The sequence below is a fragment of the Paenarthrobacter sp. YJN-D genome (assembly GCF_015040335.1).
In the GTDB taxonomy this organism is placed as follows: Bacteria; Actinomycetota; Actinomycetes; order Actinomycetales; family Micrococcaceae; genus Arthrobacter; species Arthrobacter nicotinovorans.
This window is the reverse complement of record NZ_CP053549.1, coordinates 2,746,328-2,803,998: the sequence shown is the minus strand read 5'-3', so window position 1 is coordinate 2,803,998 and position 57,671 is coordinate 2,746,328. Positions and strand designations below refer to the sequence as shown.

46 protein-coding genes and 1 other RNA gene (2 of these 47 running past the window's edge) are annotated in these 57,671 nt (G+C 61.0%); 32 read left to right on the top strand and 15 right to left on the bottom strand.

The genetic code is table 11. The features are described 5' to 3' along the window. On the top strand, positions 1 to 1,679 hold the 3' portion of the coding sequence (locus HMI60_RS12975; RefSeq protein WP_018776441.1) for an LpqB family beta-propeller domain-containing protein. Its footprint begins 40 nt before the window's first position; only the last 1,679 of its 1,719 coding nucleotides appear in the window; its start codon lies off the left edge, out of view; it ends in the stop codon at positions 1,677 to 1,679. An 83-nt stretch (positions 1,680 to 1,762) separates the two neighbouring features. On the opposite strand, the gene HMI60_RS21065 is transcribed toward HMI60_RS12975, so the two are convergent. Next, entirely contained in the window at positions 1,763 to 2,284 is a 522-nt protein-coding gene (locus HMI60_RS21065; RefSeq protein ID WP_227453741.1) for a hypothetical protein, read from the bottom strand. Positions 2,285 to 2,548: 264 nt separating this feature from the next. Here HMI60_RS21065 and HMI60_RS21060 point away from each other — a divergent pair, with 264 nt between their 5' ends. The 4 genes from HMI60_RS21060 (at position 2,549) to secA (ending at position 7,731) form a co-directional block, all read left to right on the top strand. Then, positions 2,549 to 2,713 (top strand): phosphoribosyltransferase family protein, encoded by a 165-nt coding sequence (locus HMI60_RS21060; protein ID WP_229778546.1) that lies wholly within the window; start codon positions 2,549 to 2,551, stop codon positions 2,711 to 2,713. Positions 2,714 to 2,902: 189 nt separating this feature from the next. Further along, positions 2,903 to 3,631 carry a ribosome hibernation-promoting factor, HPF/YfiA family gene (gene hpf, locus HMI60_RS12965; RefSeq protein ID WP_018776439.1) on the top strand — a complete coding sequence of 243 codons (729 nt, stop codon included), beginning with the start codon at positions 2,903 to 2,905 and terminating at the stop codon, positions 3,629 to 3,631. 26 nt (positions 3,632 to 3,657) lie between these two features. After that, positions 3,658 to 4,947: a winged helix-turn-helix domain-containing protein gene (locus HMI60_RS12960; RefSeq protein ID WP_018776438.1), complete on the top strand. Its 1,290-nt coding sequence runs from the start codon at positions 3,658 to 3,660 to the stop codon at positions 4,945 to 4,947. Between the two features lie 42 nt (positions 4,948 to 4,989). After that, positions 4,990 to 7,731, top strand: a complete 2,742-nt coding sequence (gene secA, locus HMI60_RS12955; protein ID WP_018776437.1) for a preprotein translocase subunit SecA — start codon at positions 4,990 to 4,992, stop codon at positions 7,729 to 7,731. Positions 7,732 to 7,852: 121 nt separating this feature from the next. On the opposite strand, the gene HMI60_RS12950 is transcribed toward secA, so the two are convergent. Beyond that, entirely contained in the window at positions 7,853 to 8,176 is a 324-nt protein-coding gene (locus HMI60_RS12950) for an Rv3235 family protein (protein ID WP_229778545.1), read from the bottom strand. Between the two features lie 258 nt (positions 8,177 to 8,434). Next, positions 8,435 to 9,187 (bottom strand): LysM peptidoglycan-binding domain-containing protein, encoded by a 753-nt coding sequence (locus HMI60_RS12945; protein ID WP_039242125.1) that lies wholly within the window; start codon positions 9,185 to 9,187, stop codon positions 8,435 to 8,437. Between the two features lie 153 nt (positions 9,188 to 9,340). Here HMI60_RS12945 and HMI60_RS12940 point away from each other — a divergent pair, with 153 nt between their 5' ends. Beyond that, positions 9,341 to 9,913: a hypothetical protein gene (locus HMI60_RS12940; RefSeq protein WP_055971976.1), complete on the top strand. Its 573-nt coding sequence runs from the start codon at positions 9,341 to 9,343 to the stop codon at positions 9,911 to 9,913. Here HMI60_RS12940 and HMI60_RS12935 read toward each other — a convergent pair. Then, positions 9,910 to 10,146: a helix-turn-helix domain-containing protein gene (locus HMI60_RS12935; protein WP_018776433.1), complete on the bottom strand. Its 237-nt coding sequence runs from the start codon at positions 10,144 to 10,146 to the stop codon at positions 9,910 to 9,912. The genes HMI60_RS12940 and HMI60_RS12935 overlap by 4 nt on opposite strands. A 158-nt stretch (positions 10,147 to 10,304) precedes the next feature. On the opposite strand from HMI60_RS12935, the gene HMI60_RS12930 reads away from it, so the two are divergent. Genes HMI60_RS12930 through HMI60_RS12915 form a run of 4 tightly spaced genes read left to right on the top strand, consistent with a single transcriptional unit; the run spans position 10,305 to position 18,673 of the window. After that, positions 10,305 to 10,949, top strand: a complete 645-nt coding sequence (locus HMI60_RS12930) for an SAF domain-containing protein (protein WP_018776432.1) — start codon at positions 10,305 to 10,307, stop codon at positions 10,947 to 10,949. Next, positions 10,946 to 12,259 (top strand): P-loop NTPase, encoded by a 1,314-nt coding sequence (locus HMI60_RS12925; RefSeq protein ID WP_193589766.1) that lies wholly within the window; start codon positions 10,946 to 10,948, stop codon positions 12,257 to 12,259. The genes HMI60_RS12930 and HMI60_RS12925 overlap by 4 nt, the downstream gene beginning before the upstream one ends. Positions 12,260 to 12,316: 57 nt before the next feature. Beyond that, the gene (locus HMI60_RS12920; RefSeq protein WP_018776430.1) at positions 12,317 to 17,173 is read left to right on the top strand and encodes an NAD-glutamate dehydrogenase; all 4,857 of its coding nucleotides are present in this window, start codon (positions 12,317 to 12,319) and stop codon (positions 17,171 to 17,173) included. A gap of 30 nt (positions 17,174 to 17,203) precedes the next feature. Next, positions 17,204 to 18,673 (top strand): sensor histidine kinase, encoded by a 1,470-nt coding sequence (locus tag HMI60_RS12915; protein WP_018776429.1) that lies wholly within the window; start codon positions 17,204 to 17,206, stop codon positions 18,671 to 18,673. A gap of 88 nt (positions 18,674 to 18,761) precedes the next feature. Here the strand turns inward: HMI60_RS12915 and HMI60_RS12910 are convergent, their stop codons facing one another. Continuing rightward, the gene (locus HMI60_RS12910) at positions 18,762 to 19,010 is read right to left on the bottom strand and encodes a WhiB family transcriptional regulator (RefSeq protein ID WP_003804966.1); all 249 of its coding nucleotides are present in this window, start codon (positions 19,008 to 19,010) and stop codon (positions 18,762 to 18,764) included. Between the two features lie 238 nt (positions 19,011 to 19,248). Here HMI60_RS12910 and HMI60_RS12905 point away from each other — a divergent pair, with 238 nt between their 5' ends. Then, on the top strand, positions 19,249 to 19,737 hold the full coding sequence (locus HMI60_RS12905) for a hypothetical protein (protein ID WP_035733094.1): 489 nt from the start codon (positions 19,249 to 19,251) through the stop codon (positions 19,735 to 19,737). Between the two features lie 29 nt (positions 19,738 to 19,766). On the opposite strand, the gene HMI60_RS12900 is transcribed toward HMI60_RS12905, so the two are convergent. Continuing rightward, on the bottom strand, positions 19,767 to 23,882 hold the full coding sequence (locus HMI60_RS12900; RefSeq protein WP_193589765.1) for an FtsK/SpoIIIE domain-containing protein: 4,116 nt from the start codon (positions 23,880 to 23,882) through the stop codon (positions 19,767 to 19,769). A gap of 203 nt (positions 23,883 to 24,085) precedes the next feature. On the opposite strand from HMI60_RS12900, the gene HMI60_RS12895 reads away from it, so the two are divergent. The 7 genes from HMI60_RS12895 (at position 24,086) to HMI60_RS12865 (ending at position 31,742) form a co-directional block, all read left to right on the top strand. Next, positions 24,086 to 24,703 (top strand): acyltransferase, encoded by a 618-nt coding sequence (locus HMI60_RS12895; RefSeq protein WP_018776426.1) that lies wholly within the window; start codon positions 24,086 to 24,088, stop codon positions 24,701 to 24,703. Next, positions 24,700 to 25,791 carry a DegT/DnrJ/EryC1/StrS aminotransferase family protein gene (locus tag HMI60_RS12890; protein ID WP_018776425.1) on the top strand — a complete coding sequence of 364 codons (1,092 nt, stop codon included), beginning with the start codon at positions 24,700 to 24,702 and terminating at the stop codon, positions 25,789 to 25,791. Before HMI60_RS12895 ends, HMI60_RS12890 begins: the two co-directional genes overlap by 4 nt. After that, complete coding sequence (locus tag HMI60_RS12885; protein ID WP_018776424.1) at positions 25,791 to 26,777, top strand: Gfo/Idh/MocA family protein; 987 nt, start codon at positions 25,791 to 25,793, stop codon at positions 26,775 to 26,777. Before HMI60_RS12890 ends, HMI60_RS12885 begins: the two co-directional genes overlap by 1 nt. A 185-nt stretch (positions 26,778 to 26,962) precedes the next feature. Beyond that, on the top strand, positions 26,963 to 28,147 hold the full coding sequence (gene glf, locus HMI60_RS12880; protein WP_018776423.1) for a UDP-galactopyranose mutase: 1,185 nt from the start codon (positions 26,963 to 26,965) through the stop codon (positions 28,145 to 28,147). Next, positions 28,144 to 30,153 carry a glycosyltransferase gene (locus HMI60_RS12875; protein ID WP_018776422.1) on the top strand — a complete coding sequence of 670 codons (2,010 nt, stop codon included), beginning with the start codon at positions 28,144 to 28,146 and terminating at the stop codon, positions 30,151 to 30,153. The genes glf and HMI60_RS12875 overlap by 4 nt, the downstream gene beginning before the upstream one ends. 2 nt (positions 30,154 to 30,155) lie before the next feature. Next, positions 30,156 to 31,013: an ABC transporter permease gene (locus tag HMI60_RS12870; protein WP_018776421.1), complete on the top strand. Its 858-nt coding sequence runs from the start codon at positions 30,156 to 30,158 to the stop codon at positions 31,011 to 31,013. After that, positions 31,014 to 31,742, top strand: coding sequence for an ABC transporter ATP-binding protein (locus tag HMI60_RS12865; protein ID WP_018776420.1), 729 nt, complete (start codon positions 31,014 to 31,016; stop codon positions 31,740 to 31,742). A 265-nt stretch (positions 31,743 to 32,007) separates the two neighbouring features. Here the strand turns inward: HMI60_RS12865 and HMI60_RS12860 are convergent, their stop codons facing one another. From HMI60_RS12860 to HMI60_RS12825, 8 genes are all read right to left on the bottom strand, one after another. Beyond that, the gene (locus HMI60_RS12860; protein ID WP_110503926.1) at positions 32,008 to 34,251 is read right to left on the bottom strand and encodes a hypothetical protein; all 2,244 of its coding nucleotides are present in this window, start codon (positions 34,249 to 34,251) and stop codon (positions 32,008 to 32,010) included. 99 nt (positions 34,252 to 34,350) lie between these two features. Beyond that, positions 34,351 to 35,376 (bottom strand): lysylphosphatidylglycerol synthase domain-containing protein, encoded by a 1,026-nt coding sequence (locus HMI60_RS12855; protein ID WP_018776418.1) that lies wholly within the window; start codon positions 35,374 to 35,376, stop codon positions 34,351 to 34,353. Then, positions 35,373 to 36,128, bottom strand: coding sequence for a glycosyltransferase (locus HMI60_RS12850; protein WP_018776417.1), 756 nt, complete (start codon positions 36,126 to 36,128; stop codon positions 35,373 to 35,375). Before HMI60_RS12850 ends, HMI60_RS12855 begins: the two co-directional genes overlap by 4 nt. A 214-nt stretch (positions 36,129 to 36,342) precedes the next feature. After that, positions 36,343 to 39,438 (bottom strand): chitobiase/beta-hexosaminidase C-terminal domain-containing protein, encoded by a 3,096-nt coding sequence (locus HMI60_RS12845; RefSeq protein WP_193589764.1) that lies wholly within the window; start codon positions 39,436 to 39,438, stop codon positions 36,343 to 36,345. After that, on the bottom strand, positions 39,438 to 39,764 hold the full coding sequence (locus HMI60_RS21055) for a hypothetical protein (RefSeq protein WP_018776415.1): 327 nt from the start codon (positions 39,762 to 39,764) through the stop codon (positions 39,438 to 39,440). Before HMI60_RS21055 ends, HMI60_RS12845 begins: the two co-directional genes overlap by 1 nt. Positions 39,765 to 40,049: 285 nt before the next feature. Then, the gene (locus HMI60_RS12835; protein WP_227453529.1) at positions 40,050 to 40,862 is read right to left on the bottom strand and encodes a hypothetical protein; all 813 of its coding nucleotides are present in this window, start codon (positions 40,860 to 40,862) and stop codon (positions 40,050 to 40,052) included. Between the two features lie 170 nt (positions 40,863 to 41,032). After that, positions 41,033 to 42,379, bottom strand: a complete 1,347-nt coding sequence (locus HMI60_RS12830) for a hypothetical protein (RefSeq protein ID WP_018776412.1) — start codon at positions 42,377 to 42,379, stop codon at positions 41,033 to 41,035. Positions 42,380 to 42,637: 258 nt separating this feature from the next. After that, a complete protein-coding gene (locus HMI60_RS12825; RefSeq protein ID WP_370584016.1) occupies positions 42,638 to 45,028 on the bottom strand; it encodes a GH25 family lysozyme in 2,391 nt (796 codons plus the stop codon). Positions 45,029 to 45,661: 633 nt separating this feature from the next. On the opposite strand from HMI60_RS12825, the gene HMI60_RS12820 reads away from it, so the two are divergent. The 14 genes from HMI60_RS12820 (at position 45,662) to HMI60_RS12760 (ending at position 57,290) form a co-directional block, all read left to right on the top strand. After that, a complete protein-coding gene (locus tag HMI60_RS12820) occupies positions 45,662 to 46,885 on the top strand; it encodes a CpaF family protein (RefSeq protein ID WP_193589762.1) in 1,224 nt (407 codons plus the stop codon). Then, entirely contained in the window at positions 46,885 to 47,739 is an 855-nt protein-coding gene (locus tag HMI60_RS12815) for a type II secretion system F family protein (RefSeq protein ID WP_193589761.1), read from the top strand. Before HMI60_RS12820 ends, HMI60_RS12815 begins: the two co-directional genes overlap by 1 nt. Further along, positions 47,736 to 48,677: a type II secretion system F family protein gene (locus HMI60_RS12810; RefSeq protein ID WP_193589760.1), complete on the top strand. Its 942-nt coding sequence runs from the start codon at positions 47,736 to 47,738 to the stop codon at positions 48,675 to 48,677. Before HMI60_RS12815 ends, HMI60_RS12810 begins: the two co-directional genes overlap by 4 nt. 194 nt (positions 48,678 to 48,871) lie before the next feature. Further along, positions 48,872 to 49,111, top strand: coding sequence for a hypothetical protein (locus tag HMI60_RS21050; RefSeq protein WP_227453528.1), 240 nt, complete (start codon positions 48,872 to 48,874; stop codon positions 49,109 to 49,111). Positions 49,112 to 49,197: 86 nt separating this feature from the next. Next, complete coding sequence (locus tag HMI60_RS12805) at positions 49,198 to 49,542, top strand: TadE family protein (RefSeq protein WP_255520200.1); 345 nt, start codon at positions 49,198 to 49,200, stop codon at positions 49,540 to 49,542. Continuing rightward, positions 49,523 to 50,050 carry a TadE/TadG family type IV pilus assembly protein gene (locus tag HMI60_RS12800; protein WP_193589759.1) on the top strand — a complete coding sequence of 176 codons (528 nt, stop codon included), beginning with the start codon at positions 49,523 to 49,525 and terminating at the stop codon, positions 50,048 to 50,050. Before HMI60_RS12805 ends, HMI60_RS12800 begins: the two co-directional genes overlap by 20 nt. 137 nt (positions 50,051 to 50,187) lie before the next feature. Beyond that, positions 50,188 to 50,592, top strand: coding sequence for a pilus assembly protein TadG-related protein (locus HMI60_RS12795; RefSeq protein ID WP_193589758.1), 405 nt, complete (start codon positions 50,188 to 50,190; stop codon positions 50,590 to 50,592). Positions 50,593 to 50,656: 64 nt separating this feature from the next. Next, positions 50,657 to 51,778 (top strand): peptide chain release factor 2, encoded by a 1,122-nt coding sequence (gene prfB, locus HMI60_RS12790; protein ID WP_018776403.1) that lies wholly within the window; start codon positions 50,657 to 50,659, stop codon positions 51,776 to 51,778. A gap of 208 nt (positions 51,779 to 51,986) precedes the next feature. Further along, positions 51,987 to 52,751 carry a cell division ATP-binding protein FtsE gene (gene ftsE, locus HMI60_RS12785; protein ID WP_018776402.1) on the top strand — a complete coding sequence of 255 codons (765 nt, stop codon included), beginning with the start codon at positions 51,987 to 51,989 and terminating at the stop codon, positions 52,749 to 52,751. Continuing rightward, the gene (gene ftsX / locus HMI60_RS12780; RefSeq protein ID WP_018776401.1) at positions 52,748 to 53,662 is read left to right on the top strand and encodes a permease-like cell division protein FtsX; all 915 of its coding nucleotides are present in this window, start codon (positions 52,748 to 52,750) and stop codon (positions 53,660 to 53,662) included. The genes ftsE and ftsX overlap by 4 nt, the downstream gene beginning before the upstream one ends. Before the next feature lie 55 nt (positions 53,663 to 53,717). Beyond that, positions 53,718 to 55,133, top strand: coding sequence for a M23 family metallopeptidase (locus tag HMI60_RS12775; protein WP_018776400.1), 1,416 nt, complete (start codon positions 53,718 to 53,720; stop codon positions 55,131 to 55,133). 65 nt (positions 55,134 to 55,198) lie between these two features. Next, positions 55,199 to 55,669 (top strand): SsrA-binding protein SmpB, encoded by a 471-nt coding sequence (smpB, locus tag HMI60_RS12770; protein WP_018776399.1) that lies wholly within the window; start codon positions 55,199 to 55,201, stop codon positions 55,667 to 55,669. Between the two features lie 101 nt (positions 55,670 to 55,770). Further along, positions 55,771 to 56,139, top strand: a transfer-messenger RNA (tmRNA) gene (gene ssrA / locus HMI60_RS12765). 173 nt (positions 56,140 to 56,312) lie between these two features. Then, positions 56,313 to 57,290, top strand: coding sequence for a S1C family serine protease (locus HMI60_RS12760; RefSeq protein WP_110504036.1), 978 nt, complete (start codon positions 56,313 to 56,315; stop codon positions 57,288 to 57,290). A 7-nt stretch (positions 57,291 to 57,297) separates the two neighbouring features. Here the strand turns inward: HMI60_RS12760 and HMI60_RS12755 are convergent, their stop codons facing one another. Continuing rightward, positions 57,298 to 57,671, bottom strand: the 3' portion of a protein-coding gene (locus HMI60_RS12755) for a hypothetical protein (protein WP_026266935.1). 1 nt of this gene lie beyond the right edge of the window; only the last 374 of its 375 coding nucleotides appear in the window; its start codon straddles the right edge of the window (only 2 of its three bases are visible, at positions 57,670 to 57,671); the stop codon is at positions 57,298 to 57,300.

The window sequence follows — 57,671 nt, the reverse complement described above, 5'->3', positions numbered from 1 at the left end:
CGCTGTTGGCTGTCATCATGCTGCTGCTCTCATCCTGTGCACAGATTCCGCGTTCGGGCCCGGTTGGCAAGAGCAAGGACGAAGGCGCTGGAAATCCCAACGCACCGGTGTTTTTCCCCGCTGCGCCCCGTGAGGGATCAAGTCCCGAAGCGATCATCGAGGACTTCTACATGGCCGGCAGCGGCTATGAGGATGACTATCCTGTGGCCCGCCAGTACTTGACGCAGGCCCAGTCGGTTACGTGGAAGCCGGATAAGCGGGCGATCGTTTTCCGCGAGGCAGAAGTGGTCAAGTCCTCCGGGGAAAACGAGTACCTTTACGTGCTCGACCTCGCCTACTCCGTGGACGCCGACGGCGTTGCGACGCAATACCCGCCCGGGACCAAGGAGACCATCCCGCTGACGCTCGAACAGGTGGAGGGCCAGTGGCGGATCTCCAAGGTGCCGGACGGAACCGCGATTCCCGAGGAAACGTTCAAGGTGATCTACGGAGCGTTCCCCATCTACTTCTATGACCCAACCTTCACCTATGCGGTGCCCGATTACCGGTGGTTCATCAAGAAGAACACGGTCAAATCCATGACCAGTGCCTTGCTGGCCGGTCCGGCGCCGTATCTGCGGGGGGCAGTTGTCAGTGCCTTCCCGTCAGGAATGAAGCTCGCGCGTGAATCCGTTCCGGTCGTTTCAGGTGCTGCGCAGGTGGATCTCTCGGCCAAGGAGTTGTTCGACGCTTCTGCCGAAGACCGCCAAAGGATGCAGAACCAGTTGGCTCTAACGTTCCGTAGCCAACCGGATGTCATCAACGTGCAATTGCGGGCAGACCAGGACCTGGTCCGTGTGGAAGACAATGGCACGGTCCTGCCACCAGTGGTGGACAAGACCGTTCCGGCCCGGCAGATCGCGGTGAACAACGGCGAGCTGGTTCGTTACGAAAACAACCGGATCACGCCGCTCCCCGATATCCAGTCGGTCGCCGGACTCGGTCCGCATTCGCCTGCCGAATCACCTGCATCCCAGACAACTGCCTTCCTCAACGGGGACAAGACCACCCTCTATTCGATCGAACCCGGCCAGCCCGCCCGCCAGCTGACTACCAGAAGTACCCTCACCGGGCCATCCTTCAGTCCGCAGGACTGGGTGTGGACAGCGGGTCCGGGGGCCAACGGGGCGGCAGAAGTGGTGGCCTACAAACCCACCGGCATCGCGCCCGGTATGGCAATTCCCAACGTGACCATAACCCCGTCATGGCTTTCCGGTCGCACCGTGAAGGACTTCAGGGTTTCCCGGGAGGGAACCAGGGCGCTGGTCATTTCCGAGGCCAACGGGAAATCCACCGTGCAGATCGCCGGCATCGTCCGGAATCCCGATGGCGTGCCCAAGGATCTCACTGCTCCCATCACGCTCCTCACCACCGGGGCGGCAGACCAGGGAGTCTGGGTGAATGCTTCGACCGTGGCAGTGATGTCCGCTTCGGCCACGTCCACAGTGGTTCCGGAGCTGCTCTCCCTCGCATCGGGTGAAGCACAACAACTCGCACCCTGGGATGGCCTGACCAGCATCAGCGCGGGCAATGGTCCCGAGCAGATCTTCGGCCAATCCGAGGCCGGAATCTTCCAACGGGTCGGAAACGGCTGGGAGCTGCAACTCAAAGGTCCCACGGAGCCGGCTTTCCCAGGGTGAGACCTGCGGACAGAGTATCCACATAGCACGCTTCGTATCTTCATCCTTCGCTGGCCCCGGTACAAACTGGGTCGATGAACCTTTCACCCGGCAGTTGGCCGTCCAGCGGAGGAAGCCGTACCGCACCGGACCCTGACCTGCTGGCGCCCGACCCGGGGAGGGCACGTCGCCGCGGACGGGACAACAGTCGGATTGCCCGGCTGATTGCGGCCTTGGAAGGCGCGCTGGAAGACCTTCGGACAATTGTGGTTCCGGTCGAATGCGTCTGTTGCGGTGCGGAAGATACCGTCCTTTGCGCAGGCTGCGCCAAGCGTGTGCGCCAATTGTGTGGTCAGCCCTTCCGGGCAGAGCTGCAATCGCCGGCCCTTGTTACTGTCGACGGCGGGGCGAGGCTGGGCGTGGTGGCTGCGGGACCCTACCGGGACGAATTGGCACAATGCCTGCTTTCGTTCAAGCATTACGGCCAGTGGCGTCTGGCGGGTGTTTTGGCAGGATGCCTTGGGAAGGCCGTGGATGCTGCCGTCGGCAATGAGAGCGGCTATTGCCTTGTGCCCGTTCCCACCAGCGGCGGCGCCTACCGTAAGCGTGGATTCAGTCCACTGCATTTGATGCTCCTCATACTCCGGTTGCGCCACTCGCAGGCCCAATGCCCACACCGTGATGTGTTGACCAAGGTGCGGTTTTTACCCTTCCGCAGGGACGGTCGGGGATCCCTTCAGGCCCTGTTGCCAGGAATCGCGGATGCAATTCCGGGTCGTAAAGGCAGCGACGCCGTTTCAGGCCAGAAGGGGCTGGGGCGCGGAGAAAGGGCCCGCAAAGTCAGGGGTTCCATGCGCGTCAGGCGTACACGGACCAGACTGATCCAGGGAATGGGATGCATCCTTGTGGACGACGTCCTCACGACAGGGGCAACTCTGGCCGAGGCAGCACGTGCGGTGGAGGCCGCAGGAGGCGTGGTCTGCGGAGCAGTCGTGTTGGCGGCCACGAGGCCACCAGCCTACGCCTCAATCGCGCCCGCACACGACCACCTGTGAAGCTGTTAAGACTCAATCAAAAAATAAGTGGCCAAAGGATGAATAACGCGTTGCGATGAACTAACGTCGATTGTGGGTACCAAGAAAAGATGTACCTGTCGATAGCGGCTCGGAAAGGGGCTCGACTGTCCGTCAGATCAGCCCCCAACAGTGCCGTTGTCGTGTCACCTGAGTTATTTGGAGGGCACCATGGAGTTCATGATCAGCGGACGAAATCTGACAGTTTCAGACCGCTTTCGCGAATACGCCGGCGAGAAAATCTCAAAGATTGAATCGTTGGGGGACAAGGTCCAGCGAGTTGACGCCAAGGTTTCCAAGGAAACCAATCCCCGGCAGACGCCGGGCGAGCTCACCGTCGAAGTGACAGTCCTGGGCCGTGGCCCCGTCATCCGTGCAGAGGCCACAGCCGCTGACAAATTCGCTGCCTTCGATCTGGCGTACAACAAGCTGCTTGAGAGGCTTCGTCGTGCGAAGGACCGGAAAAAGGTGCACCACGGCCGGCACACGCCCAAGGCCGTGCGGGAAGCTACGGCAACTCTTGAACCCGCGAGTGCCAACGAGCCTCTCTACGTGGAGGCCAGCAACCACCAGGAGGCTGCTGCGGAAACAGTGGAGCATTCTCCTTATGACATCGAGAACGACATCCCCGCCGGCGACTCGCCTGTTTTGATCCGCCGGAAGGTGTTCCCTGCGGCATCCCTGACCCTGGATGATGCGGTGGACAACATGGAACTGGTGGGGCACAACTTCTACCTCTTCCTGGATAAGGAAACCAACGCTCCATCGGTTGTCTATCGGCGCAGTGGCTGGACCTACGGTGTGATTACCCTCGATTCCACCTGCGAACCCGGCGAAGATGCCGTCGAGGAGAAAATCCTCGCGTATCGGTCCGATGACCAAGCAGCCACCGCCAAGTAAGGCCTGCATCTGACGAAGGGATACCAATGACCGCTTCGCTGAGCCTCTCACAGGCGCGGCGGATCGCATTGGCAGCTCAAGGATTGGCAAAGGTCCGGCCCGCTGGCCCCGTGACTTCACGGGCAGTGGGCCGGACCTTTGCCCAACTGCAGCTTGTCCAGATCGATTCTGTCAATGTCCTCGCGCGCAGCCACTACCTTCCGTTCTTCTCGCGGCTGGGAGACTACGACACCAACATTCTTTTCAACCTCTCGTCCCGCAAGCCGCGGAAAATGATGGAGTACTGGGCGCACGAGGCAAGCTTCATACGACCCGAGCATTTTGCGGACCTGCTTCTGTGGCAAAAGCGCGCGTGGGTGGGGGCGCATCGCCTGGATCCGGGTATTCGTCGGGACATGGAAGACCGGATTCTGGCGGCTCTGGGCAGTGGGCCGCCCATGACGGCGTCGGAACTCACCGCAAAACTCGGACACACTCCCGCGGCCGATCGCGATAACTGGGGCTGGAACTGGAACATCGTCAAAAGGGTCCTGGAGCACCTTTTTGAAGAAGGGCGCGTTTCAGCCGCTTCGCGGACTCCCCAGTTTGAGCGCAAATACACCCCCACCTCCCGGGTGGTCTCCACCTATCCCACGGCTGCCGTGGATGCTGAGGAAGCCCTAGACCGCCTTATTGAGGCAGCAGCCCAGGCCCACGGCATAGGAACCGTAAGGTGCTTTTCCGACTACTTCCGGACGCCGCTCAAAGCGGGGGCGGAATCAGTCCGAAGGCTGGTGGGCGCGGGCGTGCTGGAGCCAGTGACGGTCCGGGGATGGGAACGGGAGACTTTCAAGCACGTCAATGCCAGGCTTCCACGGAAGGCCGAAGGGCGGGCGCTGCTGAGTCCCTTTGACTCCCTTGTCTTCGAACGGCGGCGTCTTGAGGAACTGTTTGGATTCCACTACCGGATCGAGATCTACACCCCTGCCGCGAAGCGCCGGTTCGGCTATTACGTGCTGCCCTTCCTGCTCAGGGAGGGCCTCGCAGCCAGGGTTGACCTGAAGGCAGACCGTGCATCAGGTCAGCTGCTGGTTCGCTCGGCGTTCCGTGAGCCGGACGCGCCGGCGGATACCGCCGTCGAGCTCGCTGCTGAACTTGGGCTCATGGCGACCTGGCTCGGACTGCAGGAAGTGGTGGTGTGGCCGGTAGGGGATCTCGCCGGTGACCTGGCGGACGCGGTCACAGGACCTCCGGCGCCTCCCTATGCCGAACCCCGAAACGCCAGTCCGCTCAGAGGTGAACCCGGCCACGCTGCCTTGGTCTCTCCCGTAGACTGAAACAGCCAGAATTCGGCAGCATGAGACTGGGAGCACTTTCACGTGGCATCACTAATCGAAAAACTTCTCCGCACGGGTGACAAAAAGACCCTCAAGCAACTGCGGAACTATGCCGATTCCATCAATGCCCTGGAAGACTCTTTCAAGTCCTTCACGGATGCCGAACTTCGTGCCGAAACGGACGTTCTTCGGTCCCGGTACCAGGATGGGGAGACGCTGGACGCGTTGCTGCCGGAAGCCTTCGCTGCTGTGCGTGAAGCCTCGTCCCGAACCCTGGGCATGCGCCACTTCGACGTCCAGCTCATGGGCGGCGCAGCACTTCACCTGGGCAACATCGCTGAAATGAAGACCGGTGAAGGCAAGACCCTCGTCGCTACGGCGCCGGCTTACTTGAATGCGCTGACCGGCAAGGGCGTGCACGTGGTGACGGTCAATGACTACCTGGCTGAATACCAGTCCGAGCTCATGGGCCGCGTCTACCGCTTCCTTGGCCTCACCAGCGGTTGCATCCTCTCCAACCAGGATCCAACGGTCCGCAGGGAGCAGTACGCAGCGGACATCACCTACGGCACCAACAACGAATTCGGCTTCGACTACCTCCGGGACAACATGGCCTGGGACGCCAGCGAGCTGGTTCAGCGCGGACACAACTTCGCGATTGTGGATGAAGTCGACTCGATCCTCATCGACGAGGCACGTACACCGCTCATCATTTCCGGTCCGGCCCAAGGCGACACGAACCGCTGGTACAGCGAATTTGCCAAGGTTGTCCTTCGGCTCCAGCCCGACGTCGACTATGAAGTCGACGAGAAGAAGCGAACCGTCGGAGTCCTCGAAGCCGGTATTGAAAAGGTGGAGGACTACCTCGGGATCCAAAACCTTTACGAATCGGCCAACACGCCGCTCATCGGCTTCCTGAACAACGCCATCAAGGCCAAGGAACTTTTCAAGCGGGACAAGGATTACGTCATCCTCGACGGCGAGGTCCTGATTGTTGACGAGCACACCGGCCGTATCCTGGCCGGACGGCGCTACAACGAAGGTATGCACCAGGCCATTGAGGCCAAGGAAAACGTCGAGATCAAGGCTGAGAACCAGACCCTCGCCACAGTGACGTTGCAGAACTACTTCCGCATGTACTCAAAGCTCTCCGGCATGACCGGTACGGCAGAGACTGAAGCCGCCGAATTCATGAGCACGTACAAGCTCGGCGTGGTTCCCATTCCCACCAACCGTGACATGCAGCGCATCGACCAGTCGGACCTCGTCTACAAGAACGAGGTTGTAAAGTTCGACGCCGTCGTTGCGGATATCGCCGAGCGCCACGAGAACGGCCAGCCTGTGCTGGTCGGTACCACGAGTGTTGAGAAGAGCGAATACCTTTCCAAGCTGCTGGCCAAGGAAGGCATCCGCCACGAAGTCCTGAACGCAAAGAACCACGCCCGGGAAGCATCCATCGTTGCCCAGGCCGGTCGCAAGGGTGCAGTTACGGTCGCAACCAACATGGCCGGCCGTGGCACCGACATCATGCTGGGCGGCAACGCCGAATTCACCGCCATTGCCGAGCTCGCCAAGCGCGGACTGGACCCGGAGGAGAATTCCGAAGAGTACGAGGCCGCCTGGCCCGAGGCCCTCGCCGCAGCGAAGCAGGCCGTCAAGGACGAACACGAAGAAGTGCTGAACCTGGGTGGGCTTTACGTCCTGGGTACGGAACGACATGAATCCCGCCGGATCGACAACCAGTTGCGCGGCCGTTCCGGACGCCAGGGCGACCCCGGTGAATCCCGTTTCTATCTCTCCCTCACGGACGACCTCATGCGGCTGTTCAATTCGGGGGCAGCTGAGCGGCTCATGAACAGCTCGGTACCTGACGACGTCGCACTCGAGTCAAAGCTTGTCTCACGTGCCATCGCCTCGGCCCAGGGCCAGGTGGAAGCCCGCAACGCGGAACAGCGCAAGAACGTCCTGAAATACGACGACGTCCTCAACCGCCAGCGTGAAGCAATCTACGGCGACCGCCGTCGGATCCTTGAGGGCGATGACCTGCACGAAAAGGTCCAGTACTTCCTTGAGGACACCATCAACTCCCTCATTGATGCAGCAACGGCCGAAGGCAATGGCGACGACTGGGACTTCAACCAGCTGTGGACGAACCTGAAGACCCTGTACCCGGCGACGGTAACCCCTGAAGAAGTCATTGAGGAAGCCGGCGGCAAGTCGAGGATTACGGCTGATTTCCTGCGCGAAGAGATCCTCTCCGATGCGCGCCTCGTCTATCAGGCACGCGAAGAAGCCATCGGTTCCGAGAGCATGCGGGAACTGGAACGCCGCGTTGTACTGTCGGTTCTTGGGCGTAAATGGCAGGAACACCTTTACGAGATGGACTACCTCAAGGAGGGAATCGGGCTCCGAGCAATGGCGCAGCGTGATCCGCTGGTGGAATACCAGCGCGAAGGCTTCGTGATGTTCCAGAGCATGATGGAGGCCATCCGCGAGGAGAGCATCGGTTTCCTGTACAACCTTGAGGTGGAAGTGACGCCGGCCGAGGATGTCGTAGTGGCGGATGATTCGGCAGCCGGGGGACACACAGAACATCACGATCCCCAGATCCGGGCCGCTGGCCTGCAGGCACCGGAGAAACCGGCCCAATTGCAGTACACCGCACCCGGTGAAGATGGCGCTACGCAGACGCGGATCGAAGGACGTGCGTCGGGCCGGTCAGGGAACCCTGCCAAGGCAGCAAGCCAAGAACAGCGCAAACCGGCGAAGAAGAAGCGCCGCTAGGAACAATAAGCGTTAGGAACAACAAGGGGGCGATCCCACGGACATACCGGTCCGGGGATCGCCCCTTAGCCTTATCCGGACTTATCCGGACTTGTGGACCCCGGCCCGGACTCCCATGGACTCAGCCGATCTCCAGCGCAGTAACCTGCCACAACCCGTCGGTCCGTTCGAGTCGCATGGCAACCGCACGGCAACGGCCCTCTTCAGCGACGACGATGCTGGCTTCGCAAATTGATTCACTGATGGAACAAGCGCGAACCGAACGGACCATCGGGCTGAGGTGCGGTTGTGGACTTCCCTTGCTGCGCGCTGCATGTTTGCGGGTCAGAGCCGCGCGATGTTGGAGGGCCAAATAGCATTCCGGGTCCAGCGAGCGCGACAACTGCACAAGCGGACGCGTGCCTGCAAGAACCTCAAGGGCGGCCTGGGCAATACTGCGCGCCACCAACCGGATGTCTGTGTCGGCCCCTTTTGTCGAGCCGGACGAGGCGCTGGCACGTTGGGTGCCTTGGCGGATTGGGGGCCGGTTTGCGGTTGCAACGGACAAGGTCATACCTCTGGCATTCACTACATGAGCCAAAGCGCGGGGAACGCTTATGCTCGGGTGGCTTCTGCTGGGATGACGCTGGGGTTTGCTGTGAGGCTTGCTGCCGCCCCTGAGTAGGCGGCTGTTTCATTGAGTCCGGGTGTGACGTTGCCGCTGCTATGCGGGTTCGGGAGGTTGAAGGATTTGGCCTGGAAGCAGTACGGCGGGGTTGTCACCGATGACAGAGCGGTTCGCGGCGTACCACTTCGGCCATGCGGCGGCAACATCCACGTCAGTCGAAAACGGTGCCAGCCTCGAGGCGGCTATGGACCAGAGTGTGTCCCCGGCTTTTACCTCCACACCGCTCACGCTCCCGGGTGCGGCTGCTGCATCGCGGGATCCTGGCTGGCTGAGTAGCCCTGGAACAACCACGGGTGGCCGGGGCCGCCAGCCCGGATCGGGCGCGGTGGACGTTGTGTTGCTGCTGTCAACTCCGTTCGTGGCTGCAGGGGACGGCTCCGTGAGGACTGTGCGGCCGTGCGTGGAAGTCGGAATCCACTCCGGCGTTGGTTGGACGTCTGCCTGAGCCAAGCCACCGCCAAGGAGGTTCATGCCCAGTACGGCTATCGCAAGCCTGACCATGAACGGGGGACTGAACCTGGAGAGGGCAGTGGCTCTGTTGCCGGCGCCCACCCGGTGGAGGAGGGCGGCGAGAAATGCCATCACTAGGGAAAGCACCCACCAGGCAACTATCGCTGTTCCCGCGGCGCTTGCAGCAAATCCTGCCAACACATCAAAGGAAAGGCTCTGATGATGTCGTTGGGAAGTCTGCCATTGGCCGACGAGGATGTTGCCTGCCAGCGCCAGAAGGAGTCCCAGCCCAAGGATCGCCACAGCAAGCCCGGTGTCTCTCCGCAAGGTTCGTGCCATTCAAAGCCCCCAAGCTTCGTTTGATGCAATTTGATGCAGTTTGATCAATCTGAAGTCCATTTTTGGCACACTTTTTCATGCCTGTCCAATCGTGGGTCTGCCTTGACGGGCAGGGATTGGCGTTGGCTCCGTAATGCAGCCTAGTCTGACGACATGAGATGGGACTCTCTCTTCAACGATTTGGAAGCACAATTTTTGGCTGAACGGGCCTTGGAGAGGGAAACGGAGATCACTGAACGGGCCAGGGTGGAGCTGGCGACGATCCAACTCACTGATCGGTTACGTGCCCTGGGTGCCGCGAAGGTCAAAGTGGTCCTCTCCGGCGGCGCGACGCTCCTCGGGGTGGTTACCCACGTTGGAGGTGAGTGGTTGGTCCTGACCGAGGGCGTCCGGCAATGGCTGGTTCCCTTCCCTTCGGTCCTCAGTTATCAGGGACTGGGCCGGTATGCGCAGAAGGCCTCTCCGCGGCTCCAATCTCCGCTGGGTATGGCCACAGCGCTGAGGGCGTTGGCCAGGAACCGGGCGTCGGTGATTGTGCATTTAGGCGCGTTGGCCAACGGGGGCCTCGAGTTGAGGGGTGTCATCGACAGGGTGGGGCGGGATCACTTTGATGTCGCTGTGGTGCAAGACGGTGAAGTCCGGCGCCCCGGCAATGTGGCCAGTGTTGTCACTGTCCCCTTCGGGTCGCTCGTGGCGCTCAGCTCAGCCAGCGGCCAGGAGCTCTAGGCGCTCCGGCTGCCAGGCTGGCCTGACTTGGATTTGGCCTCTTCTATCATTCGGCTGGCTTCGGCGTATCGGTCTTGAATGTACTGCTCGAGCATCGTCTCTTCGATACGCCATTGTCCGCGCCCTCCCACTTGGATTGCTTTGAGCTCCCCGCTGCGGACGAGGGCGTACGCCTGGGGGGAATTTATCTGGAGCTGTTCGGCGACATCGGCCAATGTCAGGAATCGGGGCATGGCTCCATTTTGCCACTCACACTGTCGTTTGGTGTAGTTATCCACAGTTTCGGCCCATTTGCGGCCACTGGCTTTGGGGTGGATATCGCCCGACGGTAAGAATGGGGAGGCGGGTCCGCCGACCATGCTCACAACACGTTCTGGGGGAGTAGACAAACATGGGTCCAATTGCACCTCTTGCCGCCGCACGCATCAGCAAGCCTTCATGGAAGGACCCCCGGCTGCTGATAGGCGTCCTGCTGGTGCTCCTGTCAGTGGCCGGAGCAGTTGCCTTGGTTGGAAGTGCTGACAAAACGACGCAGGTATACGCCGCCCGGGAAGAGATCGCGGTCGGCCAGCAGATAACCACTGAGGACCTTTCCATCGTCAAGGTCCGTTTGGATGAGGTTGAGGAAGGCTACATCACCGTTGAGGATGGACTGTCAGCCGGGAAGGTCGCCCTGCAGCGGGTGGCCAGGAACCAGCTGCTGCCCCGTGAAAGCCTCGGCACAGCCGATGCGTTGGACAGAAAGCCTGTGGCCATTGCCATGGACGGGGAGTTGCCGGCCCAGGCGGGCCCAGGGGCCCGGGTGGATGTTTGGGTTGCCATGCCTGGAGCGGCTGCGGCTTATGAGGATCCGCAGCTGCTGCTGCCGGGCGCTGAGATCGCGCAGATCGTCCCCGGCTCTGCCACATTGGGAGCGGCGAAAACCTCAACGGTGCTCGTCCTGGTCACAGACGGGCAGATGCCAAAACTGCTCGGGGCGCAGGCCAACAAGGCCAAGGTTTCCGTGGTCTGGAATCCAGCGGGACGGGTCTCATGAGTATCCCCGTCGTAACCGTTGGTGCCGCCCAGGAAGCCGTCATTGAGGGGCTGGAACGCCTGCACGGCCCTGTGACGGTTGTCCGACGCTGTTCAGAACTCGCCGAACTGATGGCTGCGTGCCAGAGCGGTTTGGCGCTGGCGGCCATAGTCGGTGACGGCTGCGAGGAACTCACCACGACGTTGGTGGACAGGCTTGCGGCGGTAGGTGTCTCTATCCTCGCCTTGACCGATAATCCGGATGAAGCCGGGCGGCTCCGCTCCATCGGAGTTGTTGCCGCGTCCTCGGATATTGAACCCAAAGCCCTCGCGGACGAGATTTCCCAAGCAGTGGCACGCGCCAGCCGTTATGGTCGGGCCGACAATGGCCTCAGCGCGGGTTTCGCGGATCCAAGTGTTGAACCGCCGCAGCTGGCGCTGCCGGATGGGAAATCGGAAGAGCCCAGTGATGGTGCGGGGCGCATCTTCGCGGTGTGGGGGCCAACCGGTGCCCCGGGCAGGACTTTGCTTGCGGTCAACATGGCGGCGGAATTGGCCGCTGATGGTCAGTCGGTCATCCTGGTGGACGCGGATAGCTACGGAGCCAGCGTGTCGGCGATGCTGGGCCTTCTGGACGAGTCGGCTGGTTTGGCCCAAGCGTGCAGACTCGCCGACCAGGGCCTGCTCGATGCCGATGCCCTGGCGGGTACGGCCAGCCGCGTCTTCACCAAGGCGGGTTCTTTTCGCGTTTTGACCGGGACCACGCGGGCGGACCGTTGGACTGAACTACGGGCCGCAGCTCTGACTCGCGTTTTGGAGAGAGCCAGGCAGCTGGCCGACACTGTGGTAATTGACGTGGGCTTCTGTCTCGAATCCGATGAAGAACTCAGCTTTGACACTTTGGCTCCCAGGCGTAACGCGGCAACACTTCGCAGTCTTGGGCTGGCCGACGTTGTCTTTGCCGTGGGGACCGCGGATGCCATCGGCGTGCCACGGCTGGTGCGGGGTTTGGCTGAGCTGGCAGAGGTTGTTCCGCAGGCGTCGCCACGAATTGTGTTGAACAAAGTCAAGCGATCAGCCGTTGGATATGCCCCGCACCAACAGTTGCAGGATGCCTGGAACCGGTACGGTCCAAGCACGGGCATCGACGCTTACCTCCCCTCGGATCCGCTCGCTTGCGATACGGCGCTGCTCACGGGATCTGTGCTCTTGGAATGCGCACCCGATTCAGAGCTGAGGATTGCCATCGCCGGCCTCGTATGTGCACCTGTCCATCAAAAACGCAATTCCTTTGGGCGAAGTATCAGAGCCCTGCAGCGCCTTAAGCGCTAGGCTCGGCATGTGGGCTGCAGAGTCGCAGCAATCAACTTGTGATGGAGGCGTTTGTCGATGTCGTCAGGATCCAGCGTGGAGGATCGGTCCGATGCAGCAGTTGTCCGTGAAGGGTTCTTCGGTGACTACTACGAGCACCTCGCGGAGGAGGATGCGCAGGCATATTCCCCGGAGCTGCTGATCTCGCGGGCCACCAAGCACAAAGCGGTCGCCCAGTCGCGCCGTCCGGGAAACGCCCTGGTGGAAATCGGCAGCGAATCGGATCGTAACGTTGTTTATATCGTCACGGATGACATGCCCTTCCTTGTGGACTCCGTGAACGCAGAGCTCGTCCGCCAAAACTGCGCCATCCGCATGGTCATGCACCCCTTGTTCGTCGTGACCCGTGACCGGGTTTCCGGCGAAATGCGCAGCGTTTCCCGGGTCCCGTCCACTGTGGGTATTTCCAGTGGCGACACCGCTGCTCTGCCGAGCATCGCCCACCTTCTCGGCGATGGTGACAATGCCTCGCACATGGAGTCGTGGATCGCCGTCGAAATTGACCGTGTCAGCGATGACGCCCGCGCACAACTCATCGAAGGCCTGCATCGCGTTCTCGGGGACGTGCGTGCCGCCGTCGAGGACTGGCCGAAAATGCGCAGCAAGGCGCTGGAACTGGCAGAAGCGCTCGGCGGAGTCTCCCATCCCGAGCAGGTTGCTGAGCTGCGGCAGGCGCAGGACCTTCTGCGCTGGCTGGACAACGGCAACTTCACCTTTCTGGGATACCGCGAATATGACCTCGTGGAGGAAGAGGGCGAGGACGTCCTGCAGCTTCGTGAGGACAGCGGCCTGGGACTCCTCCGCGCAGGGGACACCACCCGCCAGGTACAACACTTGACCGATGCGGGTCGCAAGAGGGCAAGGGAGAAGCGGGCGCTGGTCATCACCAAGGCAAACTCGCGCTCCACGGTCCACCGTCCTGCCTACCTCGACTACATCGGCGTCAAGAGCTTTGACGCCCAGGGCAACGTCAACGGTGAACGCCGGTTCATCGGGTTGTTCGCCACGAGTGCCTACACGGGTTCTGTCCGCAGTATCCCGATCGTCCGGGACAAAGTTGACGCGGTCCTGAGGAATGCTGGTTTCCCGATTGACTCACACTCCGGCAAGGACCTCCTGGGCATCCTTGAGACCTACCCCAGGGACGAACTCTTCCAGATCGAGATAGCGGATCTTGCCGCAACCGCCATGGGGATCCAGCGCCTGCAGGAGCGCCGCAGGACGAAGCTGTTCCTGCGTCCCGATATTTACGGCCGCTTTATGTCTGCCGTTGTCTACCTGCCCCGCGACCGCTACACCACCAGTGTCCGGCTTCGGATCGAGCAGGAACTCCGTGAGACGTTCCAGGCCGAGACGATCGACTACGAGGCCCGGATCACTGAATCGGCACTTGCCCGTGTCTTCTTCCGGATTCGTTTGCCCCGCACCGCTGAGCTGGCGGAAGTGAACGTACAGGAACTCGAACACCGGTTGATGCGGGCGTCGAGGTCCTGGAGCGAGGGCATTACGGAGGTGCTTCGAGAGCATCACCCTGCCGAGAGCGCAGATGCCCTGGCGGCTCTCTGGGCCGAAGCGTTCCCCGCTGGCTACCGCGTGGACTATGAGGTCGAAGACGCGCTGCAGGACATCGAACGCTTTGAGGAATACGGTGCCCAGGCGGAGCGGGCCGGTGAAGCCACTCGAAACGTGAAACCCGGCGTCCACGTATACCTTCCGGACGGAGCGGGTGAGGCTTTGGAGGAAGACGCCCGGGTCAAGCTCTACCTGATGGAGCCAAAGAGCCTGAGCCAGATCCTTCCCTACTTCCACAACCTTGGCCTGGAAGTACTGGATGAGCGGCCATTCGAGATCGAAACTGCGGATCATCGCGATTTCTTCCTCTACGACCTGGGACTGAAGTACCCCGCGGGAGTCGACCCCCTGGCTACCGGAAGTCTTTTGGCCCAGTCCTTCGGTGCTGCAGTCACCGGCGCGGTGGAATCCGACAACTTCGATCGCCTGGTGCTCCGCGAAGGAATGCACTGGCGTCAGGTAGTGGTGCTGAGGGCGTACGCCAAGTACATGCGCCAAATGGGGAACACGAACTCCTTCGGCTTCATCGCCGATACCCTGCTGGGCAACCCCGACGTTGCGCGTGGGCTCATTGAACTCTTCTCAGCACGATTCGATCCCTCAGTGGCGGACGAGGTGCGTGACGAACGCCAGGAGGCAGCGCGTGCCTCCCTCGCCGAGTCGGTGGAACAGGTTGCCACCTTGGATGCCGACCGTGTCCTGCGGACCTTCATTAACCTTATTGAGTCCACGCTGCGAACCAATTACTTCCAGAACAAGGAATACCTCAGCTTCAAGCTGGACCCGACGTCGATTGAGGGACTGCCCTTCCCGCGTCCGATGTTCGAAATCTGGGTTTACTCCCCACGCGTTGAAGGGGTGCACCTGCGTTTCGGCAAGGTGGCTCGTGGCGGTCTCCGCTGGTCGGACCGCAGGGAGGATTTCCGAACCGAGATCCTTGGGCTGGTGAAGGCACAGACCGTCAAGAACGCCGTTATCGTCCCAACGGGCGCCAAGGGCGGGTTCTTCGCGAAGAAACTGCCCAATCCCGCCGTGGACCGCGCCGCCTGGATGGCCGAAGGTATCGAAAGCTACAAGACTTTCATCCGGGGCTTGCTGGATATTACGGACAACCTCGTGACGTCGGCCGACGGCGAAAGGCTTGTCCCGCCGTCGGACGTTGTTCGTCACGACGGCGACGACTCCTACCTGGTGGTGGCGGCCGATAAGGGCACGGCTACTTTCTCGGACACGGCAAATGGCCTGGCGGCCGAGTACGGCTTCTGGCTGGGTGACGCCTTCGCCTCCGGTGGATCGGTCGGTTACGACCACAAAGCGATGGGTATTACGGCGCGCGGAGCCTGGGAGTCGGTCAAGCGTCACTTCAGCGAACTCGACCTCGACACCCAGACCGAAGAGTTCACCGTGGTGGGCGTTGGCGATATGTCAGGTGACGTTTTTGGAAACGGCATGCTGCTGTCGCGCCACATCAGGCTGGTGGCCGCCTTCGACCACCGCCACATCTTCCTCGATCCCGCACCTGATGCAGCAGCATCCTTCGCTGAGCGGCAACGTTTGTTTGAGCTGCCCCGTTCTTCCTGGGACGATTACGACCGGGCACTCATCAGTGAGGGCGGCGGTGTGTATGCACGCCAGGCAAAGACGATTCCGGTCTCCGAACAGGTGCGGAAGTCGTTGGGCTTGCCCGAGGGAACGACACAACTCAGCCCGCCTGAACTGCTCCGCGCAATCCTGCTGGCACCGGCCGACCTCCTCTACAACGGTGGTATCGGCACCTACGTCAAGGCGAGCACGGAAACCCACGCAGCAGTCGGTGACAAGGCCAACGATTCCATTCGCGTGGATGGGCGTGACTTGCGGGTCAAGGTTGTTGGAGAGGGCGGAAACCTCGGATTGACCCAGCGCGGGCGTATTGAAGCCGCTCTGCAAGGCGTCATCCTTAATACGGATGCGATCGACAACTCCGCAGGCGTGGACTGCTCGGACCACGAGGTCAACATCAAGATCTTCGTGGACCGGATGGTGGCGGCCGGCAAGCTCCAAGAGGCTGAGAGGGCTGCCTTCCTCGCCGACATGACCGACGAGGTCGGCAGGCTGGTGCTGCAGGACAACATCGATCAAAACATCCTGCTGCTCAATGACCGGACGCGGGTCGCTGACTGGAGTCCAAGTTATGAGCGGCTCATGGACTGGCTGGAGAAATCCGCCGACCTCAAGCGGGACCTTGAAGCGTTGCCAACCACGGATACCCTCCGTGCCCGTTTGGAACAGGGCCAGGGCTTAACCTCACCGGAGCTCGCGGTCCTCGCGGCTTACGCGAAGATTGAGCTGGGTACGGCGTTGCGCGAAAGCAACCTGGCTGACGACCCGTGGTTCTCGGACACCATCCGCAACTACTTCCCGAAACAGTTGCGCGAGAAGTTCGACGCCGAGCTGGACACCCACCCGCTGCGGCGCGAGATCATCGCCACCGTGGTGGCAAACGACATCATCAACCTGGGCGGCATCACGTTTGCGTTCAGGGCCATCGAAGAAACATCGGCGAACGAGGTCGCAGTGGCCAAAGCATTTGTAGCCCTGCGCGAAATCTACGACCTCGACCCAATGGTGGCTGAGCTGAATGCGCTGCCGGCGTCATTCCCCACCGAGCACTGGAGCGAAGTTCATCTCGACATCCGGCGCTTGCTCGACCGGGCAGTGCGTTGGGTACTGGGACAAGGAATGGCATCACAGCCGATTGCCAGCGTCGTGGAAGCGTTCAAGCCCATGATGGAACCGTTGCGCGCCAAGCTTCTGGACTACCTGCGTGGTGAGGACAAGGTCCGCATCAGCGGCTGGCTCGACAAGGCGCTGAGTTGGGATCTTCCCGAACACCTCGCCCGGAGGTGGGCGGAACTCTTCGAGAGCTACGCCCTTCTGGACATCGCCCGGATTGCCCAGACCGGCAACGACACCGTGGAACATGTGGCACACGTTTACTACACAGTGTTCAACCGCTTCCACGTGGACTCGTTGCTCGAACGCATCAGCTCCCTGCCGCGCGATGACCGTTGGCAGGCTCTTGCCCGGGCAGCCCTTCGGGACGACCTGTACTCGACCGTTGCCGACATGACTACGTCAGTCCTTGAAGCAACCGAACCCAATGCGTCTGCCGAAGAACGGCTCAAGGCATGGGAGGGGCTGAACGCCGAGCAACTAGGCAGGGCGAAGACCATGTTTGATGAGGTCAACGCACTCGAGGCCGACGACATGGCCTCACTGTCGGTAGCATTAAGGCTCTTGAGGTCAATCGTCCGACGCTAGGAACATCCTCGCGTCGCAAATGGAGGTGCAGTGGCAATCTTTACAGACCCCATCAGGGAACACGCTGATTTCGGGCCTGGAGATGCCGAATGGCTGCACCTCCTCGTCGGTGACTGGCAAATGGTCGCCGACCTGGCTTTCGCTGACCTTGCGTTGTGGTTCCCACACCCTGAGTTCGGCTACATTGCCCTCGCCCACGTCCGTCCGTCAACATCGCACACGGTGTTCCATGCGGACTTCGTGGGTGAGGGCATCCGCTCGGATCTCCGGCCCTTGGTGGAGAAAGCATGGAACAGCAGGGCCATCGAGCGTTCAAGCGAAACAAGCTGGAGCAGCGAGATGGCCCTACGCGTTGAAGCGGTTCCCATGGTGCGCAACGGAAGAACACTCGCCGTCGTAACGTCCCACATGGACCTCTCCAGCTCCCGTATGCCTTCGCGGCTGGAGCTGACATATCGCCAGTGTGCCTACGACCTTCTTCGCATGGGCACTCTCGGACTGTGGCCGGACTTTGCTTCTCCAACGGGCTCGCGTCGAGGGGCTCCGAGGGTCGGTGACGGACTGATCCGGCTCGATGCCGACGGCATAGTCCAATACGCAAGTCCCAATGGGGTTTCGGCATTCCGCAGACTCGGTGAAGTCGAGTCGTTGGAAGGCCGTTCATTGGCGGAAGTTACCGCAGGCTTGCTGAAGGACCGGCGGATGGTTGACGAGACCCTGCCTTTGGTGGTCACGGGCCGCATGCCATGGCGAAGTGAAATTGAATCCAGGGGAGTCAGCCTTTCGTTGCGAGCCATCCCGCTTCGCGACGAGCAACACCGCTTCGGCGCCCTGGTGCTCTGTCGCGACGTTTCCGAGCTCAGGCGCCGGGAAATGGAGCTCGTCACCAAGGATGCGACCATCCGCGAAATCCACCACAGGGTCAAAAACAACCTGCAGACTGTGGCCGCCCTCCTGCGCATGCAGTCAAGGCGAATGGTCAGCGACGAGGCCAAGCAAGGCCTCGAACAAGCGATGCGGCGTGTAGCCACGATCGCACTCGTGCATGAAACTCTGTCCCAAGGTCTTACGCAGAGCGTTGACTTCGACGAGTTGATCGGGCGGCAATTCCGGCTGTCAGCCGAAGTGGCCTCGCCGTCGCAACAGGTGCGAACCGAACGTTCAGGGCTTTTCGGGGAGCTGCCCAGCGATTTTGCGACTCCGCTGGCACTGGTCATCAACGAGCTTGTTACCAATGCTGTCGAGCATGGATTGGAAGGCCGCACCGGAACAGTGTGGCTGGTGGCTGACCGGGCCGAAGGGGACGGCAAGGATGAGTTCCTGACCGTCACCATTGCCGACGACGGCGTGGGGCTGCCGGATGGGCAGTACACGGAGGGTTTGGGCTTGCAGATCGTCCGCACCCTGGTCACCAGTGAGCTGGGCGGAACCATCCAGTGGAGTCCGAGGGAGGGTGGCGGGACAGCCGTGGAGATTGTCCTTAACCTCGCCCGGGCCTAGCGCCCTCATGTTCTGTCTGCATGTTCTGTCTGCCATAAAGAGAAAGGCCGCGGACCATTCGGTCCGCGGCCTTTCTCTTTCTTCGAAACTAGGAGGCGCGACGTGCGCGTGCTGCGCGACGCTTGAGTGCACGTCGTTCGTCTTCACTCATTCCGCCCCAAACGCCGGCGTCCTGGCCGGACTCCAATGCCCACTGAAGGCAGGTGTCCACCACGGGGCAGCGGCGGCAGACGCTCTTGGCTTCCTCGATCTGGAGAAGTGCTGGTCCCGTGTTGCCGACTGGGAAGAAGAGCTCCGGGTCCTTGTCGAGGCAGGCTGCGCGATTACGCCAATCCATGCTGATCAGTCACTCCATTCGTGAGAACTAGAAGGGCCTTTTGTGAAAACATTCACGAGAGGCTCCAAAGGAAAGGGGCCCGCATGGGCCCCCTTGGTCGTCTGAGTCAAGCGTTTCATGTTAACGCCTTGTAAACAAGGGGTGTTAGTGGTCGAAATGCTCGGAATCCGTGAGCGATGCATCACATCAGCCGCCAGTGCCCTCACTGCTAGATGACTATGTCCGGTAGTGTGCCAGTGTGTCAAGACCTCCTGTAGACCCTGCCCAACCTCACGCTGGCCACGATGGAAACAATGGTTCCGGCCGACAGTCTCCGAGCAACTCGGGAACCGTGCGTCCCCGAGGGATTCTGATCATTTCCGTCGTCGTTGTGCTCGAAGCGCTTGCCTTGCTGGCGGCCGCGGCCTGGTATGGCTTCGAGCTCCTGACTGGCGCTCCAGTGCTGACTTTTTGGGGAGCGGTCTTTACGCTTGTTCTGTTGCTGGCCTTCTCAACGTGGCTGTTCGCGGTGGGGCATTTCCTGTTCCGCGGGTACAGGTGGACCCGCGCGGCTGCGCTGGTGGCCCAACTATTCGTCCTCACCATAGGTTTTCCAACCATGACGGGCGGACTCGTGTTCCAAGGGCTGGCAATGATCCTTCCCGCGCTTGCCGCAATCATCTTCCTCTTCCAGAAAGACGTCATCTCTTACGCATCGCGTACAGGTGGTTCCGGCGACGTCTTATAGCGGTCCATCGCACGGCGTTCCGGGTGCGGTCACCCGCGTGCTGGAAGGCCGGAGGAGAGTACTGCCTGGCAGGGAGTAATTACACCGCGGTCGACAATGAAGCCGCGGCCAGGGCGCCGCGCGGTGTCGGGTTGAAGCCGGACACCCAGGAGCTCGCCGTCGTGCGGTTTTGAGGGCGACAAGACCAACCCCATGCCGGCTGCTTGCACCTGCCTGGCCAGAGGAAGTTGGTGTAGGGCCGGGCCGAACGTAGCTGTCAGGATGATGCCTGCGACTTGCCCGTCCAGGGCATTGAGAGCCTGGCGGCCCTGGGCATCCAGGGAGTCTGCGTCATCCACCAGCAGCACACTTCCAGGATCCAGATTTCCCGCAGTGGCCTCCGACGCAGTTGAAGCCCAGAACGTTCCCGCAGAGGCTGCGTCCGGTGGAAAGAGCCACAAGGTCCCCGGGTTCAAGCGGACCAACGATCCAAGAATGGTGCTCTTGCCGGAACTTGGACCCCCCAGGACAAGGCTGACTCCCTTGTCCCTGAGGGGTAGCGCTGCGGGTTGTGCTTCGTCACCGGCGACACCGATCCAGAGAGGCTCCGGCACCTTTTCATCCGCCCCCACCGACCGGATTGCCGTACGCGGCTCTTTCTTCGAGCTGCCCAGCGCTGCCTTGCGGTTGAGGAAGTCCTCGCGTGTCAGCAGGTGGGGGAGGGGTCGCAAGCGAAAAGGCGGTTCGGCCGGAGCCAGGTCCCCAAAAGGCCAGAGCCCAGCTGTTGGCGCCTCCCTGAACTGCGCTGAGGCCGTTTGACCCTCGACGACGTTTCCCATCACTGCGGCCCGCCCCCGAACGGGTTCCACTTCGGGAAGACGAGGCCAGTGGAACCTGGATTCATCAGTTGTCCCCAAAGGAAAATAGGCACGATTTGGGATTGCGGCAAACAGGCGGGAGCTGACCAGTTCCCGCTCCCCGGAAATCAGAAGAGTGATGCCCACGGGGCTTCCGTCCCTGGCGATGTCGTGCAGAATGCCCTCAGCCCATTCGTGGGGGCCTCCTCGGAAGGCCGTTGACCAAGAGCACCAGCCGGCCACGATCAGCACCAGTGGCCGGCAACGCCCCTCGAGGCCACCCAAGGCGCGCCGTCGCTCCATTTCGGCTGCCAACCGCGACAGGATCCGGGCCGCGAAGCCAACTTGATCGACACCCGCGAAAGCCGCGATTCCTTGTTGCGACTCCAGCTGACCCAGTAATCGGCTCGCGTCCAGAATGTAGAGATGGGGCTGGGGCGCCCGGGTGGCCACCAGGGCGGTGATCGCGCGGAAGCTGTCCTGCATGCCACTTGATGCGTTGCCAATCAATGCCAGGTGTCCATGGTCGGCGGGCATCCAAGTGAGGCACTCAACCCGTTGCTGGGCAGGCTTGTCCACCAGTGCCACCGGTCCCACCCGCCAGGATGCCCTATCGCTTTCATGCATCACCTCAGGCTCACCCTCAGTTGAGAGTTCGGCCGTCCAAGGAATCGAGTGCGGCAGGGGTGCTGCGATGGGGCTTCGGGGAGAGGGAGTGCCCAAGTGGCGCCAAGCGGCATTAATATTGGATACCAAACTCCCGGCGCCTGTAAGTGCCTGGGACGTGCTGCGGCCGGAACCGTCGACGTCCTTGCCGACGAGATCCCGGCTGTCGAAGGGTTCGCCGAGCGCCTGGGCAGCAGACCGAACAACCCGGCCAGGCGCGGCGCCGCTTCCTGGCGACAAATGGTCGGCCATGGACGACACACCGCCGGATTGCGGAGCGTCCAGAGAGGCTGCTTGGAACTCTTCGGGCTCCTTCGCTGCCGTTGCCAGGAACGCCCGCCCGGGAACATCAACGCCAATTGACGCAGCAGCCTTCGAATTGATGATGTCGACCGACTCCATCTCCGACTGGACTCGAAGTGCGATGCTGGAGGTCACGTTTGCCCTTATATCAGCGGTCAAGGCTCCTTGTGGTCGCTGTGTGGCCATGACCAGATGGATTCCCAGGGAACGTCCGATCGTCGCCACCCGCATGAGTTCGTGGAGCGCAGCCGGAGTCTCGTCGACAAGGATCCGGAACTCATCTATGACCAGTATCAGGTGCGGGAGCCTGCAGTCCTTGGCGCCTTTCGTTCGTTGGTATTCTGCGAGGTCCGTTGCCCCCCAGTCGGCGAAAAGCTTCTCGCGGTGCCGTATTTCTCCACGCAGCGACTCCAATGCTCGATCAAGATGCTGCCGGCTCAGATCCGTCAGGATGCCCACGCAGTGCGGGAGGGCTGTTAACGGACCCAGCCCTGAACCGCCCTTGAAATCGAAAAACAGAAAAGCTGCGTGCTCCGGCGGGACGCTCAGCGCGATGGAAGCAACGAAAGTCTTCAGCAGTTCGGACTTTCCAGAGCCGGTAGTACCCGCAATCAGAAGGTGAGGACCGTCCATCTTGAGGTCGAATGTGACCGGGCCGGCCCGGCCTTCTCCCAGCACAGCTGTCAGGCTTTCCAGTCCGGAGGCAGTGCGCCACCTGCTAAGGATCCGGCGTTGGCCGCAGGGAAGAAGGGCCGCCAGTGAAGACCGGTCTGGAAGAACGCCGTGAGTAAGCGGCGCTTGCTCGCTCAACCTTGCGGCAACTGTCCGGCAGAAGCGATCGAATACCTCGGCGGGAACGAGGTCGGGCACAAAATCGAAGCGCTCACCTGCCGACTCAAAAGATGCAGCCACGCCCGACGGTTCGATGGTGATGGCGTCCAGGGGGACTGAAGCCCCGGAGTGACAGTGCAGTACCTGCCACTGGGCCTGATGCGAAGCCTGGATGGCTCGGGAAAGGGCCTCGTTCTCCTGCCCTGTTGGGCTCTCCATCACAATAAGAGTGCCCTGCCGGCCATGCCGGAGCGTGTTCACGGCAGCCACGGCCGCGTCAGCGTCCGCAGCGAGGGTCACCTGAGGGAGAAACCGGGCACTCAGGGGCAGGTCTTCGACTGCCCCCAGCAACACGATGGGAGCAGAGGCTGAGTTTGGGAAACTTGCAAGCTGCATGACGATGAATCGAAGCAAGGCTGCCACGTGTTTGCCGTGGCCTTGTATAGCCACGCGCCGATGGCCAGGATCTAACGAGACAGGGCACGAGCCGACGGGTGGCGGTGAGAAATGTCGGTCGCCAGGGACGAGGCGGATATTGGCCGAGGACTGGGCGGTGCCCAGTCGCAACCAAACCCGGGGCTCAGCCTGGACACCTCCTGCATTGGTATCCGGCGACGGCGTCCCGGGGTTTCCGCCTGAGGCCAAACCCCTTGCGCCAGGTCCCGCGGCCGCCGGACGGCTTTGGCCGGCTACCAGTAACTCGGCGGCAGAAGGCGAGCAACGGTGGCGTCTGGCGATGTCTTCGCGAACCGCATGATCAAGTGCTCGGCGGTATTCCTGCCGTCCCTTTCCCCCAAGCAACAAGGGGAAAACCAAGCCAAGCGCGGATATCGCAGAGAACCCCAAGTACATCCACATCCCGGTGGCCGCCGCGAGACCGATTCCGGCAATCAAAGGCAACCCTGCGGCAAGCGCGATGGTGGCCCGGCTCCCGTGGTTCTTTGCGCAGGGCACCTCGATTGGTTCCTGCACCGAACGACCCGCATCCGCTGCGACGGCAGGAAAGCACTCGTTGTCCGGCGCGAGGCTGAAAGTTGTATGCCCGCAACGGAGGGTGGAGCGGGATGTGACCAAAGCGCGGCGGACGGGCCGACCGTCCACATCTATGGGGTTCGCTGCAGCAACGCTGGTTACTTCCAAGCGTTCACCCGAGACATCCAGTAATGCGTGTTCCCTGGACATTCCAGGATCGGGTAGCGAAATCCCTGCAGTTCCACGGCCAATGTGGTGTTGCCCACGCGGAATCCGGAAGACAGACCCTGCGGCAGGGCCGGTATGGGTGAGCAACATCAGAGGAAGCATGGTTGATGTTTCCGCCGGCGGCACGAATCCGTCCACGATCACTGCACCGGACACAAGAGGTGGCACCCCGACGGTCAGGTCGGCGAGATGCCGCCCTGCAACAAAAAGCTGCCCGGTGTTCCGGACGGCCTTGATCAGGGCTTCCAGCTGGGCACCGGACGCGCCCGGCGGTACTTCGATGGTCAATTCCTCCGGATCCGCTGGCATGGGCGCAGTGGGGCTCCGAACCAGTGTGCACTCCAACGTCATTGCCTAGTCCTCCCTTTGCATGCACCACCATCGTTATGGAGCTCAGGACGAAACCGCAGCACCCCATGAGGTGTATGTGGACAACTTTTGCCAGGGAAGGGTAAACGGCGCCTTGACGCTGTGGCTTTGTGTCTCAGCTAAGATGAAACTCGTTGTCGCGTGTGCTCAATGAGGAAGGACCTTCACCGGTGATAGTGGTTGCGGAGAGCGCCGATGTTTCAGACAAGGCGGTAATTGGTGATGGATCAAAGATTTGGCATCTTGCCCAAGTCCGCGAGCAGGCCGAACTAGGGGTCAATTGCATCGTCGGACGCGGGGCCTACATCGGCTCCGGAGTCAAGATGGGGGACAACTGCAAAGTTCAGAACTATGCGCTTGTCTACGAGCCCGCGGAACTGGAGGCAGGGGTCTTCATCGGACCCGCCGTAGTGCTGACGAATGACACATACCCCCGGGCAGTTGCACCCGATGGAACTTTGAAGAGCGCCCATGATTGGGAGCCCGTGGGCGTCACTATTCGTGAAGGCGCGTCCATCGGCGCCCGCGCTGTATGTGTTGCTCCGGTCACGATCGGACGCTGGGCTACTGTGGCCGCGGGTGCTGTCGTGGCCAAAGATGTTCCTGATTTTGCTTTGATGGTCGGAGTTCCGGCCAAGCGCCATGGTTGGGTCGGCAAGGCCGGTTTCCCGCTGCAACGCAGCGGTGACAACTGGGTATGCCCGGAAACCGGCGCCACATATGTTGAACAGAACGAGACCCTTCGAGAGGTAGAGGCATGAGCCCCGAATTCATTCCCCCCGCCAAGCCCATCATCGGTGATGATGAGCGCAAGGCAGTAGAGGCTGTTCTGGCCTCCGGCCAACTCGCACAGGGTTCGGAGGTTGCGTCCTTTGAACAGGAATTCTCGCAGGTCCTCCTGGACGGCAGGGCAGCCGTGGCCGTCAACTCCGGAACATCCGGTTTGCACCTCGGTCTTTTGGCTGCGGGCATTGGCCCTGGCGATGAAGTCATCGTGCCGTCGTTTACCTTCGCGGCAACAGCCAACTCCGTGGCGTTGACAGGTGCTACCCCTGTCTTCGCCGATGTGGACATCGACCACTACACGCTGGATCCTGCTTCCGTCGAGTCGAAGATCACTGACCGCACCGCAGCCATCATGCCGGTGCACCTCTACGGTCACCCGTTTGACGTGGACGGAATTGGTGCAGTTGCCGCCAAGCACGGCGTGAAGGTCTTTGAAGACGCTGCCCAGGCACACGGCGCGGCAGTCAACGGCCGCAAGGTCGGTACATTCGGCGATTTCGCCATGTTCAGCTTGTACCCGACGAAGAACATGACCTCCGGTGAGGGCGGCATGGTCAGCACCGGCCTGGCCGACGTCGAACGGCGGCTTCGGTTGCTTCGCAACCAGGGCATGGAGCGCCAGTACGAAAACGAACTGGTTGGCTTCAACGCGCGCATGACCAACATTCACGCAGCAATCGGTCGTGTGCAGCTGACCAAGGTCGAAGGCTGGACGAAGACCCGGCAGGAGAACGCAGCATTCTTCGATGCAAACATCGAAGGTGTCGTTACCCCGAAGGTCGTTGAAGGCTACGAGCACGTTTATCACCAGTACACCATCCGGATTGCCGAGGACCGTGATGGCTTCGCGAAGGCCTTGCGCGAGGAGTACAACGTGGGCTGCGGCGTCTACTACCCGATTCCCAACCACCGCCTTGCGCCGTTCCAGACCTCCGATGACCTGCCGGTCACTGAAGAAGCGGCCTCCACTGTGCTGTCCCTTCCCGTGCACCCGTCACTTAGCCAGGATGACCTTGACCGGATCGTCGCTGCTGTCAACGCCGTTGCAAAGGCAGGTAGCTAGTGGCAAATCTGCGCGCTGGCCTCATTGGGCTGGGCATGATGGGCCGTCACCACGCACGCGTTATCCGCGAGCTCGAGGGTGTTGACCTTGTCGCCGTCGCTGACTCCTTTGGAGACCCCCACAACGTTGCCAGTGGGCTGGAGGTTTGCAATTCCGTCGAGCAACTCATTGAGCAGGGCATCGACATGGCTGTCGCCGCCGTGCCGACAATCCTCCACGAGGAAGTTGCCCTCCAGCTGGCCGAGGCCGGCGTGCACTGCTTGGTGGAAAAGCCGATTGCCAACGATTCTGTCTCCGGCCGCCGGATTGCGGAGGCCTTTGATTCCAAAGGCTTGATCGGCGCCGTTGGGCACATCGAGCGCTTCAACCCCTCCCTGCAGAGCCTCCGTGAGCGGCTTGAAAATGGCGATCTCGGCGAGGTCTACCAGATCTCCACCCGGCGCCAGGGCCCGTTCCCGTCCCGGATTGCCGACGTTGGAGTGGTCAAGGATCTTGCTACCCACGACATCGACCTCACCGCATGGCTGGCCCAGAGTAACTTTGTCAACGTCGTTGCGCACACTACATCACGGAGTGGTCGTCAGCACGAGGACATGGTCACTGCGATCGGGCACCTCAAGGACGGCGTAGTAACCAACCACATCGTCAACTGGCTCTCACCCATGAAGGAACGCACGACGGTTGTCCTGGGCGAGCGTGGCGCATACATTGCCGACACGATTTCCGCTGACTTGACGTTTGTCGAAAACGGCACCTTCCAGACGGACTGGGATTCGATCGCGGCATTCCGTGGTGTGTCCGAGGGATCGTCTACCCGTTTTGCCTTGGCCAAGCGTGAACCACTGAAGATGGAACATGAGGCTTTCCGCGACGCCGTTCTGGGCAAGTCCATGAACATTGTCACAATGGCCGAAGGCCTTGAGACCCTGCGCGTTGCTGAGGCTGTACTCAAATCAGCCGAAACGGGCGCTGTCGTCGCGCTGTAGCGCGGCTGGATTTTTGCACATTTGAACGGGAGGCTGGCGCAGGCCACGCCTCCCGTTCGTTTTTCCGGTCAATCGCTGCCCCCCTTCCGCGCGTTCCCGAATCGGGATTCGATCGTAACGTCGGGTAGCCTTGACCAGTAGACGTGGGCATTTTTGTGCCCGCACGCCAATACACAGGAGAGTTTGTGAACGCTGATCTCGTCGTCGTCGGCTCGGGTTTCTTTGGCCTGACCATTGCAGAACGCGCCGCTACCGAGTTGGGGCTGAAGGTTGCGGTGCTTGATCGCCGCCACCACATTGGTGGAAACGCCTACAGCGAGAACGAAGCGCAGACTGGAATTGAGGTGCACCGCTACGGAGCGCACCTCTTCCACACGTCCAACGAACGCGTTTGGGAGTACGTGAACCGTTTCACGACCTTCACGAAGTACCAGCACAAGGTTTACACCAGCCACAAGGGCGAGGTGTACCCGATGCCCATCAACCTGGGCACCATCAACCAGTTCTTCCGCTCGGCCATGAGCCCGACCGAAGCGAAGGCACTCATCGCCGAGCAGGCCGGTGAACTCGCCGGTACTGATCCGCAGAACCTGAACGACAAGGGTATCCAGCTGATCGGACGCCCGCTCTACGAAGCGTTCATCAAGCACTACACGGGCAAGCAATGGCAGACGGACCCCAAGGACCTGCCCGCGGAGATCATTTCCCGGCTCCCGGTTCGCTACAACTACGACAACCGCTACTTCAATGACACGTACGAAGGACTGCCGGTCGACGGATACACGGCCTGGATCGAGCGTATGGCGGACCACCCCAACATCGAAGTTGTCCTCAATACGGACTTCTTCGACGACGGCGAGTTCGGCCGGTCTTCCGTGCTGGGACAGGTGCCTGTCATCTACACGGGTCCCGTGGACCGCTACTTTGACTACGCAGAAGGTGACCTCTCCTGGCGCACCATCGACCTTGAAGAAGAGGTCCTGCCCATTGAGGACTTCCAGGGTTGCGCAGTGATGAACTATCCCGACGCCGAGGAAAAGTACACGCGCATCCACGAATTCCGCCACTTCCACCCGGAGCGGGATTACACCAAGGACGCGACGGTCATCATGCGGGAGTTCTCGCGCTTTGCGGAGAAGGGCGACGAGCCGTACTACCCCGTCAACACTTCCGACGATCGTCAAAAGCTGCTTGCTTACCGCGATCTGGCCAAGGGTGAGAAGTCCGTTCTGTTCGGTGGCCGCCTTGGAACTTACAAGTACCTCGATATGCACATGGCGATCGGTTCAGCTTTGTCCATGTACGACAACAAGATCAAGCCGCACTTCACAGGCGGCGCCAAGCTTGAAAGTGGGGGAGTGGACGCATGACCACCACAACAAACGAAAGCCAGGAGACTGCCATGACGGCTTCCACCGACGTGAATGCCCCCGGTTCAACTGAACAGAACCTGCGGATTGTCCAGCGTGTCATTTTCCCGGCGAACCGTGACCTCGACACCCTCCCCCTGTACGTAGACCCGGACACGAGCACAGTTCAAAGATCAGGCCGGGGAAGCTCGGATGTGCAGGCCGTCGGCATGACCCGGCAGCTCCACCCGGAGGACATCCTCGACCGCGGTTCCGTCCAGGTCCGCCGTGGCGAACGTCTTTCCTTCGGCTCCTACTTCAACGCTTTCCCGGCGAGCTACTGGCGCAAATGGACGATTGCCACAAAGACGGTCCTTCACCTCGAAACCGAGGGCGAAGGTACGATCATTGTCTACCGTTCCAATGCCCGCGGCGCATCCCAGCGTGTCGATTCCGTGTTGGTCGAGGGTTCCGCCTCGAACGATTTCGAGCTGACTCTTGCCCCGTTCGGCGACGGCGGGTGGTACTGGTTTGACCTGATCGCCGGCGGTGACGGCATGACCCTGAAGAGCGCTCACTGGGCCGTTCCGGACGAGGGCCGCACCCAGGGGCGCGTGACGTTGGGTGTCACCACCTTCAACCGCGCAGACTACTGCCTGGAAACCATCAAGGCTATTGACGGAGACCCCGGTCTTCGGGAAATTCTTGCCGAACTGATCATCGTCGACCAAGGAAACAAAAAGGTCGCCGACGAAGCCGGTTTCGACGCTGTCGCTGAATCCATGGGAGACCAGCTCCGGATCATCAACCAGGGCAACCTCGGCGGTTCGGGTGGTTTCGCACGCAACATGTACGAGATGCTCGTTTCAGACAAGAGCGACTACGTCATGCTGCTCGATGACGACATTGAACTTGAGACAGAGGGCGTGATGCGCGCAGTGGCATTCGCCGATCTCTGCCGCAAACCGACCATCGTCGGCGGACACATGTTTGACATGTACAACAAGTCTGTCCTGCATGCCTACTCAGAGGTGGTCAACTTCTACAGGTTCCTGTGGGGACCGGTGGAGGGCCTTGGCAATCATGACTTCTCCCAGGCCGGCCTGCGGTCCACGCCTCAGTTGCACCGCCGCTGGGATGCCGACTACAACGGCTGGTGGATGTGCCTCATCCCCAAGGCCGTGGTGGAGACCATCGGGCTCTCCCTGCCGGTGTTCATCAAGTGGGACGACGCTGAATACTCGCTCCGGGCCCGGGCAGCCGGCTTCCCGACAGTGACGCTTCCGGGTGCAGCTGTATGGCACGTCTCATGGGCAGATAAGGACGATTCCGTCGACTGGCAGGCGTACTACCATGAGCGCAACCGGCTCATCGCCACCCTCCTGCACTCCCCGTTCCCCAAGGGCGGACGAATCCTCCGCGAGAGCCTGAACACGGACATCAAGCACTTGGTGTCGATGCAGTACTACCCCGAGCAGGCCCGCGTCATGGCCCTGCGGGACGTCCTCGCCGGTCCCGGCGACCTGCACAAACAGCTGCCGACCACGATGCCGAAGCTTCGCGCCATGCGTGAAGAGTTCCCCGACTCCCAGGTCAAGACGGACCCCGCGGCGTTCCCGGAAGTTTTCCGGAAGCGCCCGCCCAAGAAGCCCCAGTCCTACAAGCAGCCGGGTGCGCTCGGTCTGTTGCCATGGGCAGTGAAAACCGTCTTGAAGCAGACGCTGGCTCCCGTCCGCGACACGGCCAAGGCCAACCCGGAGGCCCAAGTGGCCCACCAGGACGGAAAGTGGTGGAGCCTGGCCCACCTCGACAGCGCTGTGGTCTCGAACGCTGACGGCACCGGAGCTTCCTGGCACCTTAGGGACCCCAGGATGGCCCGCCAGTTGGTGGTTGAGTCTGCCAAGCTCCACGCACAGCTCTTCTCCAACTGGGAGACCCTTCGCGCGCAATACCGCGATGCCCTCCCGGAGATCACCTCCATGGAATCCTGGCGGGAAACGTTCGAAGCATCGGAGCCTAACAAGTAGCAATGGCCACTTCCACTGATACGTATGCTGTTCCAGGGGTAGGTGCCGGTCTGCTCGACGTCTATCGACGCCGGTACCTCCTCAAGTTGATCGTCCGCAAGGAACTCCGTGTTCGTTACCGGGGTTCGGTTCTCGGGCTGGCATGGTCCTACGTCAAGCCCCTGGTCCAGTACGTAGTGCTGTTCTTTGCGTTGGGCATTGTGCTGCGGGTTGGGGATCAGATCCCCAACTACGCGCTGTACATGTTCTCCGGCGTCATCGTTATCAACTTCTTCTCAGAAGCTTTCTCGAATGCCACGCGGTCCATTGTCTCCAACGCTGCGTTGGTGAAGAAGATCTATCTGCCGCGTGAGTTGTTCCCGGTTGCTTCAGTGTGGGTCGCTGCGGTCCATTTCCTGCCGCAGCTGGTGGTCCTGCTTGCTGCCGCCTTGCTCACAGGCTGGCATCCGGACATCCTGCAACTCATCGGGGCTGCATTGGGCTTCGTCATTGTGGCTGTCACAGCGACTGGTCTGGGGTTGCTGGCTGGTGCCATCAACGTCTTCTTCAGGGACGCAGAGAACATCGTCGACATGCTGATGATGATCGTTACCTGGACCTCCCCGGTTCTTTACGACTGGACCATGATCAGACGCCTGGCCCCGGAATGGGTGCTGGTGATTTACCAGCTGAATCCGATCACGGTAGCCGTCGAACTGTTCCACTGGGCGTTCTGGTACCCAACAGTCAACCGGCCCGTTGAGTTGCCTCCCCATTTGATGTGGACCGGTCTGCTCGGACTCGGTATGGCTGCTTTGTTCCTTATTATCGGCCAGCTCGTGTTCCGACGGCTCGAGGGCCACTTTGCGCAGGAGGTCTAAATGGGTGCTGCCGTAATCGTCAAGGACCTCAAGAAAACGTTCAATCTTCGCCACTCGCACTCCTTGAAGGAAACGCTTGTTTGGCTGGTGAAGGGACGCAAGGGCGATCTGACCCGAAGGTTTGATGCGCTCCATGACGTCAGCTTTGAAATCCAGCCCGGGGAGACTGTCGCCCTCCTGGGCTTCAACGGTTCAGGTAAGTCCACCCTTTTGAAGCTTATTTCCGGAGTCATCCTTCCCGACAAGGGGACGGTGCGCACGAAAGGCCGCGTCGCCGGCCTCATCGAGGTGGGTGCAGGATTCCACCCGGATCTTTCCGGGCGGGAGAATGTGTTCCTGAACGCCGCGATCCTGGGCATGACAGAACAGGAGATCAACGAGAAGTTTGACGACATAGTCGCCTTCTCCGAGATTGAGCAGTTCATCGATACCGAGGTGAAATTCTATTCTTCCGGTATGTTCCTGCGCCTCGCTTTCGCGGTCGCGGTCCACACCCAGCCGGACATCTTCCTTGTGGACGAAATTCTTGCCGTAGGTGACGAGCCTTTCCAGAGAAAGTGCCTCGCCAAGATCAAGCAACTCTCAGATGAGGGCCGGACACTGGTAGTAGTCAGCCACGACCTCGACATGATCTCCAGGATTTGCGACAGGGGAGTGGTGCTTTCATCCGGCACCGTGCAGTTCGAAGGGCCTGCCGAGGAGGCAGTAGCCTGGCTCCGCGAGCACTGATTCCGAGGGCAGCAAAACTCCTTGTCATTAGGAGTCGCAGCCAACACAGAAAGGCCACCGTACCTCTTTTCACAGAGGTACGGTGGCCTTTTTTGCGCCCCGCGGTCACGTGCAAGGGGCCATAGGGCGCCGGCAAGATAGGTGACCCAGCAAGCCGGCTTTCCCAGGTCAACTGCCAACAGGTGGACAGTGAGACCCCTGCGTACGAAAAGAGCGCCCAAACCCGAAGGCATGGACGCTCTTTTCCCGGACTGGGATGCCCTGGCTACACGGTGACCTTTTCGGCCGGTTCTGCGACTACCTGCTCAGCGGACTTTCCGCGGCGGTAGCGCCGCACATAGTGGAAGACAGTGAACAGCAGAATCCCGAACCACGCAGCTGCCTGGGCGGCAAGTCCCATGGTGAGTCCCGGCGTCGTGAAGGAAATGTCAACGGACTTGGCGCCGGCGGGGATGTCCACCATGATGACGCCGGCAGGTCCCTGCGTGAGCTTCTGTGTCTCGCCGTCGACCTTGACGGTGTAACCGGGCCAGGCGAGCCGCGCGAAGGTCAGTTTTCCAGCGTTGCCGTTGCCAGAGAGCTGGACGTGTTCGTCGTTCCCTGTCCGCACTGAGTCCTGGACGGTGATGCCGTCAGAAACCCATGAGACAGTGCCGGGGTGTGGCAAGGGGTTCTGGCGCTGCAGGATGGTCCGGGTCTCGTCTGATGCAACAATCGACCATCCCGGCGCGATGTCCAGCTGGTCCGGAGCGATCAGGGTTTTCTGGACGGCGACGGTTTCAACCTGAAGGACGTCAGCCAACGTGGCGTCGATTTCAGGCGAGGCCTGTTTGAACAGCTCAGTGTAGGCCAGCGGGCACGTTTCTCCGCGGTAGTTCATGCACAAGGCATTGACGTACGTCGTGAAGCTGATTCCGCTGTAGCGGCCCATGCTGTTGTTGACGTCAGCGTTGAGGATCTGGTTGCCGTACAGGAGCCGTCCCTCGGTGAATTCCGCGCCCGTGATCTTCATGGTGTTGAAGACCTGGATGGTGTTTCCTTTGTAGTTGCTGGTGGCATCCCGGAGGGTATCGGCATCCACGGGAGAGCCGATACCTGCAACTGCATTGTTAGGGACGAACTGACGGGACTGCATGCCCAAGGTGGCGATGGTTCCGACCACCATGACGGCGGCAAGGCCCCGGTAACCGAAGCGCTTCCATCCCAGGATCGCAAGCACAACCAGCACCAAAGTCACGGCCAGCGTGAAGAACTGCCACTTGCCGCCCTCCGGAACCATGGACCAGGCCCGGTAGGTTCCGAAGCCGAGGATCGCGACGGTGATGAACAACCGTTTCTTCCAGGCGGTGGTTTTCAAGCCTGCTGAGGCCACTACGGCGACAAGGACGATCACGCCCAAGTACACGTACTCGATGAGACGGATGGGCCAGCGGAAGACCAGAACCTGTGACGGGGCAAACGTCAGGAGGAAGTAGATACCCGTAATGATATAGATGCTGAAGATCTGGCGGGACCGGTTCCTGAAGCTGCGGAAATCCAACCACGGAAGCAGGGGCAGAACGAACCATGCCAGGTAGCTTGAGGGGACGTTGTCGATGGGAGCCCAGAAGTTGTTGATCCGGGGCCTCATGGACGAGGTGCTCATCGTCAGGAGGGAAGACATGTCCGGCGAGAGGAAGAGATCGTTCAGGATCTCATTCTGCTGACGGACCGTTACGGCAGAGCTGAGGGGCAAGGGGAAGTACACCAGGACGGCAGTCAGGCCCACCAGAGCGCCCACGATGACGATCGGGATGAGGCGTCGCCAGTGCCGCATCAGCATCAGTTCGACGGCCACTGCTGCCAGGACGAGAATGACGCCGATGGCTCCGTAGGGATTGCCGGCTGTCATGGTGAGGAAGCCGAGCAGGAACGGAAGGAAGGGCGAGGTGTTGCGTCGGGCGTAGCGGCGCACTGACCACCAGAAAACCGTGATCCAGGCAAAGGCCATGAGACCGCCGGGCCAGCGGGCCGCCTCGTAGAACAGGGTGAAGCCGCTGAACGGAATCGCTACACCGGCAGCCAGGGCCAGTGGCCTGTTTGACCCGTAGTCCCGGGCGAGCATGTACGTTCCAAAAGCCAACAGGGCAATGAACTGGACGATGATGAAGTAGCTCGCCAGCGACAGGTTCTCGAAGTTGGAGACAATGACCGAGTTGACGATGTTTACGGGATTGAATATCCCGTAACCGACCTCGGCCACAATGTTGCCGCCCACCCAGCCCCCCGGTTCCATCAAGGGGAATCTGCCCGAACGAATCTCCTCACCCATGTGCCGCCACAAGGGAAGGAAGGACTGCATCATGTCGTCCCAGTAGTAGAACGTGGGATTGAAGAGCCTGGGGATGATGGACGAGATGGCCGCGATGATGGCGGTAACAATGCCCCAATGCCAATCATGCTTCATGAAGTAGCGCCGCTTGGTGACAGGCGGGCGCTGGGCAGTGGCCTCGGAGGTTACTGCTGTCATGGTGGTACCTTGCTCCTTAGCGCGCGGCATAAGTTTGATTATTGGCCCGAAGAACGCCCGGGAATCGTAGACACCCGGGCGTGGAAAAGACCCACAGCATCAGCTGGGCTCTGAGGTGGAATCTCCGGGGGTCTTGGAAGCGGACTGCCGCCACCGGAAGTGCACAAAGGCGATTCCTACGCAGAGCAGGTCCGCAACAGTGAACATGATCCGGGAAAGCGCGGCGATTGCGGTTGCGGCACCGGCGCTCATCATCCCCGCCAGGGCAAGGATCAGGATGGCTTCCCGTGCGCCAACTCCAGCGGGCAGCAGGAAGGCCAGCACCCCGAGGGTCATCCCGAGAGCGAGGGCACCGGTGAGGACCAGGAACGTCGCCAGGTCCAGGGTTGCCTCGTGACCTACCAGGATCCACAGGTGCAGGCCGAAGCACAGGTACATGAGGACGCCGAGGATGAAGGCTTTGACCATGGTGTTGGCCTGTATCCGCTCAGGCAGCGGTGGCCGGCGGAATACCTTGAGCACGAAGTTGACCAGGAAGGTCACAACGTTTGGGTTCATCGCCAGAATCACGACGGGGAGGATGACGTACAACCATTGCAGGTTCGGTTCCCGCTGGACAAGGATTGGCAGGGCTGAAGCTCCAACCACCAAAGCTGCGCCGATGGTGATGCCGGTACTGACCAAGGAAGCTACGAAGACCTGGGCCCGCGCGATGCCGTTTTTTCGGCCGAGCTCCATCTGGAGGACGAACGCCCAGACGGAGCCGGGAAGATATTTACCGATCTGGCCTACGAGGTAGATCTGGTTCAGGACCAGGCCCTGCGGCTCGATGTCAACAGACCTCAACAGGCTGGCCATGACAACCCGCCACATGTACATGCCCAGAAGAACCCCGGGGATGAGGGCAAGCAGCGAAAGCAGCACCTGCCACCATTGCAGGGCAAAGACCGTGGCTTGGACCTGTGGCCATTGGACTGCGATGAAGTACACCGCAGCGGCAAAGACGATGACCACCAGGGCGCGACGGGCAAAATCCACCAGTTTGGCTTTGGTGGTCTTGACCGGAGGCTGTTCCAAATTCACGTCGTTGTCGTTCGACGGTGTTTCTGCGATCGATCCCGTCATGGGGCGTGTGTCCCCGCGCTGGGAGCAGCTGCCAGTTCGCTCTTGCGCCGGCGCATGGCAACCAGACCCTTGAACATCTTTACGACGTCGGCAGTCCGGATGGTGGTTTCGCCGGGTTCGTCATCGGGCGCCAAAGTAACGGGCACTTCCACTATGTCGAAGCCCTGTTTTTCGGCGGCGTAGACAACCTGGGTGCTGAAAAGGAAACCAGGATCGTCAAAACGGTCCACCATGTTCCGCAACCAGCCGCCGTCGACGATGAGCGTTCCCTGGGAGTCACCGACCTTGGACCCCAGTATCACCTGTCGGAGAGTCTTGAACCCGAAAGTGGTGAGTCCGCGGAGGGGGCTGCGCTGGATGTTCGAATTCTTGTGCGCTTTGGAACCTATGACCACATGCGGTTTTGGTTCGAGCTTCGCGTCCTCGTCAAGATCATCGGTCCCGAAGGGAAGATCATCGGCGGTCAGGAGGACACGGCGTCCGGAACTGGCCTCGATGCCCCTCCGGTACGCGTTTCCCATCCCTTTTTCGCTTTGGAGAACGTGGAATGTCACGTGTGGAGTGTCCACCGCGTGCTCGCGGGCAACCTTGAGTGTGTTGTCGGAAGATCCGTTCTCCACGATGATGATCTCGGAGTTGCCACTGGTTAGATAGCCGGAAAGGCGCGCCATTGTTGCCGCCAATATCCGTTCTCCGTTATAGACCGGGATCACAACGGAGAGATCCGGTTGGCCTGCCTGGTCGAAAGTCAAGACTCTCCTCGGTAGTTCGTGCCGACGAATTCTTGACGCCAGCCGCAGCCCGCAACTCTGGCGTCACGAGGTCCTTGCAAACCCTCAGTCTAGTTCATTCCGGCAAACGTTCTGCGGAAGCCCGGATGGGCCCACGGAACCCGGCCAACGAAAGGGGTGCACCGGATATTCTCCGATGCACCCCTCGAAACGGCAAGCCGGGCGGTTGGATCCGCTATGGGAGGGAGGTGAATCCCTGCCAACCGTTGCCTACCTGGCTCCAGGCAAGCCACCCGCCGGTGCCATTACCCGGATAGATCCAGAGGTTGCCGCTGGCATCCCGGGCGAGGACATCGGACTTGCCGTTGCCATTGAAATCGCCTGGTCCGAGGAGCGCCGTCATGCCGCCCCAACCGCTGCCGATCTGGGTGCGGGTGCCCCAGCCGCCAGTGCCATTGCCGGGATAGAGCCAAAGCCCGCCGCTGGTATCGCGTGCAATCACGTCGGTCTTGGCATCTCCGTTGAAGTCGCCGGTGCTGAAAAGGGTATTCATGACGTTCCAGCCGGCCCCGACCTGGGTCGAACCTGCTGTGAATCTACCGAGGCCGTCGCCCTTGTAGAGCCACAGCACGCCTGCCGCATCCCTGGCGAGGACGTCGGATTTGCCATCACCGTTGAAATCTCCGGGGGCAACGATCGCCGTCATTCCGCTCCAGCCACTTCCTACTGACACGGCCGGCTGCCAACCGCCGGTTCCGTTGCCCTTGAAGAGCCACAGCTGTCCGGCGCCATCCCTGGCGAGGACATCGCTTCGTCCATCGCCGCTGAAGTCCCGGGTTGGAACGATCAGGTTGTAGTTGTTCCATGCGGTACCGGTGTTGACCTTGCCCAACCATCCACCTGTGCCATTGCCCGGGTAGAGCCACAGTGTTCCGGCTGAATCGCGGGCCAGGACATCGTTCTTGGCATCGGAGTTGTAGTCCTTCCAAGTGTTGGCGGGAGCTGCAGGCAAGGTGTAGGTCTGCGAGGCTACTGCCGATTGGTTCCCTGCAGCATCAACGGCAAAGTACTTCACCGTGGTGGTTGCAGCCGGTGTGATCGTGACTGTCGTGGTGGCTACCTGGCTGGCAACTGTCGGAGTGGTGTTATCCGTCGTGTAGTAGATCTTTGCTCCGGACTCCGTCGTCAAAGTGACGCTCTGTCCCAGGGCCAGATTGCCTCCGGTCGGGTTGGCCGTAACAGCCGGCGCAACGTTATCCAGCACGTACACCTGTGTCTGGGGTGCGGAGGCGTTGTTCGCTGCATCCACTGCGATGTACTTGAGGGTCTTGCTGCCCATCGCAATCGGAGCCGTGTACAGAGTGCTGGCAGTGGTAGGTGTGCTGCCATCCTCTGTGTAGTAGATCTTTGCGTCCGCCTCACTTGCGGTGAGAGCGATCTTGCTGGAAGGACCGTAGGTGCCCGCGACGGGATCTGCTGTCACGGTTGGCGGTGTCGTGTCGGCGACGAAGACCGTAAAGTTCACACCGGCCACCGTCGTGTTTCCGGCCTTGTCCCTGGCTTCAACTTCGAACCTGTTCGGGCCATTGGCGATGTCCGCGTAAACCTTGGGGGAGGTGCATTCAGTGAAGGCATCTGTTCCCAACCGGCAACGGAATCCGGCAATGTCCGGCGAAGTGGAAGCAAACTGGAACTGGTACCCGGCACCCACCGTGGCACCACTGGCGGGAGCGGTGATCGCAACCTGCGGAGCCGTCAGATCCACTGTCACGGTCAGAGCAGCAGCAGGGCCGACGTTCCCGGCGGGGTCCGTGCTCCTGATCCGCAACGTGTGTGCACCCTCCGTGGTCAGCGTGAAGGTATCGCCCGGCACGCAAGCCTTGAAGTCAGCGTCAGCCGTGGAATCAACGGAGCAACTCAGTGTCGTTCCGGGTTCGAACGTCGCGCCGAGAACGGGTTTGCCGTTGACCACCTGTCCGCTGTTCGGTGCTGTGAAGACAGGAGCGGCGGGTGCCACTGTGTCTACGGTAAACGTGCGGGACACGGGAACGCCTCCTGGTGCAGGCCGGACGGAGAACGTCTGTGGCCCATTTGCCAGAACAGCTGAGGTGTAGGTGCCGCTGGTGCAATCTGTCCAAGCGCCGCCGACTGAGCATTCCAGGGCACTGCCACTGGGGTCTGCGCTGACACCGAAGGTGGGTGTGGTGTCGTTGGTGAACGCCGGATTAGGCGATTGGCTACCGTTGGCAAGCGTTGGGCCGGAGGTAATCTGGGCTACGACTCCACCCAGGAGGCTCATCTTTCCTTGGCCGGTGGCCGGTGGGTTGTTCAGCTGTCCTGCATCATCCAGTACCAGCAACTGTCCGGCACGCATGCCCAGGCCGCTGATCTTGCTGAAGCCCAAAGCCCAGGAATTGTCCACGGTCCCGGTGCTGAGATTGAGGCGGGAAACTTTGTCCTTGCCTGCATCGGCGGCAGTGGCTCCGCTGCTTGTGCCCGTGTAGATGATGTGGGCATCGTAGTCGTAGAAGATCGACGATGCGACACCGACATTGTAGGAGGCCAGTGGCACGTAGTTGGTCATGTCGCCGTCGTCGGGAGCCGAGAAGGCCCGCATCCCGGTGGTTTCCAGGACGTATACGCTGACGTGTCCGTTGCTGTCCCAACCAGCCGCTACCAGCCCCAGGGCTTTCGTGGTGACCGAGGCGATGGATTCGATGCTGGGATGCTTGATGGTTGGATCAACAATCTTGATGATCGAACGGGCATTCGCAAACGAAAGGTAGATGTTGCCGTCAGGGCCGTCGCTGACGGCATTCGGCCTGACGTCGCCATCCAGGATGGTCAGCGTGCTGCTGTACTCGAAGAGATCCAGTGCGGGACTCCATACGGCACGCACCACATGCGAGCTTCCCACCGATGAATCCGGGATGAACGCCGTCTCGTCTCCACTGCCTGCCGAGGAAGGCGTGGGATCAAGGATGGTGGCGACGCCCGGTACTTTCGGGCCTTGTTGGGATCCGGCCAAGGATCCGCCCAGGCAGGTATCCTTTTCCACGGTGCCGGGCTGGCCATTGACTGGATCGCTCATGCGGCAGAAGCCTGCCACGCTGTCGGAGACCCATACTTTACCGACGGGATCGACTACCGTTCCGGCAGGCTTGGTGAGGCCTGTGCCTACCACCTGTCGTTGTTGGTCGGCATAGGCCGGGGTGCTGGAAACGACAGCGGTCATTCCGGCGACGGCCAAGGCAGCAGCGGCCACGATTGTGGTCAGCTTCCTGCCTCGCAGCAGGCGTTGGGATAAATTCCGGGCTGTGGACTGTTCCATTACGCCACTTCCTTCAGCCACTTGGTCAGCACTGCCGACTGCGGCGCCATGGGGGCCAGCGTCAGTGCGCCTTTGACTATCGGTGCCCCGCCCAGACCGTAGAGTGCGGTACTGATCGTCGGAGGATTGCTGCGGGTGCATGCCTTGACGATTGCAAGGCAGATGTCCGCCCGCCCACCGGATGCGCCGGCTTCAATGGCAACATTGACGGCTGCGTTTTCCTCGGCTTCAAGAACCTGGGGCTGCGGGCCGACGTAAGCTACGCGGACATCGGCAAACTTCTTGTACTGGGTATTGGCCCAGACTTCGGGAAGGCTCGACAACACCGCGAGCGATTTTCCATCAGCTCCGCGGCAGTCGAACTTGTACCTTTTTACCGGTTCAGGTCTTTCGGGACGAGGAGTGTCGGCATCGCCGGCATTCGTTACGCCCAGCCTGAACGGCTCAACATTTTGCGTGACTTGGACAGAGCAGCCCGTAAGAACGAGACCGGCAAGGCCAAACTGGACGACAGCGCGTCTTGGCATATCCACCGAGGGATCCCCACTTCATTCGGATGCTCCCCAGCTCCGCATGCAGTTGGATTTTCGCCCCAGCCGTTGCCGGCTGCATTACTCCATCTTCTCCCAAATTCCGCATTTGTCACTACTTAAGACGTCTTTTTCTGCAAGAAGAATTCCGCTTTGGCCTTCGGCAGCGTTTCCGGCCGCTTTCTGAGCACCATCTGGTCCCTTGACACTCCAAGTGCAGCCTTCCGGCGGCGTCTTCCGGAGGTGGAAGCTTCCGGGTGCCAGCCCGCCGTCGCCTACTACATGCTGACCGTCTCCAGCGCGGGCACCCGCAGCCCATAGGGCAATGATCTTTCCCTGGGGCGCTTTGGGGCACAGCTCGCTTGCTGCCTTCAGCAACTGCCGACTGCTTCCACCGAAGATGTCCGAAGCAGAATCATCGCTGACGCGGGTACACAGCCCCAGTGCTGCCAGGTAGCTGTCCAGGCCTTGTGCGGGGTCCGTTCCGGGCGCCGCGACGGCAATGACATGGGCCTCGTCATCTGTGGGCTCATAGGGCTGCGGCCCGTCGTAGTTGGCTGTGCAGGAGTCCAGCCGCAGGTAACCCGATGAGGCCCAGACTTCCGCCAGGCTTGAGAATGTGGTCTCGGGGACTGCGTTCAGACTGGTACAGGTATAGGAAAACCGGCCGGAGTCGTCCGGGTCGCCGGCGCCCTGTCCGCTGCCTTGTCCCTGTCCGCTGGTGGGTTCAGCAGAAGTTTCCGACGGCGGCGCGGACTGTGATGGTGACGTCGGGACCGTGGGGGCTGATGTGGAAGGCGCATTGCTCGAAGGTGTTGCTCCTGGAGCTGAGGAACAGCCCGAAGCAAGCAGCAGCACAGCTGCTGCTACCGCTGCAAGGTTATGAAATCGCATCGTGGCCTCCAGCTCCATGGTGTCCGGAGCGAATGGCCGGGTCAACAGATTGCCCGGCGAATTGGGTATCGATACCGCTACGAATTGCGCGGCAGAGGTCCGCAGGACGTGCTGCGGTACGTCGAAGGCCCTGGCTTGTTGGCCAAGGCCTTCGACGGAAGTATGCCTGCCTAGGCGAGCATTGAGTTCAGAGTGTTGATGACAGTGGCTTCCACGCCACCAGTACCGCCGAGGAAGTGGCCGATGTGGCCGTAGACGGTCATGGATCCGCCAGCGATTCCAGGGTAGTCAGGATCCCATCCGCCCTCGTAACTGCCGCCCACCGAATAGGGAGGCAGGAATTGGGCGCTCGGCAGGTAGTAGCAGGATTCGTTGCCGTAGCCGCCCACAATGACGCCATTGGCTCCGCCGTACTTTGACCGGAAGTACGCTGCATAGCCACTGACGAGTTCGCCGCCCACTATGCCGATTTTCAGTTGTGGGCTGCCGCCAAATTTCCAAACCTGGAAGGGGCACGTGACGGAGGTGGAGTAGCTTCCGCTGTCGATCCGTCCGATCATCACTTGGGCGTGGCGTCCATACCAGGCCGGATTTCCATCCAGGTTGGGCAGCCTGGACGCGTAGGCCGCGCGCACGGCCGCCAGGTTGCCGGCTGTGGGCGTGATGTCCAGGGGAATCTGTACCTCTTGATAGCTCGTCTGGAGAGGGCTGCCGATGGTCCTTCCGGGGGTCTGCATGGCAATCGAGACGGCCGAACCCAGCTTGGTGGCATACTCGTCGCGAAGTTCCCAGCTGGGTTCGCCCATGGGATTCTGGTCTCCGGCCGCTCCCTGGAGGAAGAGCGCAAAGCAGTTCGTGTTGTTGTTCTCGATGTAGTTGCAGGCCCCCGCCGGGAAATCACCGTCAAAGAGTGTGCGCATGCCGGCAGCTACAGGGTGGCATGCGTAATTGAAAATGACCGCCCTCGCTTTGCCGTTTGCCCGACGCGCGACGATAACGGGAACGGTGTCTTCCAGGTACGGCAGACCTGCCCTGTTGTAAGCGATACTCGCCGTGGTGACTTTGTAGTCGAGAGTCACTGCCGTCTGGGCGTTGTTGAGCGCTTTTTGGGCTGCATCCACGAGGTCGTCTTCGAGCTGTTGGCTGTACGTTTCCACCATGGACAAATCCGACAGGCCGTAGCACATGAACGGGTGGAGGGTATCAACCACCACCGGCCCGTTATGTGTGTGGGTGGATTGGATCAGGATGTCCCCGTTGCTCCAGTTTGCGAGCTGGAGGATTCTCGCCCGGGCGCTTTGATGGAGTGAGTGCGGCAGCGCCAGGATGTCCACGCTCATGATCAGGTTGGGCGAGCCGTTTTCCCAGAGGATTATTGCCCTGGCCCACAGGGATTCGTAAGGTGCACTGCTGGTAGCCTCGCGACCACCGTCGAGGGTCCCGTACCCCGCCATGTATGGGTTGACATCCAACGGTGGGGAAATGCTGACCTTGGCCGTAGAAACGGTAAACGCCATGAAAGATCACTCCTTGATTGTGCGGAATGGTGACCTTCGTTTGCCCCCAAACAAAGCCCGTTTCCCATTGCGCTGAACAGCCAATACGTGAGACCACCTTCATTAGATCACGCAATCCGGAATATGAGGCCTATCCAATGAAGCGAACATCATTTGTTTCATTTGCGATGCTTTGCTACGAAAAACAGAAAGGACCCGCTCGCTCCGTTGTGGAGTTTGCGGGCCCTTCGCCAGTCGACGTTTGTCGGCTGCCTGGCGCTACCTGGATGCGGGGGAGAGGATCTTCAGCCCTGTCCAGCCGGATCCGATGACGCTGGTTGGACCCCATGCACGGTTTTGCCCAACGGGGTAATAGCGGAGCTCCCCGCCAGTTGTTCGACCTATGATGCCGGTTGAACCCGCTCCAGCAAATCCTCGGATTGCTCCAAAGCTGTTAATGACATTCCACCCTGTACCGATGGTTGCCGGAGCTTCCGGGATGAAACTCCCGGTACCGGTCGACCGGTAAAGCATGAGGTCTCCCGAAGCGGTTTTAGCCAGGAGATCGGCGTTTGAGTCCTTGTCGAAATCCATCTGGACTATGTCCAGGCCTGACCAGCCGGTCCCGATCTGGGTGCGCGTTCCAAGTGCGCCGCCTGATGGATTGCCGATCTGGAACAACCGGCCTGCGGGGTCGTATCCCACAATGCTTGGCCGGGGATCGGACTTCTTCCACGTCCCGACGGTCAGCGTCCAGTCCTGCCAGCCTGTACCCAGACTGATGGGAGAGCCGAAGCCGGCCCCCTTGAAGCCCGGGTAGAGTGTCAGCCGGCCGTCACTCCACTGGGCAAGGATGTCCAATGCGCCGTCGCCATTCCAATCAGTAAGGAAGCCCGCCTTCAATCCCGTCCATTGTTTCCCGATCAGTTCGGGAGAGGTGAGTCCGCCGGAACCTGAGCCCGCATACCGGTAAAGATTGCCGTCCTGCCGGATGGCAAGGACATCGGGTTCATCCACGCCCAGTGTTGCCTCGACGTTGACCGGGGCACCACCAATGAGCAGGGCATCGTTCCAGCCGAGACCAGTGAGGAAGCGGTTACCCCACGAGCCGTTCACCGCAGGGTAATAGTAGAGATCGCCGTTGGCGGCACGTGCCTGCAGTCCTTGCGAGCCGGAGCCGTTGAAGCCCGCTGCGGAGCTGATTGAAGTCATGGCGGACCATCCGTTTCCGATGACCCGTGCCGGCTCTGTAAGGAAGGACCCGAGCCCGTTGCTGCGGAACAACCGCATCGTTCCGTCGCCTGTTCTGGAGACGAGGTCCTGGCTGCCATCGCCGTCAAAGTCCAGGAGATTGAACTGGTGCCCACTGAATCCGGTACCTATCAGGACACCGCCGCCCAGAGCACCGCCCGAGGCGTTCTGGTATCGGTACAGGTTGCCGCTGCCGTCCTGGCCGATGACTCCAGGGAAGGCATCCTTCGAGTTCCACCATCCGGTGGCGAGCGACATTTCCTGCCAGCCGCTGCCCACTTGGATGGGCGTGCTGAAGCCGCCGCCGGAAGTGCCGCGGAAAACCTGGAGTGTTCCGTCGGCCCATTGGGCCAGGATGTCCTGGACTCCGTCCTGGTTCCAGTCAACGACGTGGACGGAGAGGGCGTTGCCCCAGCCGGAGCCGATGGTCACGGGCCCGGAGATACGTCCCTGGCCGTCGGCTGGAAAATTATCGAGTCGTCCCGAAGGCATCACCGCAAGCACATCCGCTCCGGAACGGATGGAGGGATTCGAAGGGGTCGGAACACCCCGGGCAAAGGTACGGAGCTCATCAAAGGTGCCGTTGAAGATGTTCGAGTCGCCTTCGAAGGGGCCCGTGCTGCTGTACTGCCACATTGAGTAGTCGTTCCAACTGGCCGGCAGCGAGCCCGGCGAATTGGTGGGATTGTTCCAATAGGAAGCAATCCACAACGGGTAGCTCCCAAAGGTGCTGTTGCCTACGCAGGTATTCCACCAGTCGGTCGTGCTGTAGATGACGGGGAATCGACCGGTCAAGGCCTTGACGGTGTTGCCGAAGTCGGCTGCCCACTGACCCAGTTGGGCCTTGGACATGTCGTAGCACGTGTTGCCGAAATAGAAGCCGTTGATGGTCCGGCCCGCGTAGGGGTTGTACTCGATGTCAAGCACCGGAGGAAGAGTGTAGCCGTCGGCCGACCAGCCACCTCCATTCGCTACGAAGTACCTGGCTTGGTCTGCTCCGGATGACCAGTTCGGGATGGCGAAGTGATACGCGCCGCGAACCATGCCAACATTCCGTGAACCGTTGTATTGCTGGGTGTAGTTCTCGTTGAGGTAGTAGTTTCCCTCGGAAGCCTTGACGTAGGCCCACCGGGAGCCTTGGCTCCATTGGCTTTGCCAGTCGACGTTGCCCTGGTGTGCGCTCACGTCCTGCCCTTGGATTCCAATGGTGGGCCGCCAGTGGCCTGTGTCTGCCGCCATCGGTACCGTGGCCTTGACCGCTGCTCCTACGGCCTTGCCTCGGGCCGGTGCCGCCGCCTCTTTGTCCTGTTTGTTCGTCACGACCCTCGGGGAGCGCTGGCCCATTTCCGCGCCGCCGGCCGGGATGGCGGCGCGCATGGCGGCCTTCATACTCTCGGCGTCGGGTGCGTCACCAGGCATGGACTTGGGTTTTGTGGCCTGCGCTTCGGCTTTGCCGGCAGGGTCAGGCGCAGGTTGGGACGCTACACCGGGTGTAAGTTCGACGCCGGTGATCGGCGCTTGCTGGTCAGGCAGCTTTCCTTGCCGTGGGGTGCTTTCAACCGGAGGTGAAGCCGGGCCATTCCCAGCTGGCTGGGGGCCCTGAGATGATCCGCCGCCAGGAGCCTCAGAAGTGGGCGCCGGCTGCGGACCGGATGTCTGTGCCCATGCGGGCGCGCAAAGGAAACTGCCTGCCGTAAGGGCGACGGTGAGCGCCAGCCCTGCCCGCACCATGGGGATGCGTCCGACCGGGTCCAAAAATTTACGTTTCATCATCACATCCGGCCCTGTACCGCGGCTCAGCGGTGCATGGTGTGGCTTAGGGACAAGCTCCGGGGCGCCTGCGCGTGAGACCAAAGGCCAGCTCCTAACGGGCTTTACCCTAACATTCTGAAACAGGAGTGACTAGTGGGATTCACGATGCCCCCGGGACCAGTGATCCCAAGTTATCCACATGCCGTCCGGACTGACTTGAGGCGGACCTTGGGCTCGCTTAGCGTAAGTCACTCGAGATGCGCCTCTCGTTTACGCAATCGTGACCATCGGGGGAGAGCTGTGGATGCTGTAAGGATCGTCGAGGGGGAGGTCAGGGAGCTCATCCGGCGTCGTGGCCTGGATCCACTGGAACAGGCTGGTGATGTCCGAAGCCTGGTGGACGCGGCAGTCAACGACTACGACGAACGGGCCCTCCTCGCTCCGCTTCCTCCCTTGGGTCACCTCGAGTCGGCGCGTCGTCTGATTTACGACGCTGTCGCGGGGTTCGGGCCATTGCAGCCGCTTCTGGACGATGAGTCGATCGAGGAGCTTTGGATCAATGCTCCCCACGAGGTCTACGTGGCCCGAAATGGTGAATCCGAGCTGACTACGATCAGCCTCACTGAGCAGCAGGTCCGGGACCTGGTAGAGAGAATGCTTAAGACTTCCGGACGACGACTGGACTTGTCATCGCCCTTCGTGGACGCCGCACTTCCGGACGGTTCGAGGCTGCATGTGGCAATCCCGGACATCACCCGGAGGCACTGGGCGGTGAACATCAGGAAGTTCACCGCGCGCGCCAGCCGCCTGGAGCACCTGATAGAGCTCGGCAGCCTGACACCACAAGCTGCGAGGTTCCTGGGCGCGGCAGTAGCGAGCGGCCTCAACATTCTTGTCTCCGGCGCCACGCAGGCGGGAAAGACCACCCTTCTCAATTGCCTGGGAGCGCACATAGGTTCACGCGAGCGGGTCATCACGGTGGAGGAAATCTTTGAACTCCAGCTTCCCTTACGGGATGTCATCGGACTTCAGTGCCGTCAACCGAATCTGGAGGGTGAGGGCGAAATCCCTTTGCGGCGGCTCGTCAAGGAAGCCCTTCGAATGCGGCCGGACAGGCTCATTGTGGGCGAAGTCCGCGAAGCCGAAAGCCTGGACATGCTCATCGCCCTCAACTCCGGGCTTCCCGGTATGTGCACTGTGCATGCCAATTCTGCCCACGACGCCGTAACCAAGATCTGCACATTGCCCCTTCTCGCCGGAGCCAACATTGCCAGTGCCTTTGTGGTCCCCACAGTGGCGTCGTGCATTGATCTGGTGGTGCATTGCGGCAGGCATCCGACAGGGCGAAGGCAGATAACGGAGGTCCTTGCTTTGGGGCGAAGGGTTGAAAACGGGATCATCGAATCCTCCACCGTCTTTGGGATGTCAGCAGGCCAACTGCAGCCGAGGCCCAACGCGATGCCCGCTGCGGAAAAGTTTGCCCGCGCAGGCTTCGACGTCTCCGCGCTGTTGGAGGTGAACTGATGCCGCCTCTCCTGGGCATTCTGTGTGGCTTGGGACTTTTCCTTATCTGGTGGTCCACCTGGGATCAACCCACAGCCAGGCCACGGAAAAAGAAACGACGCCGCCTGGACCAATTGCTTTTGTCAGCAGGGATTGAAAAGGTCACAGGACCAGCCTTGCTCCTCAGCTGCGGGGGTTTTGGGTGTGCAGTCATGGCGGTCTTCTTCCTCATCACAAGGGCGCCGGTGGTCGCGCTATGCTTCGGGTTGTTCGGTTCCTGGGCCCCCTTGGCAATCGTGAGGCGGAGGGCGCGAAAGCGTCGTGCGGCGCTTCGCTTGTTGTGGCCGGATGTCGTGGACCACCTGCGCTCGGCTATTCGCGCAGGCCTTGCCCTGCCTGAAGCGCTCATTCAGCTTGGATCCAAAGGACCGGAGGAATTGCGGCGGCTTTTCCTGGATTTTGGTGCCGACTACCGCTCCGGTGGGCATTTTGAGACTGCGTTGGACAGGCTTAAGGACCGTCTCGCGGATCCGGTGGCCGATCGCATCATTGAAGCCCTTCGAATGACCCGCGAGGTTGGCGGATCCGACCTGGGCCGAATGCTGGGGACTTTGTCCGACTTCCTCAGGGACAACTCCCGCACCCGGAGTGAGCTGGAAGCCAGGCAATCATGGACTGTCAACGCTGCGAGGTTGGCAGTCGCGGCCCCGTGGATCGTCCTGGTGTTGATGGCCAGCCGTCCGGAAGCGATGCCGGCCTACAACTCAACCCTGGGAGCAATGGTGCTTCTCGCTGGCTTGCTGGTTTCCGTGTGCTGCTATTCCTTGATGCTTCGAATTGGTGCGTTGCCTGATGATGAACGCGTTCTGCGATGAGTACGTCGACGGCTTGGGCCGCGGTCTTCGGCGCCGTCCTTGGAATTGGATGCTGGCTCGTCTTGACGCGTCTGCCGTTCCTGCGGGGAATGACTTTTACGGAGCGCATCAGCCCTCAGCTGAAATCCAGGAACCTCGAGTCACGCCTCCTGCTTGCGCAAGAGCCGGACCTCACACCTTTTGGACCATTGGAACGAATTCTTCGCCCCATCTTTCGGGACGCGGTGAAAAACATGTCGCGGTTGAACGTTGGCTCCGCCGTCGCGGCAAAGAGGCTGGCCCGCTCCGGGTCCTCCAAAACGATCCTTGACTACAGGGTCGAGCAGATCCTTTGGGCCAGCGGAGGTCTGGTCGTGGCGTTGATCGTGGTCACAGCACGCGCGGCATCCGGGCAGTTCAATCCGGCGGTGTCCTGCGTCTTGGTCGTTGGGGCCGCCTTGGGCGGGTATGTGCTCCGCGACATGGTTCTGGGGCAGCAGATCAAGCGACGTGAGAGAAGGATGCTGTCCGAGTTTCCAAGCCTTGCTGAGCTGATGGCTCTGGCCGTAGCTGCGGGCGAAAGCGCGATGGGCGCGATGGACCGGGTGAGCCGTAGCTCCCAAGGGGAACTCTCCAACGAGTTCGCGCTGATTCTTGCGGATGCCCGGTCCGGCAAGCCTCTGGCGGAAGCACTTCAGTCCTTTTCCAGCCGAGCGGAGTTACCACCACTGGTCAGGTTCTTTGATGGCTTGGTGGTGGCTGTCGAACGCGGGACCCCACTGGCAGATGTGCTTCGGGCACAGGCCGCCGATGTCCGGGATGCCGCCAAGCGGGAGCTGATGGAATCCGCAGGCCGCAAGGAGATAGCCATGATGGTGCCCCTCGTCTTCGGTGTGCTGCCACTAACGGTCGTGTTTGCCGCTTTTCCAGCCATCGCAGCCCTGCAGATGAGCCTCTAGTCCCTTGCATCTCCTCCTGCAGGAATGCGGCCCGGAACAAGCGGGAGCAGCAGCGCGCCACAGTCACAACACAGCAACACAGCAACACAGCAATACAGCAACAACACAGCAATACAGCAACAACACAGCATCACTGTCACTCAGCACCACAGCACCACAGCGACAACGCCGTATCACCGTTATTGGGGAGAATCATGAAAATACTTGCCAGCAGGTCGCCCATTGCACCAGTCCGTACCGTGTCGGGGCGGGCTTTGCTCACTGACTTCGTTTTACGGGCGGCACCGCAGCCAGAGGAGCAAGAACGAGGAGACGTGCCTGGATGGGTCATGATCACTCTCATGTCAGCGGTCTTGGTCGCTGGACTTCTTGCCCTCGCCACACCTGCCTTGAATGACTTGTTCACTCAGGCCATGTCGAAGGTGGGCAAATAGGCCGCGTGGAGGGGCAGGCCCTGTTCTCCACTGTCCTTCGCCCTTCAGACCCGACCCGGGCCACCGGAGAACGAGGAACGGCTGTCGTGGACTTCGTATTGGTTGGAGCGCTGTTGACCCTGCTCTGCATGTCGGTCATTCAACTGATGCTGGTGTTGCATGTACGCAACACGCTCGTTGACGCTGCAGCTTCGGGAGCGAGGTACGGCGCGCTGGCCGACAGGACGTCATCGGAGGCAAAAGCCCGGACGGCGGAGCTGATTACCGCGGCCCTGAACGAGGGTTTCGCGCAAAGCATCACCACGAGCGAAGAGGTCATGGACGGCATCCGCACGCTGGAGGTGACGGTGAAGGCGCCGATGCCGGTCCTTGGGTTGGTTGGACCTCAAGGCCTGATGGAGGTGCACGGCCATGCCGCCCTTCCTGGTTGAAGCGGCACATTCATTTGGCAAAGCGCTCCGGCTAAGGATGTGCTATGTCCTGTGCTTATCCGAACTGTCGGTCGAAGGGCGCAACCGGAACATCGAAGGGCAAAGGGGGAGCGCCGTCGTGGAATTTACCTTTCTCGCAGTCCTGTTGATGGTGCCACTGATTTACTTCGTGGTGACCATTGGGCAAATCCAGGGCGCATCGTTTGGAGTGGTCGGAGCGGCCGACCAGGCCGCGAAAGTTTTCGTCCTTCAGCATGACCCGGCAAGCGCGAGGAAAGCGGCGGAGCAGTCCGTAATTGTGGCGCTGGCCGACTACGGGCATACGCCGGATCAGGCCACCGTGGAGATTTCGTGTGATCGGGAAAATTGTCTGACAGCAGGGGCAAGTGTCACCGTTACTGTCCACGTCGATGTTCTGCTTCCCATGGTCCCGTTCGGTGACACCCTGAAGCTCAGTGCCAGTAAGGTATCCGCCTCGGCCACGCAGATAGTTGGTCGCTACCAATGACCCGGAAACAAAACGTAAGAAGTCCTCGACCCCTCACAGCGTCCATGCCTCCCGGGGGACGCAGATACGGCGGCCCGCATCGCTTTGGCATTCTGCCTCGCAATGGCGTCCTCCACCGCGATGACGGGCAAATTACAGTGCTGATTCTCGGATATGTGGTGCTGGCACTGCTCCTGGTCACAGTGGTGATGGCCGCTTCCTCCGTGTACCTGGAACACAAGAAGCTCTTGTCCTTGGCTGACGGAGCCGCGCTCGCAGCCGCAGACTCGTACCTGGTGGGTGACCTGGAGGGCGGGAGCCTACCTGCTGTTTCTCTGATGGATGACCGGGTGCTGGCGGCTGCAGTCTCATATCTTGGGAAAAGCAACGCCTTCGCAGGCCACGAGCGATTGGAAGTGGGGGAGGGAACCGGAAGTGAGCCTGGCGGGACGGCAGTGGTGGTTCTCAGGTCTGTCGCCCACCCGCCGGTGATCAACTTCCTGGTGCCGGATGGAATCGTCGTCGAGGTCAGGGCGACGGCGCGGTCGAGGCTCACGCAGTAATGAATCTACGGACAAAAGCCGGACAGCCAAGGGAGCCTGATGGATAGCGTACGCTGGGATAACCATGGCTGACATAGATTTTCCCGCAGAAATCCGCGCACTTCGAGCAACTTACGGCTCCATCGAAAACGTCACTGACGTTGACGCTCTCAAGGCTGAAATCGCCGAATTGAGCGAGCAGGCCGGGGCCCCGGACCTCTGGGATGACCCCGCATCGGCCCAGGTGGTGACATCCCGTTTGTCACACCGCCAATCGGAAGTCGAACGACTCGAAAAGCTCGCAGCCCGGATTGACGACCTCGAGGTCCTGGTCGAACTTGGGCAGGATGAAGGCGACGAAGCCTCAATGGCCGAGGCCGCCAAAGAGCTGGCGTCCATCCGCAAAGCCCTCGCGGAGCTTGAGGTAGTCACCTTGCTCTCCGGCGAGTACGACGAACGCGAAGCCGTGGTGACCATCAGGGCCGGAGCGGGTGGAGTCGATGCAGCCGACTTTGCCGAGATGCTGATGAGAATGTACTTGCGGTGGGCTGAACGCCACGGTTATCCCACCACGGTGATGGACACGTCCTACGCTGAAGAAGCCGGCCTGAAGTCCGCCACGTTCGAGGTCAAGGCCCCCTACGCCTTCGGCACCCTGAGTGTGGAAGCCGGCACTCACCGGCTGGTGCGCATCAGTCCGTTCGACAACCAGGGCCGCCGGCAGACATCCTTTGCAGCCGTTGAGGTCATCCCGTTGATCGAGCAGACGGATTCAATCGAAATACCCGACAACGAGATCCGGGTTGACGTCTTCCGTTCCTCCGGCCCGGGCGGGCAGTCCGTTAACACCACTGACTCCGCAGTACGCCTGACCCACATTCCCACGGGCATTGTGGTCTCCATGCAGAACGAAAAGTCTCAGCTCCAGAACCGGGCAGCCGCCATGCGCGTGCTGCAGTCCCGTTTGCTCCTGGTTAAGAAGGAACAGCAGGACGCAGAGAAGAAGGCACTGGCAGGGGACGTCAAAGCCTCATGGGGCGACCAGATGCGCTCCTACGTGCTGAACCCCTACCAGATGGTCAAGGATCTGCGGACCGAACACGAAGTGGGCAACACTTCGGCCGTGCTGGATGGCGACATTGATGACTTCATCGACGCCGGCATCCGTTGGCGCACCGGTAACCGCAACGCAGCGGCCAACCAGTAAGACGCAGCAGCCAGCCAATTAGCAGGAGGCTGGCAGAGCGCTCCCAGACTCGGCCCTTATTACGCGACACGCCCCCGAAAGCCCCGTAATGCTGGCTTACCCGTGCGTATAGTCGAGTGGCCGGTGCTCTCACTTCCCCCATCGAAAGCCCGCGCTCCGGCTGTTGGACTGGGCGACTCATGTCATGTCCGGCGGGGTACTAAGGGCCATGATCAGATTTGAGAATGTCACCAAGGTCTACGAGCAGAATGCCCGACCGGCGCTCGATTCTGTCAGCCTTGAGATCAACCGAGGCGAATTTACGTTCCTTGTGGGCGCCTCTGGTTCGGGCAAATCCACTTTCCTGCGGTTGATCCTCAAGGAAGACAAGGCCTCAGCCGGATCCGTGTACGTTGCCGGCCAGAATGTCGCCAACATTTCGAGTTGGCGTGTGCCCAAGCTGCGCCGTGGGATCGGCGTCGTGTTCCAGGATTTCCGCCTGCTGCCGCAAAAGAACGTTTTCGCCAACGTCGCCTTCGCCATGCAGGTCATCGGGAAGAGCCGCTCCATTATTCGCGAAACGGTCCCCGAGGTCTTGAAGACCGTGGGCCTTGAAGGCAAGGAACGGCGCATGCCGCACGAGCTTTCCGGTGGCGAGCAGCAGCGGGTCGCGATCGCGCGCGCCGTCGTCAACCGTCCGGGAATCCTCCTTGCCGACGAACCGACCGGAAACCTGGACCCTATTACCTCGATGGGAATCATGGGCGTCCTGGACAAGATCAACCAGAACGGCACCACTGTGGTCATGGCCACCCACGATGACGACATTGTCAACGAAATGCGCCGCCGCGTTGTGGAGCTCAAAAACGGAAAGGTCATTCGCGACGAAGCGAAGGCCCTGTACACGTCGATGATTCCGGTAGTCGGCGAATCGCGCCGGCTGCGGGACGCCAGCGGCGAAGAACTCGACCGCGCGCAGGGGGCACAGCTGTGAGGCTCCTTTTCATCCTCGGGGAAATCGGCAGCGGTCTGCGCCGAAACCTGTCCATGGTTATTTCCGTTGTGCTCGTGACCTTTGTTTCGCTGACCTTTGTTGGTGCGGCGGGAATGCTGCAGATGCAGATCAACCAGATGAAGGGCTACTGGTACGACAAAGTCCAGGTGGCGGTCTTCCTCTGCAACGACGGTTCGACGGCGGTCGGCTGCGCGTCGGGACCGGCGACGAAGGAGCAGCAGGAAAACCTCCAGGCCATGTTGGAGTCTCCTGCGGTGAAGCAGTACATCAACGATTTCCAGTTCGAATCCCAGGCCGAGGCGTACAAGCACTTCAAGGAACAGTTCTCGAACTCTCCGATCGTTGATTCGGTATCAGAGGACCAGTTGCCGGCCTCATTCCGTATCAACATGAAGAACCCGGAAAAGTACCAGATCATCAGCGAGACGTTCTCCTCCCAGCCAGGGGTTGAAACAGTCAGCGACCAGAGACAGGTCCTGGAACGGATCTTCTCGTGGATGAACGGAGCCTCGGTAGCGGCTGTCGGCGTGGCCGCGGTGATGATTTTCTGCGCGGTCCTCCTGATAACCACCACCATCCGGCTATCGGCCTTCAGCCGACGGCGGGAGACGGGCATCATGCGACTGGTAGGCGCTTCAAAGACGGTGATTCAGCTGCCGTTCATCCTTGAAGGTGTCATAGCCGCCGTCGTTGGAGCGGTTTTGGCCTCTGTTACCCTGTGGCTGATGGCGCACTTCTGGCTCAACGGCGACCTTTCACGGCAATTCCTGAATACTCCGTTTATCTCCTCCACCCAGGTCCTGGTGATCGCCCCTGTGCTCATCGCCCTGGGCGCGGGCCTGGCGGGGATCTCGTCGCTGTTGACTCTCCGGCGATACCTGAAGGTTTAGCCATGAAGACCATGTCCCTCGGACTTACCACTGCTGCAAGCGAAAAGGATTCCTGATGACCACGTTGGACCCGAACTCCCTGCGTCGGCGCTTTGCGTCGGGCCAGGCTCGGATGCTGGGTGCCGTCCTCGCCGTCGGGCTGGCTGTCAGTCTCCTGTCGGGAGCGCCTGCAGCGCATGCGGACAACCTCGAAGACCAGCAGGCCGCACTGGAAGCAGAGGCGGCACGGGTACAGGCATCCTTGGAGTTCGTCGACTCGAATATCGCGAAGGCTGCCGGCGATCTTGTGATCTACCAGGGCCGCCTTCCCGGCGCCCAGCAGGCTTTGCTTGAAGCGCAGGGCCGCGTCGCGAGTGCCGTCAAGGAAGTGGAGGCTTTGGCCGCCAGGGTGGAACTCGCCCAGCAGAACAAGGCCAAGATCACCGAGCAGCTGGAAAACGACAAGCAGAAGATCACTGATACCAAGAAGCTGATCGGGCAGATCGCGTCGCAGGCCTACAAGTCCGGCGGCGTGCCCACGAACGTAGCCCTCTTGTTCGGTTCCAGCGAGTCCGGCAACCTGACCGAGTCCATGGATCTCGCTGACCAGGCCATGCGAAGCCAGAACGCGGCCATGACCAAACTGACCCAGCAGAACGCCACCAACGTGAACTCGCAAGCGCGACTGGTGGCGGTCGAGGAAGAAATCCAGGATCTCAAGGCCAAGGCAGACGCGGCACTTGAGCGGGAGAAATCAGCACGGGACGAGGCAGCCAGCAAGAAGGCTGAAGTGGACAAGCTGATCGAGGACACCACGCGCCTCAACGGACAGTTGCAAGCGGCCAAGCCGGGGATTGAAGCGAACCTCGCGCGGGTGAAGGCGGAACAGGACACTGTTGCTGCCGAGATCGTCGAGCGTGACCGCAAACTGCGGGAAGCGTGGGAAGCGGAGCAGCGCCGGCTCGCCGCCGAAGCAGAAGCCGCGGCCGCTGCGGCAGCCGCTGCCGCCGGACGCCCGGCACCTCCTGAAGCTCCTTATGTTCCGCCGGCTGCCGGTTCGCCGTCGGCGTTCGGCCTGCGCCATCCCTTCGCCAGCTATGTTCCGATCACCTCGGGCTTCGGATGGCGCGCGACGCCGCCCGGCACCATCGACTTCTACGGCACCGGCGGTTACATGCACACCGGCATCGACTTCGGCGCCCCGTGCGGGACTCCCGTTTACGCCGCAGCCGCAGGTGAGGTCTTCAACTCAGGCTGGAACTCTGCCGACGGCGGTGGATGGCGCGTCAAGCTTTCCCACGGTGTGGTGCAAGGCAACTCGCTGACCACGATTTACTACCACAACAGCAGCATCGTGGTGGCGAACGGGCAGAGGGTCGCGCAGGGCCAGCTCATTGCCTACTCGGGCAGCACGGGTAACTCCACAGGCTGCCACGCGCACTTCGAAACCTGGCTGAACGGTACAGCGGTGGATCCCATGACCCTTCTCTAGGGTCCGGGAAACGGCCCGCTCTGGCGTACACTGGTTCAAATCCGCAACTAACAAGGAGTTCTACCGTGCCCAAGGAAAGTGGCCGTAAGGTAGTGGCCACCAATCGGAAGGCCCGGCACAACTACCTCATCCTGGATACCTACGAAGCCGGCATCGCGCTGATGGGGACAGAAGTGAAGTCCCTCCGCGAAGGCCACGCATCAATGGTTGACGGGTTCTGCACCTTCTACAACGACGAGTTGTGGATGGAAGGTATCCATATCCCCGAGTATCACCAGGGGAGCTGGACCAACCATGCCGCGCGCCGGCGTCGTAAGCTCCTGTTGCACCGCGATGAACTGGACAAGATCTCGCAGAAGATCCGCGAGTCCGGCTTCACAGTAGTTCCGCTGCAGTTGTACTTCCTGGACGGACGGGCAAAGGTGGAAATCGCCATCGCCCGCGGTAAAAAGGACTACGACAAGAGGCAGACCCTCCGTGAGCAGCAGGACAAGCGTGAATCGCTCCGTGAGCTGCGTGAACGCAACCGCCGGTAGGCACGTGGGTGTACCAGGGGGAATTACTTGCCTGCTGGATGCGTTATGATGAGTAGTCCGACAGGAGATTAACCCTTCTGTCGGGTTTGGTAACAAAATACGGGGATGATCGGTTTCGACGATGTTAGTCGCGACAGGTGAAGCGGGCCGAGGATGCAGAATTATCTCGTAAACGCTGTCTGCAAACCAATAAGTGCCGAATCTAAGCGCACTGACTTCGCTCTCGCTGCCTAAGCAGTAAGACAGTCCGTCAGCCCGGGGTTGCTATCGCCCCGGTTCCTGGCGTCATTTAGATAGCCACTGCTGTTTGCCTTCGTCATTGAGGTAAACGGGACTCTTAGATGACTGGGCCCGGATCAGCTACCTGTTTGCAGGATGGCTGGGGCCGAGAAAATCCGACGCAAACTGCGCCCGGAGAAGCCCTGACAACACGACATCGGACGGGGGTTCAATTCCCCCCATCTCCACCCCTGGGAAAGCCCCTGGACCCTCGCGGTCTAGGGGCTTTCCTGTGCCCCGAACCGGATGCGTTCACCTAAGGCGTACTGCGGCAAGGACTACCTGCATTCCGTGGATCGTTGAAGTGGATAGGCGCATCGCCCGGCAGGCGGCGGAAGGCGCCGGAGGCAGCGGGAGGCACAAAATGAGCATAGAGCCGGAATTTGTTCAGGATCCGGATGAGCAGCAAGCCCTGGACGCCTACTCACAAGTGGTCATACGCGTGGCGGAATCCGTGACACCCCATGTCGCCGCCATCGAAATGATGAGCACAGGCCGCAGGGGCCAGGTCCGGGTCGGCAGCGGGTCCGCAGTGGTCTTCACCGCTGATGGATACATGCTGACCAACGCCCACGTGGTGGCAGGCCTCCAGTCCGGCAGGGCCGTCTTTGCCGATGGCAAGCATACTGACGTGGAGCTGGTGGGCGCAGATCCGTTGTCCGACCTGGCCGTAGTCCGCGGCTTGAAATCCACACCGCCGCCGGCCCTGCTGGGCGACGCCGATTCCCTGCGGGTAGGTCAACTGGTGGTCGCCGTGGGCAATCCCCTGGGGTTGTCCGGCTCTGTCACCGCCGGTGTGGTGAGCGGCCTGGGAAGATCCATCCCTGTCCGTGCAGGCGAGCATAGGAGGGTCATCGAGGACGTCATCCAAACCGATGCAGCGCTGAACCCGGGAAACTCCGGCGGTGCACTGGCGGATACCAAGGGACGCATCGTGGGAATCAACACTGCCGTGGCAGGTCTGGGGCTGGGCCTGGCGGTGCCCATCAATACGACAACGCAACGCATCATCGCCTCCCTGCTGAGGGATGGCCGAGTGCGCCGTGCCTATCTGGGCCTGGTGAGCACCCCAATTCCGCTGGATGCAAGCGCAGTGGTGAGGACCGGCCAGAAGGAAGGCCTGAGGGTGGTGGAGGTCATTTCCAATTCGCCCGCCGAGAAGTCCGGATTACTGGCGGGGGACCTCGTGCTCCGGGCGCAGGGCAGGGCCGTGTCCAGCGCGGAAAGCCTGCAGAAACTGCTGTTCGAGGGTGCCATCGGGCAAGCTTTTCCGCTGACAGTACTACGGGACGGCAAAACTGTTCAGCTCACGGCCTATCCATCGGAAATGAGCCAGCAGTGAAGGTTGCCTAGGCTTTGTTCTCCGGAACATCCACGACGCCGACAAAGCGGCTGCCGACGCCTTCGTACTCGCTCCGGACCTCGCCCAGGAAGAGCTTGGGGAGTTCACTGTTCCGGTGGGTTCCGCAGAAGACGAAGGAAAAGTCCGGCCACCATTTCTTGGGTCGGACAGCCTCGGAATAGCCGCAGACGGCGCAGGTGAGGTGGACCCAGACAGGTCGCTTTCCTGTTCTGTTGGCCCGGGACTGTGCCAGCCAGGCCGGCGGATTGTCCTGAAGGTCGCGGAGCTCGGCTTCGGAGAGTCGGGACGGAATGCCGTGGCGCTGAGCCATTTCCATCGAAATATCAAGGGCCAAAGCGGCATCACGTCTGCTGATCACCA

Excerpts from the sequence above, each read along its gene's own strand:
- HMI60_RS12810 (WP_193589760.1), top strand. The coding sequence starts at position 47,736 with ATGAGTACGTCGACGGCTTGGGCCGCGGTCTTCGGCGCCGTCCTTGGA.
- HMI60_RS12900 (WP_193589765.1), bottom strand. The coding sequence starts at position 23,882 with ATGCCAGCGGATCCGGAGGAATTGACCATCGAAGTACCGCCGGGCGCG.
- HMI60_RS12865 (WP_018776420.1), top strand. The coding sequence starts at position 31,014 with ATGGGTGCTGCCGTAATCGTCAAGGACCTCAAGAAAACGTTCAATCTT.
- HMI60_RS12920 (WP_018776430.1), top strand. The coding sequence starts at position 12,317 with ATGTCGTCAGGATCCAGCGTGGAGGATCGGTCCGATGCAGCAGTTGTC.
- HMI60_RS12845 (WP_193589764.1), bottom strand. The coding sequence starts at position 39,438 with ATGGAACAGTCCACAGCCCGGAATTTATCCCAACGCCTGCTGCGAGGC.
- HMI60_RS12860 (WP_110503926.1), bottom strand. The coding sequence starts at position 34,251 with ATGACAGCAGTAACCTCCGAGGCCACTGCCCAGCGCCCGCCTGTCACC.
- HMI60_RS12855 (WP_018776418.1), bottom strand. The coding sequence starts at position 35,376 with ATGACGGGATCGATCGCAGAAACACCGTCGAACGACAACGACGTGAAT.
- HMI60_RS12960 (WP_018776438.1), top strand. The coding sequence starts at position 3,658 with ATGACCGCTTCGCTGAGCCTCTCACAGGCGCGGCGGATCGCATTGGCA.
- HMI60_RS12890 (WP_018776425.1), top strand. The coding sequence starts at position 24,700 with ATGAGCCCCGAATTCATTCCCCCCGCCAAGCCCATCATCGGTGATGAT.
- prfB (WP_018776403.1), top strand. The coding sequence starts at position 50,657 with ATGGCTGACATAGATTTTCCCGCAGAAATCCGCGCACTTCGAGCAACT.
- HMI60_RS12925 (WP_193589766.1), top strand. The coding sequence starts at position 10,946 with ATGAGTATCCCCGTCGTAACCGTTGGTGCCGCCCAGGAAGCCGTCATT.
- hpf (WP_018776439.1), top strand. The coding sequence starts at position 2,903 with ATGGAGTTCATGATCAGCGGACGAAATCTGACAGTTTCAGACCGCTTT.
- HMI60_RS12825 (WP_370584016.1), bottom strand. The coding sequence starts at position 45,028 with ATGCCTGGTGACGCACCCGACGCCGAGAGTATGAAGGCCGCCATGCGC.
- HMI60_RS12800 (WP_193589759.1), top strand. The coding sequence starts at position 49,523 with ATGCCGCCCTTCCTGGTTGAAGCGGCACATTCATTTGGCAAAGCGCTC.
- ftsE (WP_018776402.1), top strand. The coding sequence starts at position 51,987 with ATGATCAGATTTGAGAATGTCACCAAGGTCTACGAGCAGAATGCCCGA.
- HMI60_RS12910 (WP_003804966.1), bottom strand. The coding sequence starts at position 19,010 with ATGGATTGGCGTAATCGCGCAGCCTGCCTCGACAAGGACCCGGAGCTC.
- HMI60_RS12835 (WP_227453529.1), bottom strand. The coding sequence starts at position 40,862 with ATGCGATTTCATAACCTTGCAGCGGTAGCAGCAGCTGTGCTGCTGCTT.
- HMI60_RS12830 (WP_018776412.1), bottom strand. The coding sequence starts at position 42,379 with ATGGCGTTTACCGTTTCTACGGCCAAGGTCAGCATTTCCCCACCGTTG.
- HMI60_RS21065 (WP_227453741.1), bottom strand. The coding sequence starts at position 2,284 with ATGCAGTGGACTGAATCCACGCTTACGGTAGGCGCCGCCGCTGGTGGG.
- HMI60_RS12815 (WP_193589761.1), top strand. The coding sequence starts at position 46,885 with ATGCCGCCTCTCCTGGGCATTCTGTGTGGCTTGGGACTTTTCCTTATC.
- HMI60_RS12870 (WP_018776421.1), top strand. The coding sequence starts at position 30,156 with ATGGCCACTTCCACTGATACGTATGCTGTTCCAGGGGTAGGTGCCGGT.
- HMI60_RS12940 (WP_055971976.1), top strand. The coding sequence starts at position 9,341 with ATGAGATGGGACTCTCTCTTCAACGATTTGGAAGCACAATTTTTGGCT.
- HMI60_RS12775 (WP_018776400.1), top strand. The coding sequence starts at position 53,718 with ATGACCACGTTGGACCCGAACTCCCTGCGTCGGCGCTTTGCGTCGGGC.
- HMI60_RS12935 (WP_018776433.1), bottom strand. The coding sequence starts at position 10,146 with ATGCCCCGATTCCTGACATTGGCCGATGTCGCCGAACAGCTCCAGATA.
- HMI60_RS12945 (WP_039242125.1), bottom strand. The coding sequence starts at position 9,187 with ATGGCACGAACCTTGCGGAGAGACACCGGGCTTGCTGTGGCGATCCTT.
- HMI60_RS21060 (WP_229778546.1), top strand. The coding sequence starts at position 2,549 with ATGGGATGCATCCTTGTGGACGACGTCCTCACGACAGGGGCAACTCTG.
- HMI60_RS21050 (WP_227453528.1), top strand. The coding sequence starts at position 48,872 with ATGAAAATACTTGCCAGCAGGTCGCCCATTGCACCAGTCCGTACCGTG.
- HMI60_RS12875 (WP_018776422.1), top strand. The coding sequence starts at position 28,144 with ATGACCACCACAACAAACGAAAGCCAGGAGACTGCCATGACGGCTTCC.
- HMI60_RS12930 (WP_018776432.1), top strand. The coding sequence starts at position 10,305 with ATGGGTCCAATTGCACCTCTTGCCGCCGCACGCATCAGCAAGCCTTCA.
- HMI60_RS12760 (WP_110504036.1), top strand. The coding sequence starts at position 56,313 with ATGAGCATAGAGCCGGAATTTGTTCAGGATCCGGATGAGCAGCAAGCC.